General features: G+C 47.3%; 50 protein-coding genes, 1 pseudogene and 2 riboswitches (2 of these 53 only partly in view). Of the genes and pseudogenes, 27 read left to right on the top strand and 24 right to left on the bottom strand.

The genetic code is table 11. The features are described 5' to 3' along the window. From GGC63_RS16020 to GGC63_RS15995, 5 genes are all read left to right on the top strand, one after another. Positions 1-1,176, top strand: the 3' portion of a protein-coding gene (locus GGC63_RS16020) for an MDR family MFS transporter (protein WP_225948245.1). The gene continues 366 nt to the left of window position 1, outside the view; 1,176 of the gene's 1,542 nt are visible here — the last part of the coding sequence; the start codon falls outside the window, past its left edge; it ends in the stop codon at positions 1,174-1,176. A gap of 116 nt (positions 1,177-1,292) precedes the next feature. Continuing rightward, positions 1,293-2,522 carry an FAD-dependent oxidoreductase gene (locus GGC63_RS16015; protein WP_192703154.1) on the top strand — a complete coding sequence of 410 codons (1,230 nt, stop codon included), beginning with the start codon at positions 1,293-1,295 and terminating at the stop codon, positions 2,520-2,522. After that, positions 2,519-3,211, top strand: coding sequence for a TetR/AcrR family transcriptional regulator (locus tag GGC63_RS16010; RefSeq protein ID WP_192703153.1), 693 nt, complete (start codon positions 2,519-2,521; stop codon positions 3,209-3,211). Before GGC63_RS16015 ends, GGC63_RS16010 begins: the two co-directional genes overlap by 4 nt. A gap of 388 nt (positions 3,212-3,599) precedes the next feature. Further along, on the top strand, positions 3,600-4,394 hold the full coding sequence (locus GGC63_RS16005) for a helix-turn-helix domain-containing protein (protein ID WP_192703152.1): 795 nt from the start codon (positions 3,600-3,602) through the stop codon (positions 4,392-4,394). A 420-nt stretch (positions 4,395-4,814) separates the two neighbouring features. Next, the gene (locus GGC63_RS15995) at positions 4,815-5,111 is read left to right on the top strand and encodes an S-layer homology domain-containing protein (RefSeq protein ID WP_225948243.1); all 297 of its coding nucleotides are present in this window, start codon (positions 4,815-4,817) and stop codon (positions 5,109-5,111) included. 198 nt (positions 5,112-5,309) lie between these two features. On the opposite strand, the gene GGC63_RS15990 is transcribed toward GGC63_RS15995, so the two are convergent. The 7 genes from GGC63_RS15990 to GGC63_RS15960 form a co-directional block, all read right to left on the bottom strand. Next, positions 5,310-6,278, bottom strand: a complete 969-nt coding sequence (locus tag GGC63_RS15990; protein WP_192703151.1) for a CPBP family intramembrane glutamic endopeptidase — start codon at positions 6,276-6,278, stop codon at positions 5,310-5,312. 50 nt (positions 6,279-6,328) lie between these two features. Continuing rightward, positions 6,329-7,000, bottom strand: a complete 672-nt coding sequence (locus GGC63_RS15985) for a response regulator transcription factor (RefSeq protein WP_225948242.1) — start codon at positions 6,998-7,000, stop codon at positions 6,329-6,331. After that, a complete protein-coding gene (locus GGC63_RS15980) occupies positions 6,964-8,190 on the bottom strand; it encodes a sensor histidine kinase (protein WP_192703150.1) in 1,227 nt (408 codons plus the stop codon). Before GGC63_RS15980 ends, GGC63_RS15985 begins: the two co-directional genes overlap by 37 nt. A gap of 40 nt (positions 8,191-8,230) precedes the next feature. Next, positions 8,231-8,581: a restriction endonuclease gene (locus GGC63_RS15975; RefSeq protein WP_192703149.1), complete on the bottom strand. Its 351-nt coding sequence runs from the start codon at positions 8,579-8,581 to the stop codon at positions 8,231-8,233. Positions 8,582-8,792: 211 nt separating this feature from the next. Then, on the bottom strand, positions 8,793-9,125 hold the full coding sequence (locus GGC63_RS35360; RefSeq protein ID WP_192703148.1) for a CcdC protein domain-containing protein: 333 nt from the start codon (positions 9,123-9,125) through the stop codon (positions 8,793-8,795). A gap of 48 nt (positions 9,126-9,173) precedes the next feature. Further along, on the bottom strand, positions 9,174-9,650 hold the full coding sequence (locus tag GGC63_RS15965) for a GyrI-like domain-containing protein (protein WP_079911345.1): 477 nt from the start codon (positions 9,648-9,650) through the stop codon (positions 9,174-9,176). Between the two features lie 22 nt (positions 9,651-9,672). Continuing rightward, a complete protein-coding gene (locus GGC63_RS15960) occupies positions 9,673-10,152 on the bottom strand; it encodes a hypothetical protein (RefSeq protein ID WP_192703147.1) in 480 nt (159 codons plus the stop codon). 150 nt (positions 10,153-10,302) lie between these two features. On the opposite strand from GGC63_RS15960, the gene GGC63_RS15955 reads away from it, so the two are divergent. Beyond that, the gene (locus GGC63_RS15955; protein WP_225948241.1) at positions 10,303-11,286 is read left to right on the top strand and encodes a helix-turn-helix transcriptional regulator; all 984 of its coding nucleotides are present in this window, start codon (positions 10,303-10,305) and stop codon (positions 11,284-11,286) included. A 114-nt stretch (positions 11,287-11,400) separates the two neighbouring features. Here GGC63_RS15955 and GGC63_RS15950 read toward each other — a convergent pair whose 3' ends face one another. Both GGC63_RS15950 and GGC63_RS15945 read right to left on the bottom strand, forming a co-directional pair. Next, on the bottom strand, positions 11,401-11,898 hold the full coding sequence (locus tag GGC63_RS15950; protein ID WP_192703146.1) for a DinB family protein: 498 nt from the start codon (positions 11,896-11,898) through the stop codon (positions 11,401-11,403). A 344-nt stretch (positions 11,899-12,242) separates the two neighbouring features. Then, positions 12,243-13,136: a LysR family transcriptional regulator gene (locus GGC63_RS15945; protein ID WP_192703220.1), complete on the bottom strand. Its 894-nt coding sequence runs from the start codon at positions 13,134-13,136 to the stop codon at positions 12,243-12,245. 144 nt (positions 13,137-13,280) lie between these two features. Here GGC63_RS15945 and GGC63_RS15940 point away from each other — a divergent pair, with 144 nt between their 5' ends. Continuing rightward, positions 13,281-14,291: an alpha/beta fold hydrolase gene (locus GGC63_RS15940; protein ID WP_192703145.1), complete on the top strand. Its 1,011-nt coding sequence runs from the start codon at positions 13,281-13,283 to the stop codon at positions 14,289-14,291. Between the two features lie 159 nt (positions 14,292-14,450). On the opposite strand, the gene GGC63_RS35355 is transcribed toward GGC63_RS15940, so the two are convergent. Beyond that, entirely contained in the window at positions 14,451-14,585 is a 135-nt protein-coding gene (locus tag GGC63_RS35355) for a putative Ig domain-containing protein (protein ID WP_412973870.1), read from the bottom strand. A gap of 124 nt (positions 14,586-14,709) precedes the next feature. Between GGC63_RS35355 and GGC63_RS15935 the strand changes: the two genes are divergently transcribed. From GGC63_RS15935 to sigJ, 12 genes are all read left to right on the top strand, one after another. Continuing rightward, positions 14,710-15,102 carry a hypothetical protein gene (locus GGC63_RS15935; protein ID WP_192703144.1) on the top strand — a complete coding sequence of 131 codons (393 nt, stop codon included), beginning with the start codon at positions 14,710-14,712 and terminating at the stop codon, positions 15,100-15,102. A gap of 328 nt (positions 15,103-15,430) precedes the next feature. Continuing rightward, positions 15,431-15,994 carry an RNA polymerase sigma factor gene (locus tag GGC63_RS15930; RefSeq protein WP_192703143.1) on the top strand — a complete coding sequence of 188 codons (564 nt, stop codon included), beginning with the start codon at positions 15,431-15,433 and terminating at the stop codon, positions 15,992-15,994. Continuing rightward, entirely contained in the window at positions 15,984-16,943 is a 960-nt protein-coding gene (locus GGC63_RS15925; protein ID WP_192703142.1) for a hypothetical protein, read from the top strand. The genes GGC63_RS15930 and GGC63_RS15925 overlap by 11 nt, the downstream gene beginning before the upstream one ends. A 185-nt stretch (positions 16,944-17,128) precedes the next feature. Beyond that, a complete protein-coding gene (locus GGC63_RS15920; protein WP_192703141.1) occupies positions 17,129-18,076 on the top strand; it encodes a helix-turn-helix transcriptional regulator in 948 nt (315 codons plus the stop codon). A 128-nt stretch (positions 18,077-18,204) separates the two neighbouring features. Continuing rightward, positions 18,205-18,609 (top strand): VOC family protein, encoded by a 405-nt coding sequence (locus GGC63_RS15915; RefSeq protein ID WP_192703140.1) that lies wholly within the window; start codon positions 18,205-18,207, stop codon positions 18,607-18,609. Between the two features lie 224 nt (positions 18,610-18,833). Further along, positions 18,834-18,924: riboswitch (cyclic di-GMP riboswitch) on the top strand. Positions 18,925-19,224: 300 nt separating this feature from the next. Beyond that, positions 19,225-25,155: an S-layer homology domain-containing protein gene (locus GGC63_RS35130; RefSeq protein WP_192703139.1), complete on the top strand. Its 5,931-nt coding sequence runs from the start codon at positions 19,225-19,227 to the stop codon at positions 25,153-25,155. A gap of 265 nt (positions 25,156-25,420) precedes the next feature. Next, the gene (locus GGC63_RS15905) at positions 25,421-26,653 is read left to right on the top strand and encodes an FAD-dependent oxidoreductase (protein WP_192703138.1); all 1,233 of its coding nucleotides are present in this window, start codon (positions 25,421-25,423) and stop codon (positions 26,651-26,653) included. A 120-nt stretch (positions 26,654-26,773) separates the two neighbouring features. Beyond that, complete coding sequence (locus GGC63_RS15900) at positions 26,774-27,418, top strand: TetR/AcrR family transcriptional regulator (RefSeq protein WP_192703137.1); 645 nt, start codon at positions 26,774-26,776, stop codon at positions 27,416-27,418. A 256-nt stretch (positions 27,419-27,674) separates the two neighbouring features. Next, complete coding sequence (locus tag GGC63_RS15895) at positions 27,675-28,259, top strand: TetR/AcrR family transcriptional regulator (protein ID WP_192703136.1); 585 nt, start codon at positions 27,675-27,677, stop codon at positions 28,257-28,259. 57 nt (positions 28,260-28,316) lie between these two features. Further along, complete coding sequence (locus tag GGC63_RS15890; protein ID WP_192703219.1) at positions 28,317-29,489, top strand: MFS transporter; 1,173 nt, start codon at positions 28,317-28,319, stop codon at positions 29,487-29,489. A 216-nt stretch (positions 29,490-29,705) separates the two neighbouring features. After that, positions 29,706-31,007: a protoporphyrinogen/coproporphyrinogen oxidase gene (locus GGC63_RS15885; protein ID WP_192703135.1), complete on the top strand. Its 1,302-nt coding sequence runs from the start codon at positions 29,706-29,708 to the stop codon at positions 31,005-31,007. Then, a complete protein-coding gene (gene sigJ, locus GGC63_RS15880; protein WP_192703134.1) occupies positions 30,985-31,848 on the top strand; it encodes an RNA polymerase sigma factor SigJ in 864 nt (287 codons plus the stop codon). Before GGC63_RS15885 ends, sigJ begins: the two co-directional genes overlap by 23 nt. Positions 31,849-32,032: 184 nt before the next feature. Here sigJ and GGC63_RS15875 read toward each other — a convergent pair whose 3' ends face one another. The 3 genes from GGC63_RS15875 to GGC63_RS15865 all read right to left on the bottom strand — a co-directional run bounded on the left by GGC63_RS15875 (position 32,033) and on the right by GGC63_RS15865 (position 33,385). After that, entirely contained in the window at positions 32,033-32,239 is a 207-nt protein-coding gene (locus GGC63_RS15875) for a helix-turn-helix transcriptional regulator (RefSeq protein WP_079911333.1), read from the bottom strand. Beyond that, positions 32,239-32,463, bottom strand: a complete 225-nt coding sequence (locus GGC63_RS15870; RefSeq protein WP_192703133.1) for a hypothetical protein — start codon at positions 32,461-32,463, stop codon at positions 32,239-32,241. Before GGC63_RS15870 ends, GGC63_RS15875 begins: the two co-directional genes overlap by 1 nt. A 322-nt stretch (positions 32,464-32,785) precedes the next feature. Continuing rightward, positions 32,786-33,385, bottom strand: a complete 600-nt coding sequence (locus GGC63_RS15865) for a TetR/AcrR family transcriptional regulator (RefSeq protein ID WP_192703132.1) — start codon at positions 33,383-33,385, stop codon at positions 32,786-32,788. A gap of 188 nt (positions 33,386-33,573) precedes the next feature. Between GGC63_RS15865 and GGC63_RS15860 the strand changes: the two genes are divergently transcribed. Continuing rightward, positions 33,574-34,431, top strand: a complete 858-nt coding sequence (locus GGC63_RS15860) for an SDR family oxidoreductase (protein WP_192703131.1) — start codon at positions 33,574-33,576, stop codon at positions 34,429-34,431. A gap of 207 nt (positions 34,432-34,638) precedes the next feature. Here the strand turns inward: GGC63_RS15860 and GGC63_RS15855 are convergent, their stop codons facing one another. Continuing rightward, on the bottom strand, positions 34,639-35,682 hold the full coding sequence (locus GGC63_RS15855) for a zinc-binding alcohol dehydrogenase family protein (protein ID WP_192703130.1): 1,044 nt from the start codon (positions 35,680-35,682) through the stop codon (positions 34,639-34,641). A 131-nt stretch (positions 35,683-35,813) separates the two neighbouring features. Here GGC63_RS15855 and GGC63_RS15850 point away from each other — a divergent pair, with 131 nt between their 5' ends. Next, on the top strand, positions 35,814-36,191 hold the full coding sequence (locus GGC63_RS15850; RefSeq protein ID WP_079911328.1) for a winged helix-turn-helix transcriptional regulator: 378 nt from the start codon (positions 35,814-35,816) through the stop codon (positions 36,189-36,191). Positions 36,192-36,420: 229 nt separating this feature from the next. Here the strand turns inward: GGC63_RS15850 and GGC63_RS15845 are convergent, their stop codons facing one another. Beyond that, positions 36,421-36,723, bottom strand: a complete 303-nt coding sequence (locus tag GGC63_RS15845) for a Dabb family protein (protein WP_079911327.1) — start codon at positions 36,721-36,723, stop codon at positions 36,421-36,423. 208 nt (positions 36,724-36,931) lie between these two features. Between GGC63_RS15845 and GGC63_RS15840 the strand changes: the two genes are divergently transcribed. Beyond that, entirely contained in the window at positions 36,932-37,813 is an 882-nt protein-coding gene (locus GGC63_RS15840) for a helix-turn-helix transcriptional regulator (protein ID WP_192703129.1), read from the top strand. Between the two features lie 190 nt (positions 37,814-38,003). Here GGC63_RS15840 and GGC63_RS15835 read toward each other — a convergent pair. The 6 genes and pseudogenes from GGC63_RS15835 to GGC63_RS15810 form a co-directional block, all read right to left on the bottom strand. After that, positions 38,004-38,883 (bottom strand): annotated as a pseudogene (locus GGC63_RS15835) (aminoglycoside phosphotransferase family protein). A gap of 247 nt (positions 38,884-39,130) precedes the next feature. Then, a complete protein-coding gene (gene nspC / locus GGC63_RS15830; protein WP_192703128.1) occupies positions 39,131-40,258 on the bottom strand; it encodes a carboxynorspermidine decarboxylase in 1,128 nt (375 codons plus the stop codon). A 1-nt stretch (position 40,259) separates the two neighbouring features. After that, positions 40,260-41,498: a saccharopine dehydrogenase family protein gene (locus tag GGC63_RS15825; protein WP_192703127.1), complete on the bottom strand. Its 1,239-nt coding sequence runs from the start codon at positions 41,496-41,498 to the stop codon at positions 40,260-40,262. A gap of 666 nt (positions 41,499-42,164) precedes the next feature. Then, the gene (locus GGC63_RS15820) at positions 42,165-42,593 is read right to left on the bottom strand and encodes a hypothetical protein (protein ID WP_079911321.1); all 429 of its coding nucleotides are present in this window, start codon (positions 42,591-42,593) and stop codon (positions 42,165-42,167) included. Positions 42,594-42,737: 144 nt separating this feature from the next. Beyond that, the gene (locus tag GGC63_RS15815) at positions 42,738-43,610 is read right to left on the bottom strand and encodes an SDR family oxidoreductase (RefSeq protein WP_192703126.1); all 873 of its coding nucleotides are present in this window, start codon (positions 43,608-43,610) and stop codon (positions 42,738-42,740) included. 156 nt (positions 43,611-43,766) lie between these two features. Further along, the gene (locus tag GGC63_RS15810) at positions 43,767-44,621 is read right to left on the bottom strand and encodes a helix-turn-helix transcriptional regulator (RefSeq protein WP_192703125.1); all 855 of its coding nucleotides are present in this window, start codon (positions 44,619-44,621) and stop codon (positions 43,767-43,769) included. Positions 44,622-44,997: 376 nt separating this feature from the next. Beyond that, positions 44,998-45,091, top strand: a riboswitch (cyclic di-GMP riboswitch). Positions 45,092-45,296: 205 nt separating this feature from the next. On the opposite strand from GGC63_RS15810, the gene GGC63_RS15805 reads away from it, so the two are divergent. After that, complete coding sequence (locus tag GGC63_RS15805) at positions 45,297-48,947, top strand: cadherin-like beta sandwich domain-containing protein (RefSeq protein WP_192703124.1); 3,651 nt, start codon at positions 45,297-45,299, stop codon at positions 48,945-48,947. A 315-nt stretch (positions 48,948-49,262) separates the two neighbouring features. On the opposite strand, the gene GGC63_RS15800 is transcribed toward GGC63_RS15805, so the two are convergent. Continuing rightward, entirely contained in the window at positions 49,263-51,128 is a 1,866-nt protein-coding gene (locus tag GGC63_RS15800) for a sulfatase-like hydrolase/transferase (protein ID WP_225948240.1), read from the bottom strand. A 321-nt stretch (positions 51,129-51,449) separates the two neighbouring features. Here GGC63_RS15800 and GGC63_RS15795 point away from each other — a divergent pair, with 321 nt between their 5' ends. After that, positions 51,450-52,553, top strand: coding sequence for a hypothetical protein (locus GGC63_RS15795; protein ID WP_192703122.1), 1,104 nt, complete (start codon positions 51,450-51,452; stop codon positions 52,551-52,553). A 347-nt stretch (positions 52,554-52,900) separates the two neighbouring features. Further along, positions 52,901-53,503 (top strand): class I SAM-dependent methyltransferase, encoded by a 603-nt coding sequence (locus GGC63_RS15790; protein WP_192703121.1) that lies wholly within the window; start codon positions 52,901-52,903, stop codon positions 53,501-53,503. Positions 53,504-53,526: 23 nt separating this feature from the next. On the opposite strand, the gene GGC63_RS15785 is transcribed toward GGC63_RS15790, so the two are convergent. Then, on the bottom strand, positions 53,527-54,762 hold the full coding sequence (locus GGC63_RS15785) for an MFS transporter (RefSeq protein ID WP_192703120.1): 1,236 nt from the start codon (positions 54,760-54,762) through the stop codon (positions 53,527-53,529). Positions 54,763-54,862: 100 nt separating this feature from the next. Beyond that, the gene (locus GGC63_RS15780; RefSeq protein ID WP_318781061.1) at positions 54,863-55,819 is read right to left on the bottom strand and encodes an AraC family transcriptional regulator; all 957 of its coding nucleotides are present in this window, start codon (positions 55,817-55,819) and stop codon (positions 54,863-54,865) included. A 238-nt stretch (positions 55,820-56,057) separates the two neighbouring features. Here GGC63_RS15780 and GGC63_RS15775 point away from each other — a divergent pair, with 238 nt between their 5' ends. Both GGC63_RS15775 and GGC63_RS15770 read left to right on the top strand, forming a co-directional pair. Further along, positions 56,058-57,038: a glycosyltransferase family 4 protein gene (locus GGC63_RS15775; RefSeq protein ID WP_192703118.1), complete on the top strand. Its 981-nt coding sequence runs from the start codon at positions 56,058-56,060 to the stop codon at positions 57,036-57,038. Between the two features lie 23 nt (positions 57,039-57,061). Next, a protein-coding gene (locus GGC63_RS15770; protein WP_192703117.1) for a glycosyltransferase family 4 protein crosses the window boundary here: on the top strand, positions 57,062-57,671 show its 5' portion. It continues 506 nt past the right edge of the window; only the first 610 of its 1,116 coding nucleotides appear in the window; its start codon is at positions 57,062-57,064; the stop codon falls past the right edge of the window.

The raw sequence follows: 57,671 nt of genomic DNA, 5'->3' as shown, positions 1-57,671 counted from the left end.
ATGACGAGCATCGTGTTATTTGTGCTTGCTTCTGTCTTGTGTGCCCTGGCGCAAACGCCTGAGCAACTGATCATCTTCCGTATCCTTCAAGGACTCGGAGGGGGCATGGTTGCCCCGATTGGGATTGCAACGGTGTTCTCCGTTTCGCCTCCCGACAAACGTGGTTCAGTCATGGGGATTCTCGGGATTCCGATGCTACTCGCACCGATTCTCGGTCCTGTTCTGTCTGGTTGGCTTATTGAGTTTATAAATTGGCACTGGATCTTTTTCATCAATGTGCCGGTTGGGTTTATCGCGTTACTAATGGCATGGAGATACCTCCCTACAGCGAAGCCGAAGCACAACAGCAAGCTCGATGTTGTCGGCGCAATCTTAGCTCCGATATCCTTCGCCTCACTGGTCTTCGCGGTTCACCAAGCTGGTGAGAAGGGCTGGTCGAATGCATGGACGCTTGGTTCACTCATATTCGGTATCGTCATGCTTACAATTTTTATCTGGCATGAATTGCAGCAGAAATATCCTCTGCTGGAGCTTAGGGTGTTCCGCTCTCCGGCATTCGTACATGGAATTCTCGTCGCGTGGCTAAATCAGATTGCGTTGTTCGGCAGCATTCTGTTGTTCCCTCTTTATTTGCAGCAGGTTAAGGGCCTTTCGCCGCTTGAGGCTGGACTGTATGTCATTCCACAGGCAATCTTGTCAACGGTGGGAATCAACCTCGGTGGCAAATTGTTTGACCGTTACGGAGTTCGGCCGGTTGCCATTATGGGCATTCTGTCTCTATCTGGCTCATTGCTCGCATTGACACAAGTTACTGCTAATACCAGTCCGTTGTACATTATGTGTAGCTTTGCCTTTGCAGGACTAGGCCAAGGATTGACGATGATGCAGATCAATACTCATGTGCTCAAATCGGCTCCGAAGGAATTAGTCAGTCGCGTGACACCGATAACAACTTCAGCCCAGCAAATCATGTCATCCTTCGGAGTGACGATTACGATGGCTTTTCTAGCTGAAAAGATTAGAGAACTACCTTCCCAGCATACTCTCAATCAGTTGGGGTATGCTTTCGGTTCCACGTTCTGGATCACTCTGGGGTTTGCGATTGCGGCATTAGTACTCAGTTTATTTTTTGCAAAACGTATAGAAAATAAGACTGCCTCACCTCAATCGAAATAGCGTTAGCTTATCAGCAGAGAGAATTTGTATTCTGCGGCCTTGGACGAAAAGAATGGAGTTCGCAATAAAGATATTTCACTTTGATAAACGACAAATATGCTGAGGAGATGTTTACAATGACAACAACTACTAAAGATCAAAAACGTATCGCTATTATCGGAGGGGGCCCCGGCGGACTAACGCTTGCGCTCATTCTTCAACATCATGGCATTCCGTCCGTCATTTATGAGCGGGAGCTGGAAGACAAGAGTCATGAACGCGGAGGTTCCCTTGACATTCATGAGGAATCCGGTCAACAGGCGCTGAAGGAAGCCGGACTTTATGAGGCTTTTCAAAAAGTAGCTCGTTATGAAGGGGAGGACTTTCGCCTATTCGATAAGACTGGAAAATGTTTTTTGGATGAAGTAGCTGATGAGAATGCTCCAGGAGGGCGGCCAGAGATCGACCGTGGCGTACTTTGCGATTTACTCTTAAGCAAGTTGGACCCAGCGATCATCCGCTATGGGTATAAGCTAGACAAGGCCGTTTCACTATCCAATGGCATGACAGAGCTTCATTTCGAGAACGGGTTCGTCGATACCGCGCATCTTGTAGTTGGAGCGGACGGTGCCTTCTCCCGTATTCGTCGGCTGCTTTCGGATACGGATGTCAGTTATTCGGGACTAACCATGTTAGAGCTTAATGTTGAGGACGCTGCTAAACACTATCCTGATTTGGCTGCATTCAACCGTCGTGGCAAAGTGTTTGCATTGGACGATCACAAAGGCATTTTGGGGCAGTTGAATGGTGATGGGCGCATTAAGGTCTATGCGAGCCTGTGGGTGGATCGGGAGTGGCTCGAAACAAGCGGTATTAGGTCTGAAAATCCTCAGGAAGCGAAAGCAAAACTACTGGAGATCTTCCAAGATTGGGATGAGTCGCTCAAAAATTATATCCGCTACGCGGCTGATGCTGTTCTTCCAAGACGGATTTACATGTTACCGGTTGGATTCAAGTGGAAAAGGAACTCCGGTGTTACGCTGATCGGTGACGCGGCCCACGTCATGTCTCCGTTCGCTGGCGAAGGCGTTAATATGGCGATGCAGGACGCAATGGAGCTTGCACTTGCGATCGTACGGAATGGAGATCAAGCAAAAGCGATCGAGGATTATGAGGAGAAGATGTACGCCTATTCTTCGGAGATGGCTCGTGAGTCAAACGATAATCTCGTCCTGTGCTTCTCGGATGATGCAGCCCGGAAGCTTAACGAGCTTATGAATTCGTACCATGAGCAGTATAACGAAGCGAAATCGAGCCTGAAAAGCGGATTTACTATTCGCTTCCGGCATGATATAAGAGAAGTATGATGAAACCTAAACGTAAAATTGTAAGTCGCCGGGCTCGTCCGGCCAAAGAACCGCTCAGCCATGAGTTGATTGTAAAGACCGCCTATGAGTTGCTGAAAGAAGAAGGCACCCCAGGCATGAGCATGCGGAAGGTGGCCAAAGCACTGGACACCGGACCTTCCTCGCTCTATGTTTACGTAAAGAACTTGCAGGAGTTGAGCTCCTATGTGCTGGATTATGGACTTGGGGAGCTCGTGCTGCCAGAGCTAACGGAAGGCAATTGGAAGGAACAGCTTTTCCGGGCTTTGGATGCATATGTGATGTTGCTAATCGAGCAGCCTGGACTTGCGGAGCTGTCACTTCAGGCAATTCCGGTAGGGACCCATGCATTCCGGTTGAATGAATACCTACTTACGGTCCTGCACAAGGGTGGTATTACGTCCACTTCCGCTGCTTGGGGAATGGATCTATTATTGCTGTATGTTTCCTCAGTCGCTTTCGAGAAGGCCGCTAGGTCCAGGCATGGAGAGGAACAGATGAATGCCATCCAACGTTCTTACCAAGCTTCAGATCCGGTTCGTTTCCCGCTCATTCACAGTCTGAAAGAGGAGTTGTTTTCCGGAGACACCGTTTCGAAGGAACGGTTCTATTGGGGGATTGAAGTGATCTTGAACGGTATTGTGCAAGCTAACGGTTTGCAGCGGAGCTAGATCAGTTGTTGGACGGTAACGGCTTACTGGTTTCCCTTCAAGAGCGAATTTTTGAACAAAGCAAGAACAAAGAAAGGGCCGTCCCAACGAAGGATGGCCCTTAAAACTTGCCGTTACAGACAGCGCGGTGAACCGTATCATAAGTGACGGCGAAATTTTTGGTGTTTCAGAATAATCGTCCAAAGGAAGGTGAGAGGGTTGGATTGGAGATACAACCCATATCGACCCATAAACGGCGCTTTTTCATTTTATTAAGCTAACGGGCAGCGATTTTCTGACTATTACGCATTTGCAACTGTAAGTGGCGCAAACGCAACCTCAATCATATAGCATTGACTCCATTGTTTTTCTATACTTAAGGTCACAAATAGCAAAGGAGATCAAGCCTATGACGTTCAGTGAAAAATTGTTGCAACTTAGAAAAGAAAAAGGTTACTCCCAGGAAGTGCTAGCCGAAAAACTAGGCACGACCAGACAGGCAGTCAGCAAGTGGGAAAACGGACAAGGGTTCCCCGAAACCGAAAAGCTGCTAATGATTGGCAACCTGTTCGAAGTGTCCGTCGATTATTTGCTGAAGGAGAGCGAGGTGAAGGGCGGCGTTGACGAGCGTGGGTATTATGTCAGCCAAGAGATGGCGGAAGGGTATTTGAGTCATCAGCAGAAGTCAACCAATCGCATCGCGTCAGGCGTGTTCCTGCTAATTATGGCTTGTTTGCCGTATTTGATGTTTCGACAGGAAGTCGTATATTCCTTTCTTATTATTCTGTTAGCGGCAGGAGGCGTCATTACGCTCATATCCGCCATACTTAAAGACGAGGAACGGTACCACGTACTGGAGAAAGAAGCTCTTATGCTGGATCAGGGTTATGTGAAGCAATTGATGGAACGCTTGAATCGATTGAAGAGTAGGTACGCAACCGTAATCATCGTCGGTGCTGGTATGTTGGTGGTAGGCGGAATGGCTTTTTTGCTAGAGAGAAAGGGGATCTCCGGAGACGCATTAGTCCCTTATTATCCGGTTTGCGTCGTTTTGATCGCCATGGGTGCATATGCAATTATTCGAACATCTATGCTGTGGTCCTCCTATAGTCTGCTGATCTACAATGAGAAGCATATTAATTGGCGAAATAACGGCTTCTGGAGAAAAGTCAGGAAAAGGATTGCTAAAAAGCTTGGCCCTTAATCAATGTATAACACTAGGAAGATGTCTATTGTTAATAAGGCCGCCGATTATTTCGGCGGCTTTCTGTGTAGATTTATGAAAGCAGAATCGGGCATTGAAAGGTTGGTAATCCTGCGCCGCGCCATGCTCCTTTCGCATTTTTCGCCGATGGACCCGTTAAGCTGAACCTTACCATAAGTGACATCGAAATTTGTAGGATTGTAATTTATGAGGGGCCACCGGGTAACTAAGCTAATTAACCAAGGCCATTCTTTTTAGGTATCTTTCCATATCTGAGACATCGTTTGGGCTTAGACGAGAAGTCGTGCCTATGAGTAATTCCGGGCAGCAACCATTGGGACACCGCCAAGGCGGAGCAACGATATTCGCTGCCCGGTTTCGAATTCGCCGATGCGGTGCCGGTGCCGATGAATGCGGACGATGTCATTTTCCACAATCCAACTGCTGCACGGGTCTCCCGAAGGCGACGGCAACTTTGCGCCCGAGGCCTCCATTCGCTACAAAGACATGATGGTGATCCTCTATCAGGTGTTGGAATCATTTAACGAGCTGTCGAAGGGTTTAAGATGGCGCACCCTGAAAAGCTTTCCGGATGCGGATGGCGTAGCCGATTATGCCCGAACCGCCATGAAGCGGTTTGTCGAAACCGGCATCCTTAGCGGAAACGGAGAGAGTTTGGCTACGCAGGCGCTTTTCATGAGGGAGCAGGCCGCGTAAGTGCGGTATCGGCTGTTGACCTAATAAAAGCGGGTGAGGCAACTCCGGAGCGTCTCTTCCAGAATTGCCTCGATAAATTACATTGCTTTAATCGTTCGGATCGTATTGAACCTAAAGTTAAAACTGTGTAGGCTGTATTGCGGAAACGAATATAACAATATGATTAACGTACAATCTCATAAGAACGATCAGAAAATGTCAGCCGTTTGCCTGTTCAACGGATCTTCTTTCCTTCCATTGCCTCCGTCTGAGCATTACGGACACATATCCAATTCCGATCAAAAATACCGTTGTGGTGACGATGCTGCCTTCCAAGCCGAATGCCCCGCCCGTCAGCCAATCCGATCCGGTGAGTTGGAGATGGAACAGATGCCCACCCTCTGCCGCGCTGCCACCGACTTCTGCCCCGTAGATGTTGCCTAAAGCCCAGTTCCATACCGTGTGCCAGGCACACACTCCCCAAAGCGATCCTTTATCGATGCGATAGAGCGCAAGAAATAACCCGAACAGAAATAGATTGCAGAGGACCAAAGGAGAGAAGCCGTTGTTCAGACCGTGAACACAGGCAAAACAAAGGGAAGAAAGCAAAACCCCGATCCAAGGGTTCGTGCGGATGCTGATCGTCTGAAGCAGCCAACCGCGATACAACACCTCCTCTGCCGAGGCTTGAACTGCCCACCCGAGGAAGACGAGAATAATTCCTCCAAGTGCCGGCACTCCTTCCAGCGGACCGCTTAAGGGAGTGAAGCTTCCGATGTTCAAGAGAACCGCGATACCTGTCGCAAAGCTTATCATCAGGAAGCCGATACATAGGCCTCGGAGGTATCCAGAAACGAGCCCTTGGCGTGAAAAACCAAGTGTACCGAAAGGGCGGCGCTCGAACCATTTCAGCCACCCCCAGAGCATCAGATAGATGGGCACATTCAAAAGCCATAGGATGAGAATCTTCGCGATAGCAGAAAAGACGGCAGGCTGATGAACAAGAGACTGCTCAAGTCCTGAAAGAGCCGTGTTCAAGGAACCGGACAGCGTTTCCGCGAGCAGGATACTGACAAGAACGAAAGCGAAGGAGAGCAGCACCGCTGCTATCGGATGAGTAACACGCTTCGTTTGAGTACGTAAGGTACATGTCGGGGATTCGGGTTGCAATAAAGTCTTCATGGTCATAGAGTCTTACTCGTTCCTCCCTTAAGGGTATAAGTCGTTTGATTTTGTATTTAAACCAGCCGTTCATCAGAAGCTTTCTTCATCGCCGATTTCCGGTTGTGAACATTTAACTTGGAATAAATATTGGAAATATAATTTTTGACCGTACCTTCCGATAAACCCATGCGATCGGAAATGGCTCTGTTTGCGATCCCGTCCGAAATATACTTAAGCACTTGCAGCTCCCTCTCGGTTAATCCGTACGGGGATTCCTTCGGATTGGCCGTACCCAGAGAGCGGGCAAACAACGATTTGGCCACCTCCTGCGTAATCATCGTTTCTCCGCGGTACACCAACCTTATCGCTGCTGCGAGATCCAAGGGATGGATTGCCTTCAGGATGTACCCTTCAGCACCTGCATTTAAAGCACCGACGACGTAGCATACGTCTTGAAATGTAGTTAACACAAGGACCTTGACCTCAGACCACCTTGCTTTGATAATAGCGGTTGCCTCTACTCCGTCCATGATGGGCATATGGATATCCATCAACACCAAATCGGGCTTCAACCGATTCACTTGATCGACGGCTTCCTTCCCGTCGGCCGCCGTTGCAACGACTTTAATATCCGCTGCCGAACCAAGGACAATCTTCAGACTTTTACGAATGATCTCTTGATCATCTGCGATCAGTACTCGGATGTCTTTCATTTCCGGTGTATTTTTTTCGTCGGAATCGTACATGCAATTACCGTCCCATGGTCAGAATGTGAAGTTACAGCCAAGGTGCCGTTCAGATTTGCCGCCCGTTCGTACATAGCCTTTAACCCGAAGCCTTCTACCAGTTCACTTGCGCCCTTTCCGTCATCGGCAATTTTGATTTCGACGCATTCCTCCGAGTAGGCAAGCTCAATGCGGATCGAAGAAGCCTTTCCATGCTTGTTGGCGTTAGTCAAGGATTCCTGCAGACAACGGATCATCGTCAATCGAACGTTTTCCGAGACCGTATACTCCGTTCCTTCGACATGCACCGCAATTTCGGTGCCCGTATGGAGTGCAAACTCACCGGCGATTTGCGAAAGAGCTTCCGTAAGCGTCCGCTCCTCCTGTTCCGGAGCAATCTGATGGATATGCCTTCGAACCTCGTCAAGTCCGTTTCTCGTCACTTCAAGCAGCTCCTGTAGACTGTTTTTCGCTTCTTGCGGGTCGACGTCGATGAGGTAATGCACCGCATCCATCCCCGTAATTGTCGTGGCAAACGTATGGCCGACCGTATCATGAAGTTCACGTGAAAGTCGGTTCCGTTCCTCCGTCAGCGTCAGTGCTTCGATTTGTTTGGCATAAAGCTCCAAAGTCTGGTTTTGTTTGGTGATCAATCCGTAGGAGGCAATCAACTTTTGAAAGCAGAAGCCGCTGCCGTAGAGAACCCCGAATTCGATGGCCACGCTGATTGTCGTTTCTATCCCGGTCCCCCGAAACCATCCGACCAGTAATGGAATGAAAATAACGGATGTTGCAGCCGAGAAGACGGCGATTCGGCCGACACTCATATACCCCAACATGATGGAAGGGAAATTATAGAATGCGAATTCAACCGTCGGGCTTGCTGCCATCAAGCAGAAAAAGGTTCCGTTAAGCAATAATTCGGCCAGAACCGGGAACATCCGCGGAATGCCGCGGCGCAAAAAGAGTACCATCGGCGTAACATAAGCCAAGGTGTAAAACAGCAAAATGAACCACCGATCACCCGTGGTTGCAAACCCCGAGCTACCGCTTAAATCGCCGCCAGAGCGGCTTAGGAGGTAATGAACCCCCAGCAGGAACCATAAGGTCCGAGTGCCAGTGATCACATAATCAAACCAATGCCTGTACGGTACGGCATCTGCCACCTTGTTACGGACCCAATCACAAGAGCTCTGGGACTTGGCGGACACAGGATTCCTCCCTCCTTTTCTTTAAGGTATCAAAAAAAAGTCATAGCAGGGTAGTGACTTTTGATTGATAAGAAAATGTTGTTAGAAGTAGAGTCATGAGTGTGCTTTTGGCAACCTTTTTATCCATCCCGGCTAAATCTTTTTGTCTTTTACACTGAATAAGAATTGTTGGTGGCCCTGCAAGATTAGTGTCGTGTGTCCAAACTCTAACATCGACACCGCCATCTGCTCTTCCAGGACCAATTTCTACGAAATAGCCTTGTCTTTCAAAAAATTCAGCTGTTAAACCTTCAAATTTTCGCCAGTGAATATTTCCTATCTTATTGAAGTTTGCTCTTAAATAATCGATATAGCGCTGATTGAAGCAGCGGATGATCGTTGGAATAGTCACTCATCCGTAAGAAAATACGAGGTTAAGGTATGGATGGCACAAGCAGGAAACCAAAAGCAGCACTGAGCCTTATACAACACCGCGCTAGATAAAAATAGTTGGATCCGCAGTCATCGTTTTGCTCCTGATTATCATTGCTTTAATCCTATTCAATTAGTGTGAAGCCTCCAGTTATTGGTGCAACAGGGCCCACGGGTTGATCTTTATGTCGTTAGTGTCGGATTAGGGATTGGGATAACTGATATGATCGGGCTGTATTCAAAATATCATGCTCATGCAAAATAAAATAATAATTGTATCTCTGTAAACGCGAACCCGTCAACTTTTTCCGAAGAAATAATCGGACGAGGATGATGCCTACAAATGCGAACATAAATCCACAGTTTTTCTTGGCATAAATAAGGTTATCTTCTCGAACCTCATAATTCGTGGTCCAAATAAGGGGGAGGGATAACACCATTCCTAGACCCAAGGCCAATTCATATGCCCAACTAGGTACAAAGAGCTCCGAACTGAAAAGGTATCTTAAAGAAAACGAACTCAAAAAGGGCCCTCCGCGTGTGTTTCGGAGTGGCCCTTTGGTCAAAGCCTACTATTTTTTAACAACAGGAACCCAAAATTCGCCGTAGAAAGTGCCGTCACCGTTTTCTTTGCGATAAGTCGCATTGGGACCGCCGATGTAAGCATAGTCAGTGATTTGTGACAAGACTTCGCCAAAAGCACGATAAGTCAACTGATCAAACAAGGTTTCCTTGTCACCGGTTCCTGCGAGCACAATGTACTCGCTCTCTGGAAACTCGATGATGCGTGTTGCGTCAGCCACCGATTTGCTGGCTTCTACCGCGAAATAATTCCACGGTCTGCCTTGATAAACCTCGTTGACTGACCATTCGCGATCATCCTTTGCGGCCGCTTTGAGCTTATCAAAACGCCCGTCAGCCTTGAGTCCTCCCCAAAACTCCGCTTTTTCCTTCTGTAAAGCCGGCGCGTCTTGGAAATTGGATTGAATTGAAAAACCATAAGCGGTCAATGTAAATGATTTCTTATGTTCAACTGTGTAATTTGCCATGGGACTGCTCCTTTGACTGAGATTAGCCTGCTACTTTTTTTTCACGAAGCCACATTTCGCCGTAGAATGTACCGTCTTCAGCTGCTTTGACGAATGTTGAGTTACCAGGACCAACGTATTTGTAGTCTGTGATTTCTTGCAGGAGGCCACCGAAAACCTTGCCTGTTATTTCCTCAGCAAGGCGGTCTTTGTCAGCGCCTGTGCCAGGCACCACGAGGTAGTCCCCAGCGAGGAAGTCAAGGACGACCGCGCCTTCCACGTCGTATGCACCCATCACGCCGAAGCCGCGCCAAGCCTTGCCGTCGATGACGTAGTTGATTTGATATTCTTGCCCGTCAGCGAGCGCGAGAAGTTTGGCAAGCTTGCCGTTTTCAGTAACTTCAGCTTTTTTCGCTGCAGTTTTTGCTGCATTGCCTGCCCAGTCGTTGTAGTCTTCAAGTAAAACACCGAAAGCAGTCATTTTGTAGTTTTCTGAAATGGTTTGGATGGAGTAGTTAGACATTTTAATCTCTCCTTAGCGAATTTGTTTTTACAAGATTGATACTATTCTCTAAATGTATCAAAAAACGATACCTTTTATCGAATATCAAAAAGTATTGCAAAAACAAAATCAAAATCAGTACTAGTGCTACATTTCTGATACAATAAAATCATGAAAAAGACAGAACGAGTGAACCTGATCATGCGCTTCATCAATAACCGCGCGCATTTTACGATTGCAGAGATTCAGCGGGAGTTCAAGATTTCTCGCGCGACGGCGATCCGCGACATTAACGAGATTCAGGCGATGGGTTTTCCATTGACGACCGAGCTTGGGCGCGGGGGCGGCTACAATGTCCTGCAAAATCAGTATCTGTCCGCCGTCCGTTTCACGCCAGAAGAGCTGAAAGCGATATTTATCAGTTTTATCGCCTCAAAAAATTCGCAGCTGCCTTATTTGCAAAATCGCCGCTCCATCACTGAAAAACTCATCGGCATCGCGTCGCAAACCCAGCACGACGAGCTGATCGAGCTGAATAATATCTTGCTTTTTGAAAATACAAATCCTGCTAATCCGAATCTTTTGGAGCTCGATGATGCGGCGCCTGCGGAATTGAACCAGCTGATTTCGCTAGCCGTGCGGGATAAGCACTTGCGCTTGACGTATGAGCCGAGTCCTGGCTGGCCGCAGTTGATGGACGTTTTTTTGATTCATATTTTTAACTCAAACGCTCGTTGGCTGGTCGAGGTTTATGATCTTGATACCGATGAGTTTCGTTATTTGCCTGTTGAGATGCTGCGGGATTCGGTCATTTCCGAGCAGAAGATGAGGCGGTCTGAGCAAGAGATTTTAAGCAAAAAACGGCTTGGCGCACGTGAGTCCAATCTGATTGTCAAGCTTGATACGACTGGGATTCAGCGCTTTAAGCGCTTGCATCCGCCGGGAATTATTTTGTCCTTTACAGGGATGTTCCAGTCGAGTGGGATTTTCAATGCTCAACTGGATGTGGCCGATGTTGAGACGCTGGAGTATTATGCGGATTGGCTTTTGTTTTTGGGGAAAGGGGTCGAGTTTGAACGGATTCCTGATGAGCTGCGCTTGATTTTGGAAGAGCGGTTAAGGGGAAGTTCTGACACTTTAACAAAAACACGTTAAACCAATAACCGGGCTGCAACGTTCGCGAGCCCGGGTTGGCTTGGTGCCGCAGCAACCTCAAAAATAGAAGGTGCGCGTTTTTGCCAAGAAAGTAAAGAGCGCGCCTTTGTATGCTTAAACCGGGGCTTCCATCCCCATACTGATCCACTCTTCCTTGGAGGGACCGTAGATTCCGATGACAGGAAGTCCCGCCTGGCGCATCAAGATGGTTAGCTGTCCGCGATGGTGAATTTCGTGCTTGAGGAAAATCCCTAACGTAAAACCGTTCTTCCATTGTTGTCCGAACATAGTAACGGATTCTTGCAGCTTCTCGTCCGTCCACTGGGATTGTACCGCCTCTATTAGGGCAGCGGAGGTGGAGCTATACGCTTTAGCAATCTCCGCTGCGGAATCAGGAGCCTCGCTATGCTCGGGCGGCGCTTCGAATCTAAGGCCGGTTGATGTCAGAATCCCACCTTTAGGCACTAAGTGCCACGCCAAAGTTCCAAGCGTACGGAAGCCTGGGGCAATCTCTTGCTTCAATGACGCGTCTGTCAAGGAACTGAGGGTTTTTTGCGTATATTCGGACTCATTCTGGTATTCGGTAATAAAGCCTAGAATGGATTGATACATCGGGGAAAACCTCCTTATTTAGCGATTAGCGAGTTATTCGAACTCATTTACAATACCGATTATAAGGAGCCCCGACTGACAACTGTGTGTCAGCAAAATTTTAATCAAACAAAAAAGATGACATAGCATAAACTAGTTCTTATTGAGCTAAGGGTGTGGAGAACCGTATCATAAGTAGGGCGAAATTTTGAGCTGCCAATCCTTACGGGCTTGGAATTCTCGTCGACCGATCTTGGACGCGTTCTCAGCTTGGCTAGAAGCTCTATTCCAAATAAGCATCGTTCAGCTCCGTTACATCCAAGACGGGGTTATTCGGTCGTTCTCTAACAGTTGCGGTTCGGGGGTCAAATAGCCCGCTGGAGAATCCCCCTTGCTGCTTCTATGAAAGATAACATGATTGGCGAAAGCCACTTGTCTTTATGCCATAACATCTGTGTAAACACGTGCAAGTCCGGAATTTGCCATGGAAGGGCAACAAGTTCGCCCCGTTCAACTTCGGCTTCCACTGTTATTTCAGGTAGGAAGGCAATACCGATTCCAGAAATTGCACATTGTTTAATGGCTTCGGCGCTTTGAAACTCCAAATACGTAATCCCATCAACGCCCTCTTTCTCAAATGATCGGTCAAACATGGTTCGATAGGGACAGCCCTTTTCATTCGTCAGGAACACTTCTCCGTTGAAATCTTCCGGCTGTAGCACCGTTCGTTTCACGAGTGGATGGTCTGGAGCGGCGAAAAGGCGAAAACTTTCTTCCAGCAACGGTTCCACTGCAAGTCCGCCTGAGCGAATGGGTTCGTCCAACATAAAGACGACATCCGCGGTTCCCTCAAAGAGCGTTTGCTTGAGATGCTGATTTGGAACGGAGCGGAAGATCAGACGAACTCCCGGATGCTGCGAACGAAATCGTTGAAAGACAGCTGGAAGCCGATAGGCGCAAATAACCTCGTTGGCACTTATCGTAAGGGTACCGGTTAGATTTTCATTGTCATGAACGACGCTGCGAGCTTCATCCAATTTGTTTAGAACGCCTTGGATATGAGTTAAAAAGCGTTTACCCTCTGTTGTGAGAACGAGCTGCTTGCCCAAGCGGTCAAAGAGACGAACACCTAGCTCATCCTCCAATGCTTTTATTTGCATCGTGACGTTGGAGGGGACGTAGTTCAGCACTTCCGCAGCCCGACTGAAATTTAAAGTTGATGCAACCATACAGAACATATTCAGTTGACGCAATTCCATCATACGACCCCCTTTTTACTTTCAAAATTATTGAATATTACTTTGAAATATATTCACTTTTATTGAGAGTATCACAGGTCTATACTAACAACAAGAAATACATTCTCAATGGATGATTTCATTTTTGAAGGGAGAGACAATACGATGGATTATGAGATTTTTGATTTGGGTGATGTAACCTTGCAATCGGGAGTGACGTTGCCGAGCGCTTTTCTTGCTTATAAGACTTATGGAAGATTGAATGAAAAGAAAGATAATGTCATCGTCTATCCGACTGCTTTTGGCGACCAGCATGTTCAGAATGAATGGCTGATTGGAAACGGCATGGCACTGGATCCGCAGAAATATTTCATTATCGTTCCAAACTTGCTGGGCAATGGGTTATCTTCCTCTCCCAGTAATACGCCTCCTCCATTCGACCGGGCTAATTTTCCGCAGGTAACCATCTATGACAACGTTAAATTCCAGTATCGGCTGGTGACCGAAAAATTCGGCATTCAAAAGATCGCTCTCGTCGTTGGATGGTCAATGGGAGGCATTCAATCATTCCAATGGGGGGCTAGTTATCCAGACATGGTGGAACGAATTGCACCTTTCGCCGGGGTCGCCAAGACTTGGCCGCAAACGTATGTGGTCCTGGAGGGTATGAAAGCTTCGCTCATGGCTGCTGTCCACTTCGATTCAAGCAAACTAAACCAGTTGACTTCCGCTGATATGCGCGCGGTTGGCCGTGTCTATGCGGGATGGGGCGTATCGCAGGCGTTTTACAGAGAGGAGCTTTATCGTGAGCTGGGATTTGACTCATTGACAGATTTTATGGCTGGCGTCTGGGAAAAAAGCTTTATGAAGATGGATCCGCACAATGTCCTAGCCATGTTATGCACAGGCCAAAATGCAGATATTAGTGCAAACCCCTTATATAACGGAGATTTCGAAAAGGCGCTCAAAAGCATTAAAGCGCTAGCTTGCGTCATGCCAGGGAGCACAGATCTCTTCTGCCCGGCGGACGATAACGAATACGAGGCTAAGCTAATGCCTAACGCTATGTATAATCCTATAGAGTCGATATGGGGCCATTTTGCCGGTCGCGGTATCAACCGTGCCGATAATAAATTTATTGATGACAATCTAAAACGCTTGTTGGCTACGAGATGAGTGTTGATAGTTAAGATTAAAACGAAGGAGCGTGCCGCGGCAGGCTTCTTTTGCATTTTTCGCCGATGGACCCGTTAAGATGAACCGTATAACAAGTAGCGGTAAGTTTAGCAAAAAGCCATTTTTTTACAGACCATGTTCTGTAGGGAGATAACCTTATTATGGAACGATCACGACCGAGAAAGTCTGCTTGGCGGCAGTCCCCAGGTTAACTGTTACCTGAACGGAGAAGGAGTAATTCCCCGCAACAGACGGCGTACCCGAGAATGCGCCTTTGGACGTGACAGGCTTCACAAAGTCCGATGACTGGAGGAGTTTAACAGATGCTGGCGAACAGGATGAGTAGTGCTACTCCAGACATTCGGCAACGGTCTGCTGCTTGCGAACGTCCATACTTGCAGAAGGGGTGATTTGAAATATGCTGGTTTATTGGGTCGTTCTGCTGCTTTTTACCGCTTTAGGGCTAGGTATACCGTTCATTTTGATCTGGAAGCTTGTCATCGAAGAGGCGCGGCTTGCTCTTTATCAGAAGAAAGTCGGCCATAAGCCCGGCAAAAAACGTAAAGAACGGAAAATGAAGTTTAGCGATATAGCGTTCGGGGTCGTGCTGACGATGGCATTATTCGCATTTTCCGCTTTTGCTTTATGGATAGTCTTCCCTTATTGGCAGGATGTGCCGCGGGCTGTAACCGGACATTACGCGGTTGCTCAAGGCCGGCTAGACAGCAGTGAAAAGGTACACAAGGCCGGGAGCAGAACCTGGGTTATTCTTATTCGATTTCTGTCGACGGCGTTCATTACAGTTCCATAAATTCCGGTGATCCCTTCATCGGAGATACGGTGACCATCCGATTCCTGCCTCATACGAAGGTCATTCTGAACATGGAATCCAGTAGATAAAAAGCAGTGACCTCTCCCAATACGTTGAGATCGCTGCCCGAACCTATCGAAGCATGTGGTATATGTTACGTCAACATAATAAACCCATGAACGAACGAGTTACAGGTAACAGGTAAACGGACGCGTTGACGTTTAATTGGATAACAATTTTAATTTTATTGCCTTGGAAATGCAACGCATTCTGAGAAATTTCTACTAATAGATCAGAGGGGTTAAGATTAAAAAGAGGAGAAGGCCGGATGGAGGATCAAGAAATAGTCCACTTATTCTTACAACGTTCACAACGTGCCATTTTAGAGACTAAGAATAAATACGGGATGTACTGCAGAGTGATTGCAAGGAACATACTTTCCAATTATTCCGATATTGAAGAGTGTGAGAACGATACCTATCTAGCAGCTTGGGATGCAATACCGCCTCATCTGCCCAGGAAGCTCCCTGTATTTCTAGGGAGGCTTACACGCAATATCGCCTTGGATAAACATGGTTATAATACAGCGAAAAAGCGTAATCGTGAGTTTGAAGTCATGCTAACCGAATTGGAGGGATGTTTGGCTTCCCCCCGTACTGTAGAGAAAGAGTATGAAGCGGGTGAATTGGCAAATTTGATAAGTCAATTTTTATATGACACAGAAGTACGTGCAAGAAATATATTTATTCGGAGGTATTGGTACTCCGATTCCATCGAGGACCTTGCCATGAGGTTTAATATGAGCAGTAGTAAAGTGAAGTCTATATTATTTAGAACAAGAAAAAAACTGAGAGCTTATCTGGACAAAGAGGGGGTTACCTGTGAAAAGTGAAGAGTTGTTTAGGGAGATCGGATTCATTGATGAGCATTTAATTGAGGCGGCGGGGAACTGTGAAAAAGTGAAAGGAAAAAGAGGAATTTCGAAAAAATGGATTGCCGCCTTGGTTGCATGTCTTATTTTATTTAGTTCTACCTCGACGGCTTTATTAGCCATGGAATATTATAAACATCAAAATAAAGAGATGTACATTCGATATTTAGCGGCAGAAGACATAAAGTTAGAGCCTTCTGAGGAGTTCGATGCAGAAAAATTTTTACGAGCCCTAAAAAGCGATAATGACGAGCATGTCTATATTGCCATTAACAGGTTAGTAGAATGCTTTAATGATCTAAAATTAAGAATGAAAGCGTTAAACGAGCTGAAGCCGTTTGTAGCAAATGATAATAAAAAAATTGCTGATGCGGCTGCTTTCACCATCGATGTTCTTTCGAAAAGTTATCAAAGCCCCAATATATATAAATTGGCAGACGGCAGTATGGTATTTACGTTGTTTAACCATTACTCGGATTATGGGAGCCAAAATGTATTATGGAGAATAAAAGACAACGAGCTTAAAGCGTATCGAAGTTTTTCAGAACCATCCATGTATATTAAAGAACTTATCCCTTCACCGGATCGAAAGCTGGTCGCTGTAGTCACCTGTTCGAATAAAAGTGAATTCATCGAAATTCTAAATGTTGAAGAAGGTAGAGTCAGCCCGGAATTAATTGAATCGGCAAGAGTCAAATTTGGCGCACAAAACCGTTTAGATACATGGATCCGTTCTGATCATGAGAATTATAGTTTTGCAAATAATATAGAGTGGAAGGACAACGATACGTTGGAGTTTGAGGGTTCTCTTGCCTATCAAGATACGGAGATTGTCAAGAATGTTATGGTAGCCTACGAATTCAGTAAAAAGGATATTGAAGTGACTGAGCTTAACCAATTTAAAAGATGATTGTAAGCCTGGGCTTTATGCATCTTCCGCACAAGATTGACGAGATTATCGGCGCTTTTATGGTGGGGATAACGAGAACAGTTATGCGCCGTCGCCGATTTTCGCCGATAGACCCGCTAAGCTGAGCCGTTCGCAAGTATCGGCAGGGTTCTGTTGTACAGTATTACATTTCAAGGGGGCAGTCAATGAACAAAACAGATCGTTTGTTGGCCATCGTGCTGGAGCTGCAAGGCAGGCAAGTGGTGCGTGCCGAAGATTTGGCGGCACTATTTGAAACCAGCGTGAGGACCATCTATCGCGACATGCAGGCGCTCAGCGAAGCAGGCGTGCCGATTACAGGCACTACAGGCACAGGGTACTCCTTAATGGAGGGATATTTTCTACCTCCGATCCGTTTTACAATAGAGGAAGCCGTGACCTTGCTTATAGGAACAGATTTTATCGAGCAACGATTTGATGATGATTATCGTGATAAAGCTAAGGCTGCTAGGAGGAAAATCGAGGTTACTCTATCAGACAGTGTCCGCAGTGAGACCTCCCGTATACGCAAGTCACTGCGATTGCTCGCTCCCGGCAAACAGGCTGTTCTGTCAAACGAAAGGGAAAATCTCGATAAGATCCGCCGAGCTCTACTAGATGGGCGAAAGATCCGATTTCATTATTCGAAAAAAATTACGGATTCTACGGAAAGCCGACATAGCGAACGTACCGTCGCTCCCTATGGCCTTGTACTCGTTGAAGGGTCCTGGATGCTTGTGGCTCGGTGTGATCTGCGCCAAGACATCCGCCATTTCCGGTTGTCCCGAATGGCTGAACTTATCGAACTGGACGAACGATTCGAACTGCCGGCGCATTTTGACTTAAGGGAGTATACTCCTTTAGATGATCGCCACTTGCGAGTCTGCCTTCGATTTGACCATGACATCGCAGATAAGGTGAAGGAATCGAACTATCATTTCATAGAGGATATGAAAGAGCATCAAGATGGATTGGATGTGGTCTTACGCGTTCGTCAGCTGGATGAATTGCTGCAATGGGTGCTTGGCTGGGGAGCGGGCGTAATAGTGTTGGAACCCGAATCTTTCCGAAATCGGATTTGTGAGGAAGCCCAAAAAATTCTAAAACGCTACTGACATAACGTTGTCAGTAGCGTTTTTTTATAATGGGACATGTAAATGTAAAGGAGATAAGTAAGTAAAAAGTATGCTTTGCAGCGGCTGTGGGACACAGCCAAGCCTATTATTAGGAAGGATGATATGTTATGAATTTCGCTTCTGTACGCATCATTACTGACGACGTGGATCGTCTCGTCGAGTTCTATGAAAAAGTCATGGGGGTTTCGGCGGAGCGCCTCGCGCCCGTATTTGCCGAATTCGTTGTGCCATCATGCACCCTTGCAATCGGCCACTCCCAGACGACGCAGCTATTCGGCCCCGGTTCCGTAGTGGGGGCCAACAATCGCACGGTCATTATTGAGTTCCGCGTCGACGATGTCGAGGCCGAGTATGTGCGCTTGAAGCCATTTGTCGATAATTGGGTACAGGAACCGACCACGATGCCGTGGGGGAACCGGTCTATGCTGTTCCGCGATCCCGACGGCAATCTTCTTAACCTCTTCGAGCCGGTGACGGAGGATGCGATTAAACGGTTTAGAGGTAGACATTGACGGGCAGTTAAGGATGGCCTTCAAACTTGCCGTTACAGACAGTACGGAGAACCGTATCATAAGTAAGCACAAAATGGGGTTTTGAGAAGCATCAAAGAATAACTCAATGTCTTTGATGCTTCTTTGTTTTGTCATCAGTTAGAACGAGGGGGATTTTTTCGACAAATTTCGACTTGTTCAGATATTGTTCAGTTCTGACATGTAGAATTATGTAATGCCAATACAACTGAAAAAGGCAAACCTGACCGAAAGGCAGGGACGCAAAGCCGCGGGCCTTCCCCAAAGTAAGTTTGGGATGGTAGCTGGGTTGCCAACTGATTGGCTTTTTTTGTGTGTCCATAGATTTCAGAGGAAGGGACCCTGCAAAACGATAGTTGAGTGGGAGTGGTTTGGTTCGCGCAGAACCTGGTTGCAGGAAGAGTTTAATTTAAAGATAAGGAGACTGGACAATGCAACCAACTTGCTCCGGAGAACTGGGGGTTTATGCCCAAATTTTTATGACTCAGTTCTCAAAAACCCGAAATCATCTAAACAAATTTTTAGTTGGGCGATAAAATTTGTAACACTTTGCGCTGACCTTGGACGCAAATTTAAACAAGAGGAGGTTTGATAAGCGTGTCCGCAAGATTTGAAATCGTCAAACGAAAATGGAAGAAAGGCATGAACTTAACGTTCAGCGCGGCATTGCTGTTCGGAAGCATTGCCGGTGTTGTGCCACAGAAAGCGGCTGCAGCACCGACTGTGATGACTGGGCCAGGCGGAGTTGCAGACGGCCTGACTTCTTGGGTCAATTTGAGTGTGGCAGACAGTGTGTACGCTACTGCTTCTAACCCGATTGCTCCCACTATCGCTAGTGCAATTCATCACGTGAATGATCTGGCAGGGGGAAGAAATTGGCAAAATGCCTCGACTGCCCAGTACAAACCCGATGCGATTAACTATAACCCGGGCTTGACAAAGGGCCCGACCAATGGCTTTCTTTCCCTTAATAAGTTTAATGAAAACGATCTATCCAGAGAAGTTTTCTCCGTGCAAAGCAATGCCGCTAATAATGCGGGGTTCCCGTGGGAACTTGGTGGCGACTTTCCAAATAGTATTCCTGGCGAAAAGGCGAAATACACCAAGGAGACGATTTCCTCATATTTTGGCACCGACGTCGCTACTCGGCAAAGCCGTCCATTGGATACCAACCAGCAGAATTCGACGAATACGCATGTGATGCACGTATCGAACCTATTTAACAGCAGTGAGAACAAGCATGTGTGGGATCTTTCTCTGGATGGAAAGCGCATTGGAGAGCCGGCCGTCATAACTCCTTACTCGCCTTCTAAATTCAATTCGCAAGAGGGTAGTACAATAAGTTATTATTTCGGTGCTGGTCATAGTTCGGTTTTAAACGGAGCGACTTCCGAGCTTATTGTATACAATCGCCCGCTAGAACCTGAAGAGAGAAAACAGGTCAATAGCTACCTTGGAATTAAATACGGTTTGACAATCAAGAAGCCAGATGGTACTGGCATCGAGGAATACATCGATAGCAATAAAGGAACGTTCTGGAATCCAGGGACTGTCACAGATGCTACTTACCGGATTACCGGACTGGGTCGCGACGACGCAAGCGCGCTGAAACAAAAGCAATCCGTTTCCCAGGAAGACGGTGCGCTGGTAACGATTGCGCTCGGGGATAAGATTGATGCTTCTAATGCGGCGATCACCGGTTTCGACATAAATAACGATCGATCGTTCCTTATGTTCGGCGACAATAATAAAAGCACAGACTTTACTGAGGATGTTGCCGACTCGGGTGCTCCTACAGGGCTAAAGAGCATGTCGCGTCAGTTCACCGTTCAAAAAACGAATAACTGGGCGGATGCCGGGATTACGTTGTCATTAGACCAGTCAGTTATACAATCGAGATATACTTATTATCTGTTGGTCAATGGCAAGTTTGATAAGAATTTGCGGCTAACTGACGGTAAAGTTCAGCTGAATACTAATAAATTTGGAAATGTTGCTACGTTTACCTTCGCAAGGGAGAAACAAATGGTTCCAGCCGGATTAGATACCGGTCTAATCTCGTGGTTTGAGCTGACGAAAGGTTGGGAAGCAGCAGGAAGCCCAATATCACCTGATGGTAAGTATATTAACAAAATTCAGGATCTGGCCGATCCTTCGAGAGAATGGAATCCTTATGTTTCGACAGCTAGTAGTGGACAATTACTTTCCAATTTGGGGAAAAAAATGATTAACTATCATGATGTAACTGTCCCCCAAACCGGATCAAGAGTCATGTTCGATACCAATTTACCGTTCTCTAGTCTTCCTGCATCTAACCAGAGGGAAGTTTACTCTGTACAAATCGCAGGAACCCGAGGATTCCCATGGGAGCTTGGGGGTGCTAGGTCGGGGCTCACGAAATATATCAAAACAGACATTACTGCAGATTTCGGTACTACTGCTACAAAAACAATAACACCAACTAAGGATATAACTAGACCTCATTTATTGAATGTTTGGAGCGGCATAGGCGATTGGAGCCTCTCTATCAATGGTTACCAAGAGAAAACAGACTCAACAAACACAACGCAATGGAATACAGTAACTTCATATTATCACTATATCGGCGGCGCTCATAATCAACCCATGAACGACGGTCATGTTGCAGAGGTGCTGGTTTTTGACAATAAGCTTGGCGATACTGACCGGCAAAAAGTGAGCAGCTACTTTGCGTTAAAATATGGACTCACACTGACCGGCGCGAATGGCGATCCAATTAGTTATTTAGCCAGCGACGGCTCCACAACTATGTGGACAGCTGCAAACAACGCCGGTTATGGTTACCGGATTACCGGAATAGGTAAAGATGGAGCCTTGGACCAAAGAATGTCCCGGTCGGAAGAAGACGGGGCTATGGTAGCGGTGGCCATAGGTAATGGCGACAGCGATAGTGATGGCGATGGCGACCACTTTGAATCAACGAACGAAGATAATCCGACTGTTATAGATGTCGAGAAATCGTTCTTTACGTTCAGTGATAATAATGCGGTAACAAATTACACGCTTAAAACCAATCATGCGCCTGGAACGACGGATCATTATTTGAAAAGAATGGAACGTGTGTTTAAGGTTGAAGCCAGTCCGAACTGGAAAAATAACACCGAACAGAACGTAACTTTCAAATTACTTTCGAATGATGCCGCAGCGCCTATCGATACTTACTACTTGCTTACAAGTGAAGACGGAGTGAATTTCAATGAACCTGTCGAAGCAAACAAATTAAGCGGCAGTTATGAAGTCAAGATCAATAGCAATGATGTAAAATACTTTACTTTTGCCAGAACATATAGGGATGAATTGCAAACAGTGGTTGACGGTTCCCCTGCTTATGTAGAAGAGAAGTACACAACAGAAAGCTGGGCCGCTTACCAAACGGCGTTATCGAATGCCAGTGCTGTTCTGGTAGACGGTACGGCTACACAGAAGCAAATTGATCAGGCAAAAGATGCATTGACAGCAGCAATGAATGGCCTAGTATTACAAGTTCCGAAGCTGGAGTCGGCAAGTATTGACGCTGCTTCGAAAACAATCACACTTAAGTTTGATTATCCGGTGAAATTGACGGCAGCAGATGTAAAAGACGGGTTTACTGTTACCGTGAAAGGCCAGCAAATCCCGATTGAATCCATCCTCGTCGATACAACGAACGCCAAAATCGTAACCATTAAGTTACCGGACGGTTACGATGTGGACAGCAGCCAGATTGTGGCGGTTGGGTACGATAAAACGAATGAAAACTTAAAAGGTACCAACGATAATGTAGTTGATAACTTTTCGCGGAATGCGGAAGATCCGTTTTTCGCCACCCTAACCATAACCGAGCCAAGCGGCAATACCGTAACTATCCCTAGGCCGGAGATCAAAGGAACATCCGAACCGGGGTCAACGGTCACGGCCGTCGTTTACGACCATGGTGGCCATATCGTAGCAACCCCAACTGTTACTGTGAATGGGGACGGTACGTGGAGCTTTGCGCCGGAAACCAACCTGCCTGACGGCGATTATACGTTTGAGGTTACGGCCGTGAAAAACGGCAAGACCACAAAGAAAAGCAAAGCATTGACTGTGGCTGTTCCAGACGCAGCCCTGATTACCACTAAACCAGGCGGCTCAACCGTTACCGAGTCCAAGCCTGAATTTGCAGGAACAACCGAACCGGGTTCAACGGTTACGGCCGTCGTTTACGATCACGCTGGTCATATCGTAGCAACTCCAATTGTTACTGTGAATGGGGATGGTACGTGGAGCTTCACTCCGTCCGTTGATCTTGCCCCAGGCGAGTACAAGGTCGAAGTGACGGCGACGAAAAATGGCAAGATGGTGACCAAGACGAAGACCTTTACGGTCGCTGTCGTCGACAAAACGGCATTGCAAGCGAAAGTAAACGAGGTTAAGAGCGAGAACCTGAAGGAGAACGCCTATACGCCGGAAAGCTGGCAGGCGCTGCAGGATACGCTGAAGAAAGCCGAGAAGGTATTGAACAATCCGAATGCAACGCAAGCTGAGGTCAATGCAGCGCTGGCTGCACTGAACGATGCGCGAAATCATTTGGTTTCGGTGAATGGTGAGCCTGGACTCGGTTCGCTCCAAGTGGGTGATGCGAACGGCAATCCGTTCGCACTGACCCCTGCATTCGACGGCCGTCAGTTGAACTATAAGGCCGTCGTATCGAACGAAGTGACTACAATCGGTATCGACCCGCAAGCGCTGCAGCCGGGCAGTAAAGTCGCCGTTACCTTGAACGGTAACCCGGTCAGTGCTTCGGACTGGAACAACCTTCCGCTCAAGGAAGGCTTGAATACCATTCAGGTGCAAGTGACCGGTCCGGACGGCAAGCAAACGACTTATACACTGGAAATCACCCGGACCACGAACAAGCTGGTCTCGCTTACTCCGTCCACCGGAAGCTTGAACCCGGCTTTCGAGTCGGACAAGGAAGCTTACACGATGACCGTGTCCGGCGGTGTATACCAGCTGCAATGGACGCCTGTAGCGCTCGATCCGGGTGCTAAGATCGAAATTGCCGTTAACGGAGGCACCTACAGCGAAGTGGGCAGCGGAGCGACAAGCGCAGCACTTCCGCTCAACGTTGGTATGAATACGGTAACGGTGAAAGTGACCGACCGGGATGGCCGTATCAAGGAATATACGGTTTCCGTCCTTAGAGCATCCACTTCCGGAAGTAACCGGCCAAGCGGTGGAGGCGGAGGCGGCAGTGCTTCTAATTCCGGCGACATCGTTACAACGGTGAACGATAACCAAACCTCCTTCGCAACACAAACGACAGAGAAAGTCGGAGACCGGAACGTTACTACCGTGAAGATCGATGGCGATAAGCTCAACGGCATCTTGTCCCAAGGGGGCGCGCAGCATCTGGCGATTCGCGTACCGGGTGACGGTGATGTACAGGTACAAGGCTTAACGGCATCCATGGTCAAGCAGCTGAAGGATACCGGCTCGAGCCTGGAAATCGGGAACTTGCTGGCTATCTATCCGGTGCCTAGCAGCCAGCTGGACCTTAGCGCGATCGCGAAACAATTCGGCGATGCGGCACTTGGCGATATTGCCGTGAATGTTAACATTCGGCTTTCGGAGCAAGCTTTGATTGACAACGCTCGCAGCCGTGCAGTGAATGGCGACTATGAGCTGCTGGTGAATCCGGTAAGTCTCGACTTGGCCTTCTCCCGCTCAGGACAGACTATTCGTTCGGAGCAATTGGACGGGTATGCGCCGAGATATATTGCACTTCCTGAAGGCATCGATCCGAACCGGATTACGACCGGGGTGATTGTGAACTCGGATGGAACGGTGAATCATGTACCGACTGTCGTTACGAAGATCAGCAACCGATATTTTGCTAAGATTCAGGATTTGCGCAGCCACGGAAATTACTCCGTCATTTGGAATCCGCAGGACTTCACTGATGTGAAGAGCCATTGGGCTCATAAGACGGTTAATAATGTAGCTGCAAGACTCATTCTTGCCGGAACGGGGAACAATGATTTCTCGCCGGACCGCAACATCAACCGTTCGGAATTTGCGGTAATGGCCGCAACGGGCATGGGGTTAATGGGCCAGAAGACCGCACAGAACACATTCCATGACGTTACTTCCACTGCCTGGTATCACAACGGCGTATCCGTTGCCAGCGAATTCGGCATCGTGGAAGGCTATGAAGACGGTATGTTCCGCGGCGACCAGCAGATTACCCGTGAGCAAGGGATTGCCATGATCGCTCGGGCCTACAATCTGGTTAGACCGCAGGATGCGTCTTTAAGCCAAGCGGATATCGCAGCGGCGCTTTCGGTATACGGCGATGCGGCGAATCTGTCCGATTGGGCGCGCGAGACGGTGGCACGGATGATTCGTGCCGGTGTTGTCGAAGGCAGCGCAGGTCAATTGCTGAAGCCGCAAGAGAGCATGACGCGGGCGGAAGCGGCAGCGCTGATTGAAAGAATGCTTAAGACGACTGATTTAATCGATAAATAAACAGTTATACTAAACAACCATTGCCGGCTTTCATGTTGGCGATGGTTGTTTTTATTTCACTGTAAAGGGCTGTGTGGTGAGCATGGGTAGTCATTCCAATCTACATACAGGAAATCTAGAACAACTTGGATGAAGAATAAAAGAAAGCTGGGACTGTCTGAGAAGCTTCAATTGCTTGCCCTGTAACAGTTATTGACAAACAGAGGAGGATAGATATAATATAACGTTGTTATATAAATATAACTTAGTTAAAGTGAGGGGTTATATGAAATCACTATCTGTAGTTATTATCGGTGGCGGTCTCGGAGGACTTGCATTGGCACAAAGTTTGAAAAAACACCGCATTGACTTTCATGTTTGTGAACGCGAGCATGAAGGCAATTTTGTTCAAACAGGCTATCGAATCAAAATAAATGAGAATGGATCCAATGCGCTGCGGTTTTGTCTTCCTGAAAAACTATACGATCTCTATATGGAAACATCCGTTATAGGACCGGCACACCCCGTCTTCTTGGATCCGATCTCTCTGGAACCCACTGAAGAACAGCATCCGATGTACAACAAAGCGGAAGCCACACCATCTGTAAATCGGTTTACCTTTCGTGAAGTGTTGCTTGGCGAACTAAATGATAGGATCCATTACGGATACCGTTTTACCCATTATGAAAGATTAGAAAACGGACGCTTAAGAGCTTGGTTCGATAATGGGGAGCATATGGATGCGGATGTCCTAGTTGGCGCTGACGGGGGAGGGTCTAAAGTTCGCCATCAGTACAAACCCGGGGTGAAAATTTTCGATACGGGGGGAAGGGCTCTTTATACCAAGGTATTTCTGAATGATGCGCGGAGAAAGGAACTAAACAGGCTCATTGGGGATGGCAGCATGAGAGGCCTTCTAAATCCGGAAGGAGATGCTCCGGTTTCCCTTCTTCTCGAAGACATGGCCTTCAAGCCGAATATGGAACATTTACCGGAATCCATGTCCCTTAATGTGACAATTTCTCCTCAGCAGGATTACCTGTACGCTGTGTTTGCGTGCTCGCCCGAGTGGTTTGGGATTCCCGACGAGCAGCTTTTCCAATTGAAAGGTTTTGAATTGTTGTCCTTTGCTCAAGAGAAAACCAAACATTGGCACCCGCAAGTAAAACGGATGCTGGAATTAGCGGAGCCAGAGAAAACGGCTGTTTATCACCTTCGTAATGTTCTGCCGTATAAGCCTTGGAAAGAAACGACCTCTCTGGTTTTGCTAGGAGACGCTCTGCACCCCATGACACCGGCAGGTATCGGTGGGAACGCGGCACTCTTGGATGCCTGCGAGCTCTCGAAAGAACTAATCAACGTAAAAAATGGGGAAAAGGAACTTTTGGCCGCGTTACGCGATTATGAAGTGAGTGCCATTGAACGTGGGATGAGGGATGTTCGGCTCTCTTCGAAAGCAGGGGAAAGCATGTTCAACCAGAAGCCGTTGCCCGCTGAAGATGTGGAATTGGAGGAATAACTCTTTATTCACCCCATTTGGACCTGTGTTGTTTTTAAGTACATCCCTTACTAAGCCCTCCTCTATATAGAGTATAATAAGTCATATAAGAATTTATGGAATGGAGTTGGAATGCTTTCTATGCCTCAACGCAGGCCACATATCAGCGAGGAGAAGATAATAGCAGCCTCGTGGCGGCTTCTCTCCGAACAAGGAATCGAAAATTTTACAATTAGAAACCTCTGCAAGGAATTGAATGTTCAAGCCCCCACTATTTATTGGTACTTCGAGAGTAAGCAGGTTATTTATCAAACGTTAGCCAACCTGGTTTCGAGAGAGATCATAAGCGACCTTCCCAAGCAAGGAGACTGGCGGGATAGGCTTCAGATAAGCGCAACTGTTATTCGGAGGAAGCTCCAGCAGTTTCCTTGCTCCGGTCAACTTCTTATGAAGTCAAGGCCGGAGGCTGATTTTATGGAACTGTTCGAATGCCTGTTGCAGATGATAGAGCCTACTTCATTGACGGATAAACAAAAATTTTCATATACGACCCATTTGTTTAACTACGTCATCAATTTCGTCGTTGAAGAATATGAACAACGTATGCTACAGATATCGTTTGAGGAGGGTAAAAATGAGAAAACTCATTCAGATCTATCGCAGTTCAAATTGCTTCAACGGATGCACGAAGAAGGTATGTTTCAATTGATGGGCTCTGATGAACTGTTTAATTCCGGAATTCTCTTATTACTTGATGGAATAGAGCAGAGGGTTAAAGAGGTTTAACGAAATTTTGGGACTCCCAAGAGGTTCTTGATGCCATTGATGCTCCAAAGGCACTGCAGTGTCCGAATCCCGGACCTTGAATTTTGATCGACGCGGTGCTCATCTTTGAAAAGATGTCGATAGACGTTTTTCTCATTTCGCTTTGGAGGTCAATGGATATCTTATAGGCAATGGGACGATTGACATTCACTTTTCAGAGATGTAGAATTATAAAAAAATGTTAGTTACCGATAACTATCGAAAAAGAGGGATATTCTTGAGTATCAGAACGGAAAGCACGGCTGAAAAAATATTGTCGTCCACCATCGATCTCATGTCCGAGAAAGGGTATAAGGCGGTAACCATCAAGGAAATCGCCGCTGCCGCTTCCGTTAGCGAGATGACTGTATTTCGGACGTTTGGCTCCAAAAAAGCCATATTGGATGCCATTATCGACAATTATATGTTCTCCTCGCCGATTGAGCAGACCATCCAACAAAATCTCAAGTACGAACTCGAAACAGATTTGTTGATGATCAGCGAGCTGTACCACGATGTACTGGCCAGAAACAAAAAAATTTATTTGATTTCCATCTTGGAACGAAAAACGATGCCTGAAATCCACTTGAGCTTACACAACAAAGCTACGAAATTTCTCAGTATTGTTACCGAATATTTCCGTGTCATGCAGCAACAAGGCAAAGTGGTCAAAGGTAACCCGGAAACCCAGGCCATAACGCTAATGAAGTTCAATTACGGGAAATTTGTTGCCGGTTTGCTGTTAGAGGGTATTGCACCCGCTTCTCCAAATGATAACCTGCAAGCTTCGATAGCCATTATAGCAAAGGGGTTGACCATATAATTTTTTTATCCAAAATGTTAGTTAGTGATAACTAAACAAAGAAAGAGGGTGCTTATGATGGGACGTTTATGGACGACATCCTTTGTCGGTCTCACGCTGTCGATGTTCTTCTTATGCTTTGGGTTTTATTTGCTCCTCCCGACTTTGCCGCTATATATTAAACAATCAGGCATTGACGAATCGCGGCTCGGACTCATCATCGGTGGGTTTACTCTTACCGCGGTCGTTGTCCGTCCCGTTATCGGCGGTCTATTGGATCATTTCGGTAGGCGCTCCTTTATCCTTGCCGGGTTGATTATTTTCTCTACCGCGATGTTTTGGTACAACTGGGCAAGCGGATTTCTGCTGCTGCTTCTTGTGCGAATACTTCATGGCAGCGGTTGGGCTATCTCCACCACTTCCATCGGTACTTCGATCACCGACGTCATCCCTGCCCGGCGCAGAAACGAGGGAATGGGATGGTATGGTATGTCGATGAGCGTATCTATGGCAATCGGGCCCCTTATCGGGGTATGGATGGTCCAGAGCTACTCTTTCCGGCATTTGTTTGTTTTAGCTGCTTGTTTGTCTGTTGGAGCTATCCTTATTGCCTTGGCGACCAAGGTGCCTGATATCCGATCGAACAAAGAACAAAAAGCGGTGTTCTTCGATAAATCCGTTCTCCCGATATCGGCGGCCATCTTTTTCTTAGCTCTGACGTACGGTGGAATCACCACATTTTTGCCGCTGTTTGCAGGCACTATTCACGTCAATGCAGGGACTTTCTTTTTGGTCTATGCTGTAGCGCTAACGCTCATCCGGCCTTTTGCAGGGAAGCTCGCGGATCGCTATAACGAGGGGTCCATCATTATCCCTTCCATGATCCTGACGGTCATAGCGCTACTGATCTTAAGCTTGTCTGACGGTCTGCTGGGAGTTATCGTTTCCGCCTTGCTGTACGGGGTTGGTTTCGGAGCGGCTCAGCCCACACTTCAGGCAGTGACACTTGGCCTTGTTTCTTCCGACAAAAAAGGCATGGCCAATGCTTCTTTCTTCACGGCCATGGATTTTGGGATCGGGTTGGGAACGATCCTGCTTGGGTTTATTTCACAGTTATTCGGCTATCCGTTCCTATTTGCTGCATGCGCGGTTTCTGGGCTTATTGCTTTGCTCATCTTCACGGTTTTTGTAAGAAGAACCTTATTACGAAGAAAGGAGGAGCCTGCCGGCAATATTCATCAGTCAACCTAAGCGTATATTTTTTTAGAAGAATTGTTAGTTAGTAATAACTAATATGCTGTCGATTCCTTCGGCACCTTTGTAGCGCCCCCTGAAGTCTTGCCGCGGGGCGTCTTTTTGTTGCTTTGAAATGTTGCGGCAGATTTCCCATAAATTTTATTTGCGTATCTGTCACACTTCACATCCCTTCCCCGTCATACAGGTAAAATTTGAAAGGGATGATGAGTGATGCAAAAGGTGGATGTGGTCGTGGTTGGTGGAGGGATTGCGGGTTTAACCGCTGCAATGTACGCAGCTAAAGCCGGGAAACAAACGGTGGTCATTGAAAAACAGAATCGCTTAGGCGGCCGAGCCATTTCCAACAAGAAAAAAGGGGCATACTTCAACCTGGGCGCGCATGCCTTGTATAAGGGAGATGCGTACGCGACTTTCCGGGAATTGGGATTGACCTTGAAGGGAAAGCAGCCTTCGACTGAGGCTTATGGCGTTTGGAAAGGGAAGTTAAGCCCCTTGCCTTCGAGCATAACATCCTTGTTTACGACCCCGCTGTTGTCTTGGAAAGGAAAGATGGAGTTCGTTTCGTGCCTTACGAAGCTTTCAAAAGCGGACACTCGTCAATTTGACCGGATCAGTATCCGCGAATGGGTCGAAGGGAATTTGCGGGATCCCATGGTGCGCAATATCTTTTATTCGCTGCTTCGTGCCGCCAGTTATGTGGTCGGGCCGGATTTGCCAGCCGCGGGTCCTGTATTGAAACAGCTGCAGAATGCCCTTAAAGGAGCGTTGTACCTGGATCGTGGCTGGGGCGAGTTGGTCGAGGAATTGCGGCAAAAGGCATCCGACCTCGGAGTGCGGTTATTAACAAATACCAAAGTCACATCCATCGATACGCGTGGCGGGATCGTGCGGCAGGTTCTCTGTGAAGACGGAACGAAAATCGATACGCCCCATGTTATCCTTGCCACATCGCCTTCTATCGCAAGTGAGTTGGTGCCCTTTGCAGAAAAAACCGCCCTTCATACCTGGAAAGAACAAGCGATTGAAGTCACTGCGGCTTGCCTGGATGTGGCCTTGAAACGACTTCCCAAGCCCAAACAACAATTTGCATACGGGATCGATCAGACCGTGCTTCTTAGCAATTATTCGCGTGCGGCTTATCTAAGCGACGATGGCGCGCAAGTCGTATCGCTCATTAAGTACCAAGGGAAAGAAACGGACCCGGATACAGATTTGCGCGAACTGGAAGGCGTGCTGGACTTGATGCAGCCGGGATGGCGGGAACAATTGGTTGTCAAGCAATATCTTCCTAAAATAACGGTGTGTCACGACTTTATGCATGTGAAACGTATCGAGAATCCCGGACCCGCTGTCCCGGAAATACAAGGGTTATATGTAGCAGGAGAATGGGCGTCGCACGGTGAAGTATTGGTTGATGCCGCGACGGCAAGTGCCAAAAGAGCCATCCAACACATGCTCTTCCTCGAGGGTAAGGAGAGGAACGCCTATTATGAGTACAGAGGAATTATATAAGCGTTATAAAACGGAGCTGTTTTCGTTAGCGTATCGAATGCTCGGCAGCGTCATGGATGCGGAAGATATCGTACAAGATGCTTTTTTGAGCTATGACAGACTGTCGGACGTCGGGACAATCCGAAACGAAAGGGCATTTTTATACAAAATCGTAACGAATCGTTGTCTTGATCTTTTGCGCTCGTCGGCCAAAAAACGAGAAATGTACGTCGGCCCATGGCTTCCGGAGCCCCTAATTGAAAAAGGCGCCTCGGACGACGATCCATCCAATAGGTATTTGCGGTCGGAGTCGATTTCTACGGCTTATCTTCTGCTTCTGCAGCAATTGAGTGCAACGGAAAGGGCGGTATTTCTTCTTCGAGAGATTTTTCAATATCCGTTTGAGGAGATTGCCGATATAGTCGGAAAAAGCAGTGCGAATTGCCGGCAAATTTTCCACCGCGCCAAAAAAAGCATCCATTTCGACCCGGACCAACAACCGTCGGTTTCCATCGCGGAGGAGAAGATTAAAGAGTTTGTGAATTCGCTGCTGCAAGGAAATACGACGAAGCTTCTTGAACTGGTAAGTGAGAATGTTGTGCTGTACACGGACGACGGAGGCAAAGTAAGAGCGGCGCAAGTGCCTGTTGTCGGGTTTGAGCAGGTGATGAAGCTACATCTTAATTTGATCAACATGCATGCGGGTAAATTTACGTACTCGTTCCTCTTGGTGAATGGGCTCCCCGGAATCCGCATTCGTTTGGGTGAAGGGATCCAATATGTTTATTCTTTTGCTTATCGAGATCATAAAATCGAAGCGATCTATACTGTCGCAAATCCGGAAAAGTTAAGACATCTATAGAATCACAATGTAAATGGTAAAGGAGCTGACGGCGTCAGCTCTTTTCTTTTTTCGCCGTTAAACCCGAGTGAAACCGAAGACCATATTCGATGTGCTGTTGTTCACTGCAGGATTGAACGGAATACACCTGAAATTGTTACTGTCTGAAAGAGTACAGCAATCGGGTGAATGAACAGCTGGTCCGCTAATCAAGATCACCGTCTTCAAAAATAAAAAGCTCTTCTACACTGACCTGGAATTGCCGGGCGATTTTGACAGACAGCTTGAGGGACGGGTTGTACTCTCCTTTTTCCAAAAAATTGATCGTTTCTCTTCTTGCGCCGACTTTTTGTGCGAGCTCTGCCTGGGTGAGGTTGAATTTTGCCCTATATTCTTTTATGCGTGTTTTCATTATTCCAAGCCTTTCCGCTTCCTTGTAAGCAGCCAGGATACGTAGAGCGATCCCGCCATGCCGAATAAACCAATCAATAGTAAATCATCGATTTCCAGATATTTGTGGAGCGCGAACAAAATAATCCAGATGTACAAGGAGTAGAAATACGCTTTGCCTGCAGAATAAATCTTTACTTTTCTGGTGCGCTCATCATCAAACCCCAAACGAAGATTCCATTTCATAATCATCACCTCATGTTAGAAATATATAACTTGATGTTAAAAATATATAACATTCTCTGTATTTCGTCAATGGGCTCTATGTATGTTTTTTACATTTATTAAAAGGCAAAACGGAGTTGCTCTCTATGCAACAAAAGTTCGCGTTACTCTTTAAAGCACTCGCAAACATGCCGATTCCCGGTCTGCAAACAAAGGGCCACCCCGCAGAGGATGACCCTAAAACTTTTTTTCTCAAATATCAAATTCAGACTCCGAAAATCCCCTGAAAGTAGACTTTAAAGGAAATAATGGTTTCATTATTTCGAGTGAGCCTATGCATACTTCAAGACTCTGAGGTTGCTTGCTGCCAAAAAGACCCCAAATTAACGGTTACAACCTCAATAACGTTTCGTACCATCGATTCTAACGAGCGAACCTGGGCGTCTCTGCACCACTGTAGGGCCGACCCGAATACGCCCCAACTGACGACAAGAGCCGTAGCTTCCAGTCTTTCTTGAGGGAAGCTTTGTTGGGCCCCGGATTTAAGCCATTGGAGCAAAAGGCGATACAATTCTCTTTGTACAGCTTTTTCAAGCATCGGCTCAAACTGTTTGTCTCCCGGCGTGATGTATCCTCGAAATCGTAACTGAAATTGAAAGATGGTTTGAACGAGGGTGCGCAGATTGTCCTGATTGAAGGCTGAATCATCCGGCAGTCTTTTTTGGATAATGATTTGAAATTTTTCCGTCATCCAATACTCCAAAAAAGCGAATTTATCTTCAAAATGGGCATAGAAGGTTGCTCGGTTGACGGATGCCCGAGCCGCAATGTCGTACACGGATATCGAATAGATGTTTCTCTTTTCGTCGAGCAGCTCGTTAAAGGCTTGTATAAATAACTGACGGGTTCTTTTTACACGGGGGTCATTGGGATTTACCGGCATGCTACACCACGCTTTCTTTGGGTCTCAAAAACAGACAAAACAGCGATCGTGTGGGGAAACCAACGAAAACGGCTTTTTGCTGATTGTGAATAAGGCTCCATCCTTTTATCTTTTGTTTATGCCATATATATGGTTGCACAAAACCATATTCTATGCAAATCTTCTACAAAGGAAAGGATGAAGGTAACATGCTTATCGTTACTGGAGCAAACGGAAAGTTAGGCAGGAGTGTCGTAGAGCAATTGCTTAAGCGTATCCCCGCTGAGCAGATTGGAGTCAGTGTCCGAGATGTGAGCAAGGCTCGGGATTTAAAGGATCATGGGGTCCGCGTTCGCCATGGCGATTTTGATGATGCAGACAGCTTGCTTTATGCTTTTGAGGGGGCGTCGCAGGTTCTTCTTGTTTCTTCCGGTATTTTGGGAGAGGCGGGGATCCGTCAGCATCAAACCGCGATTCACGCGGCAAAGGAGTCTGGGGCCGACAAGGTGCTGTACACAAGTCACATGGGTTCTTCTTCGACGTCGTATTTCCCGCCTATGATTCACCATGCGGCGACAGAGGCGTTGCTTAAAGAATCGGGTATGCCCTACACGTCTCTTCGCAACGGGTTTTATGCCTCATCATTAGTTGGACTCATCGGCGCAGCAATCAATACGGGAGAATTGATCGTTCCTGAGGACGGTCCGATTGCCTGGACAGCGCACTTAGACTTGGCCCAAGCCACGGCAGTTATTCTAACCGAGCAGAGCTGGGACGGCCCATCCCCGAATCTAACCGCTTCAGAAGCGATTGACATGGAGGGGGTTGCAGCAATGGTTTCGGAGATTGTGGGAAGACCTATCTACCGAAAAGTAGTCTCGGACGAGGCATATCGGGAGCATCTGACCGCTCAAGGTTTTCCGGAAGCGCGTATTGAGATCACTATGGGTTTATTTCATGCCAGCCGCAACGGGGACTTCGCGCAGACGAGCAACATTTTAGCTGAACTGATCGGTCGACCTCCGATGACGTTAAGGGACTTTTTAAAAGAGTCTATTGCTCTATAATCTCGATCCTTGGTCCAATAAATGATAGAGGCGGGTTCTGAAAAATATCGGTACCCTAAAAAGCCCGTATTGGGGTTAGCGAAACCGACGCCCGTTCTCTTGTCTGCACCATACCGCAGTAAGCAAAAAGGCCCTAAGTTATAAGGGGCCTTATTCTTGTCTATACCGATGACCGCTCTTCGGAATCAACGGTCTTCATCGCAGGTATCAGAAGTTTTCTAAAACAATTTTACCAATGGATCGGCCATTCTCCAACTTCTCATGTGCTAAACGCAGATTTGCGGCATTAATGGGTTCAAGTCGTTCATTTAGTGTCGTTTTTAATTTCCCATCATCGATTAAGTCCGCCAGATCACTCAGCAATTCGTGTTGTTTTATCATGTCTTCGGTTTGAAACAAGGGCCGTGTAAACATGAACTCCCATACAAACGTTACACTTTTAGAAAACAGCAAGTCCATTTTCAAGCTTCCTGCCCAGGCGGCCTTATCCGTAGGTACGATACAGCAAATTTTGCCTTGGGGGATAATGGCCTCCGCCATATTCGATAGATGTTGTACAGTATCATTCAAGCAGAAAATATAATCTACAGCATCTATACCCAATTCCTTGAGCTGAGGCTGGAAAGGGTTGTTGTGGTTAATGATAAAATCCGCTCCTAGTCCTTCGACCCATTGAGCTGATTCCGGACGCGAGGCAGTACCGATAACGGTCAAGCCTGCTAATTTGGCAAGCTGCACAGCAATCGATCCTACTCCTCCAGCTGCGCCGATAATAAGTATGCTCTTGTTTTCCTTTGCGTTCAGGTTAATTCCCAAACGATCATATAGGCCCTCCCATGCAGTTATCGAGGTAAGCGGTAATGCGGCTGCTTCCGCGAAATCTAAGCTTCTTGGCATTTTTCCTACGATTCGTTCATCAACCAAGTGAAATTCGCTATTAGTGCCTGGTCGGGCCACACTGCCCGCATAATAGATTTTGTCCCCTGGTTTAAACAATTGACAGTCAGGGCCAACTTGTTCTACGATTCCAGCAGCATCCCAACCAAGAATTTTCGGTGATTCGGCTTCATAGTTATGTTTGGCGCGAACGCCGACGTCTGCAGGGTTGACAGAGATAGCTTTTACATTTACAAGCAAATCGCGGCCTGTAGGTTCGGGTTTATCCAAATGCAGATCGATAAGGCTTTCCGGATCAGATATGGGAAGGTATCGGTAAGCACCGACTGCTTTCATTTGCTGGCGAGTATTCATAGGTATCGCATCCTTTCAAATAGCAATTGATTTGTACAGATAGCATTGTATATCAGTTGGGTTACTTTAAGTAAGTACGCATATTTTTATGGTATAGTATTAAAAATCAAACCTTTGGGGAGGACAAGCTGATGGGAGACCGAAGAAACAAATATGGAGCGCATCCGGATATGCAAGCATGCCCGGTTGAAACAACGCTGGATGTTATTGGTGGAAAGTGGAAGGGGATCATTCTCTATCAGCTTCTGGATGGAACGAAAAGATTTAATGAATTCAGGCGCCTGAATCCAGGAATTACGCAGTTTATGCTCACATTGCAATTAAGAGAGCTTGAACGGGACGGCATCATTCATCGAGAAATATATAAAGAGGTTCCGCCAAGAGTGGAATACTCCCTTACTGATTTTGGAAGGACTTTGGAACCGGTGATTATGTCTATGAAAGCATGGGGGGAGTCTTACAAGGTGCGGCTTGATGAAAATCGCACGATACAAGCGGAGGATAATTAAAGGCAAGGTGGGTAATAAAACCGGCCGGTGGTACAAGGCAGCAGCTGCAACAAATAATAGACATACTATCTATGCTGTGAGGCACCTGACAGTGCTTGGCGGGACATCGATGGCGGAGCAGCGAATATCTGTTTTGTGTGACCATAAGCTTCGGCAGCCTGATGCAACGCGATCGAACCCTCGGTCTGTAGAGCGAGGGCTCGAAACAGGCTATATCTTTTCTCAATCGTCAAGCAATCGGATAGTCCATGACCACAATCCCTTCGACGAAGGATCCAATGGATTGCAATAAATGTTGATGCAGGGGATGCTGAATGTAATCCCGGCAAGCCTGCTCATTCTCAAAAGTAACTCGAATGCCCAACGTGTAACCGTGCTTATGCTCTACTTCCTCCGTAACGTTAATCCCGGCGCTTATATCTACAATCCCCGGGATGTTCCCCTTAAAGGAGTACACTTGCTTTATCACCTCTTCTTTTTGGCCAGTAGAAATAGGGGACTTGAGTTTCAATAGTACAATATGTTCAAACATCTTTTTCTCCTCCAAGGTTCCTGATTATTTTTCGCTTTGCTTCGTTAGTTTGACCTTCTCAACCGATAACTGCTGCAACGTCCATTCTTGCTTTCTCCCTAAAGGGAACATAGACTAGTGTATATAAATCTAACGAAGCCAGGAAGAGATCTGGTTATCGTAGGATTAGGAATCCTACGTTCATCAATGGAGAGGGGGATTGGAGATCATGTCGAGCAGCTTGGATCGTTACGGGGAACTGTCCCGGTTTTTACGCACACGCCGGGAAAGGATTACCCCTAAGCAGGTAGGATTGCCGGAGACCGGACGCAGACGGACCCCCGGACTTCGCCGCAGCGAGGTGGCTATGCTGGCAGATGTGGGATTGGATTGGTATACCTGCCTGGAACAAGGGCGCCCTATTAACGCATCCGCCGAGGTCCTCGATCGAATAGCTGGAGTGCTGCGGTTGAACGAATCGGAACGCAGGCATCTGTTTCATCTTGCCCGTAAGCAGATCCCTTTGAACGAAACAATGAAGCCCTCCAAGGTAACACCTGCGCTTCAACGTTTTTTGGATAGCCAACACTTGTCCCCGGCGAATGTCATGGATGGGCGTATGAACATTATCGCCTGGAATGAAGCCTATTGCGCGTTGAACGGAGATCTTGCGGCAATGTCTGAAAGGGAGCGGAATTTTGTCTGGATGACGTTTACTTCTGCCCGTTTTCGCTACATCAAAGGGGACGAGTGGGAGCAGCATGCGAGGCGGATCACCGCAAAATTCCATGCCGGGTATGCGCGGCACGTTGACGACCCTTGGTGGTCTGAGCAGTATGAGGCGCTGTGCCAAGCCAGCAGCGAGTTTCAAGAATTCTGGGACTCCCATGAGGTTCTTGATGCCATCGATGCTCCAAAGGCATTGAAGTGTCCGAATCTCGGAACCTTGAATTTCGATCTTGTTTCGTTTCAGTATTTGGACGATGCCAACTTGACGGTTTCCATTCATGTTCCCCATCCAGACGGCACGGTGGACAAAATGCAGCAGCTGTTAAGCAATTATCAGAGTCAGTATTCGGAGCCGCGTGAATTAAAAGCTTTACGGAGCTAACAAGCCACTGGTTATAACGAATCAACCCCTCTGCCCCGAAGCACTGACAGCTTTCGCTGGTTGACGCTGTCCGCTTTCATTAAGAAGATGAGCAGGAACGCATAAATGACTGACAAGATAAGAACAAATTCCAGCGCGACAGTAAAGGCGTGTGCATACGTATCAGAAGAGGCGACCAAGATTCATACGCTTATAGCCGGTTGTAGTCCCGGACGATGGTATCCATTACATACTTTCCCCAGACCGAGGCTTCCGAGCCCCTCTCATTCCGCTCGTAAGTGATGAGTGCTTTCCATAGGGCCCAGCCGCGTGCGCGGTTAATAGTGTCCTCATCAAAATTCATGAGTTTCAAGAAAATTTCGCGGCTTGCGTCGTCAAAAAAGTTCCAGGCCATATCAAGGTCGCTGGAAGGATCGCCCACGCCCATAGTGCCGAAATCAATGACGCCGCACAGCCGTCCCTCTCTCACAAGCAGATTGCCTACTGCAACGTCACCATGCAGCCATAGCGGCGCCGATGAGTATCTTGTCGCAAGAGAAAGCTCCCATATTTCAGTAAGCAGCTTTTGATCGTATTGGGCAGAGAGAGTTTCGATGGCAGACCTTGTTTCATGATCGTAAACAGCAAGGCTTCCTCCTCGATGAAAGTTCTGAACACCTGCCGGTATGCCGCAGCTCGCGTCGATCGCCTCCAACTCTTTCAAAAACTTCGCGAGGTGTTCGGCAAATTCGTGTAGATTGCGTATGTTGTCATGAGTGACGGTGTCACCCTCAATCCACCGGTTAATGGACCAGAGAAGAGGATATTCGTCCGTCGGCTCGCCTTTTGCAACAGGAACCGGAATGGGCAAGGAAAGAAGCGGCTTGAAAATAGGAAGCCAAGTCAACTCTTTCTCAACAGCCGGGGCGTAGCTTTCATGACTCGGCAGGCGAACAGTCATCTCGCTGCCCAACCGGTAGGTGCGGTTATCATGGCCGCTTTTTTCCACGGGCCCTTATATCCAGATCCCTCCATTTTGGAAATTGACTATCGATTAATCGGCGTACCAGTTCACAAGTAATCTCTATCATTTCCTCACTTCTTTCTGCAAATGATTTTGATTATGAATTTTTAGAATAGTTGAAGCCGGGCACTGTATGTATACCCTACACAATAGGAATACTTACATCATACGCCCTTGACCTAGGCCGCCTCAAAGCGTAAAACGGATATAAAAAAACTTGCCGATACGGACGGCACAGGGAACCGCACAAAAAGTGACGGCGAAAATGCAAATAAAGCCCTAACCCTGATTGCAGGGCTAAGGCTTTTATTTCATTAAGCTAGTCTCATCTTAAAATCCTGATAGCCGAACTCGCGTACGATGCGGCAATTACCGTCTTTCTCCTGCACAGCGATGGCAGGCAGCGGCATGCCGTTGAAGGTATTGGTTTTGACCATGGAGTAGATCGCCATATCTTCAAACACTAGTCGGTCGCCGCTCTTCAGAGGCTGATCGAAGGAATAGTCTCCGATGACATCGCCTGTAAGGCAGGTCGGCCCGCCAAGACGATAAGTGTATGGCTTCTCCCCGGCTTCGCCCGAGCCGATAAGCGGCGGACGGTAAGGCATTTCCAGAACATCAGGCATATGGCAGGTAGCCGACGTATCCACGATCGCAATTTCCATGCCGTTTCGATGGATATCCAGCACGGATGTGACCATGTAGCCCGCGTTCAGTGCGATGGCTTCTCCCGGTTCGAGATAGACCTCCAAACCATACTTGTCCTGCATTCTCTTAATGCAGGCTTCCAATCTTGGAATATCATAATCTTCTCTTGTGATATGGTGACCGCCGCCGAAATTAATCCATTCCATTTGCGGCAGCCATGTTCCAAATTTGTCTTCGACCGCATTCAGCGTGGTCTCCAAATCGTCCGAATTCTGTTGGCAAAGGGTATGGAAATGCAGTCCCGAAACGCCTTCAAGCTGTTCCGGCCGGAAATCCTCCCGTTTTACGCCAAATCGGGATCCCGGCGAGCAAGGATCATAGATTTCATGTCCCACTTGCGTCGAGCACTCCGGATTGATGCGAAGGCCTATTTTTCTGCCCGCAGCAAGTGCTTTCGCTTTATACTTCTCCAACTGGGAGAAGGAATTGAAGATGATATGATCGCAAATGGATATAATTTCGTCGATTTCATCTTCACGATAGGCAGGGGCAAAGACATGAGTTTCTTTGCCCATTTCTTCGTGGCCCAGCCGTGCTTCGAATAAACCGCTCGCGGTCGTACCGCTTAAGTATTTCCCGATGAGCGGATACATCTCAGTCATGGAAAAAGCTTTTTGCGCCAATACAATCTTGGCTCCCGTACGCTGCATGACGCCGTTCAAAATCTTCAGGTTTTTTTCAATGAGCGCTTCATCGACTACGAAACAAGGTGTAGGTAATTCCTCGAACCGCATATTAACGAACGAACTCCGGCTGTTTAGTTTCCTCCGGCAACGCATCAACAAGCACCGGATTAAAGTCTTCTACCCATGGAAGTCCCCATTTGTTCAGCTCTTCCATGAATGGATCCGGATCGAACTCTTCGACATTGAATACGCCAGGCTTATTCCATTTGCCGGTCAGGATCATCGCCGCACCGATCATGGCAGGTACGCCAGTTGTATAGGAGATGGCTTGGGAGCCCACTTCTTTATAGCATTCTTGATGATCGCAAACATTGTAGACATAGTAAGTCTTGTCTTGGCCGTCTTTTTTCCCTTTGAAGATACAACCGATGTTCGTTTTGCCCACCGTACGAGGTCCAAGGGAAGCCGGGTCCGGGAGTACAGCCTTCAGGAATTGAAGCGGGATGATTTTTTTGCCTTCGTATTCAATCGGTTCGATGGAGGTCATTCCCACGTTTTCAAGTGCCTTTAAGTGCATAAGATAGCTTTGACCGAAAGTCATGAAGAAACGAATGCGTTTCAGTCCAGGGATGTTTTGCGCAAGGGATTCAAGCTCTTCATGGTACAGCAGATACATATCCTTTTGGCCGACTTCCGCGAAGTTATACTCGCGTTTGATTTCCATCGGCTTCGTTTCGATCCATTCCCCGTTTTCCCAGTAGCGTCCGTTAGCAGACACTTCACGGATGTTGATTTCCGGATTGAAGTTGGTTGCGAAAGGATAGCCGTGATCCCCGCCGTTGCAATCCAGAATGTCGATATATTCAATTTCGTCAAAATAGTGTTTCAGCGCATAAGCGGAGAATACGCCAGTAACGCCCGGATCGAATCCGCTGCCCAGAAGAGCTGTAATTCCTGCTTTTTCGAAGCGTTCCCGGTATTCCCATTGCCATTTGTATTCGAATTTCGCCGTATCTTCCGGCTCATAGTTTGCCGTATCCATATAGTGAGTTTTGGTAGCCAGGCAGGCCTCCATGATCGTCAAATCTTGGTAAGGAAGAGCCAGGTTCATGACGATATCCGGTTTGAATTCGGTAATCAGATCGATCAGATCTTCCACGATGTCTGCATCGACTTGTGCAGTTGTAATTTTGGTTTTTCCGCCGTCCAATTTGGCTTTCAGCTCGTCGCATTTGGACTTGGTACGGCTGGCAATGCAGATTTCCTCGAACACTTCGCTGTTTTGAACGCATTTATGAACTGCTACAGATGCTACGCCGCCGGCGCCGATGATTAGTGCTTTTCCCATTTGTCAATCTCCTCATCTTATTAAACTTAATAAACTGTATAAACTTTTTTTACTGCAAAACGGCAACAAAAAAGCAAGCGAAACACGCACCATGCGCATCACACTTGCTTGTTATAGTCGAATAATAAGATAATTTCCAGTAAGCATGACATGATAAATCTTATCACGCTTGTCAGTCAGCCATAAAACGCATCGGTTGGAAAGGCTCTTACTATTCAAATATACCATGTTAGGATCAGAGTCTATATAGCAAATAATTACTTTTACCACTCTTATTGACCGTTTCACAAGTTGTGTGCGTATGCACCGGTTGTAAAGTAACCAACTTATAAAATTTGAGCTTTTAACTCAATCAATAAGGCAACGAAAGTTGCCAGTCGGCATTTGACCCGGCTGTCCGTATGGCCTTAACTTCCCTAAGGAAGTGGTCAAAGATTATCTGCTTGGAAAGATCCTACATGTATTGAATATTCGCTTTCCAAAAATTATGCTCCTCCATAATATCAGGATAGGAAGTATTGAGCAAGAGGAAATTTAAAACAAACTTATTTTCGTGTTGAATACCGAACGACATATCATATTCAAGATTTGAAGCAATGTTAACACTTTATATAATTGGGCTTTTATTCCACAATGCATTGGTACGGACAAAGGATGCCCAATCTCTTATCTATCAGTCAACAAATTTATTAATTCGTTATATTCAGGATACTCTCTGAAGCTATCACTTGTATGTGTTAGCTTTTCCAACACGGTCCCCTTTTCTTGTTCAGAGAGTGCAGCTGATGTACTCCCCGTTTCTTCCCATTCCTCAGTTAACGTCTGATGTAAAGAAAGTAGACCTTGTTCGTAAACGCTGGTTGCTTCATCATGAATGGCTTTCATCAAAATCTCTTTATTGACGGGGAGTCTGCGAAAGCCTGCAAAATAGGTAACCCCGCTTTTCCAAGAAATCGAACGATGGTTCCACTCGCCCATTAGAATGGCCCATTCTTCCGGATCTAACATAAAAATATAATCAATACCCTCATCAGGATCCTCGGTTCCGCTGCAGACTTGGTCTTCATTTAGAAAGTAATCAAGCGCTTCTTTCATTTGTTCAACCCCCGTACCCATTGTTGATATAAGAACATTGTAATCTCTACAACAGGTGAGTTTCCATCTCCCGATGGAATGGATAGACAAAAAAGACAGGAGAAATGGGGAAAACCACCCCAGTTCCTGGAGTGGCTTTGATATTTAAACCTGCTTTAGCGCATCATCTGCATCCGTGGAATAAGCCAGCTCTTTCTGTGCTTCCAAAGCAGCCAGTCTTTCCAGCAGGGCTGTTCGGATTTGTTCATAGGCATCGCTGCCAAGTGCCATACGTACAGGGCCATCCCCCTGATCGACACGGTGTATAATCTGCTGCGCCATTTTATCCGGGTCGCCGACAACCATTTTATTAAACATGCTCATATCAATACCGGGCAGCTCGCCCTTCATCAGGCTCACAAGTTGTCCTGCTTCCTTATCCCGGTATGCTTCCATCCGCTCTGCGAATACAGCGTTGCTTGTAATGAAATTTGTGCGGATTCCGCCGGGCTCCACGATGGTTGTTTTAATGCCGAACGGCGCGGCTTCCTTGGCGAGCGCTTCGAAGGCTCCTTCAACCGCCCATTTGGAAGAACAATACAGCCCCATGCCCGGAATAGAATAATGACCCGCCATACTTGAAATCTGTACAATGTGCTCGCGGCCCTGTTTGCGGAAAAAAGGCAGGACTGCACGTGCTGCGCGCAGCGATCCAAGCACATTCGTCATAAACAGATGCTCGATCTGCCGGTCACTTGCTTCCTCCACCGCACCGTATAATCCATAGGCTGCGTTATTGACAAATACATCAATCGTGCCGAGTTCTATATAAGCACGTTCTACCACCTCAGCAACTTGCTTCGGGTTGGTCAGATCCAAGTGAGCCTGCCATAATTGAGAGCCATACTGTGCCTGCAGATCATCCAGCACACCCGGCTTACGTACCGTTGCGGCTACGCGGTCCCCCCTTTCCAGCAACCGGCGAGTAATGCATGAAGCCAAGCCTCCTGACGCTCCTGTAATGAACCATGTTTGCATGCTAAACACCCTCCAATTGTTGTATTCCTCTGTATCATACAAACAACCGGGGGGACCAGCCACAGCACGTTTATACTATTAATGGGAGTAACAGTCTAACATCGAGGGCCGTATTCCCGCCCCCGCCGATTCATTCCAGATGTAATAGGAAAGACACTAGGAAAGCTGCCTGTCCTGCTCCAGTATACGCAATAAGGTTTCCTCCGTACCTGAACCGGTTACCGGGACAAAGAAACACCAGTGCAGGCTTGGGTCATTATCAACTGCCGCCGCGGAATGGATCGCGAACTCCATCTCATGCCCGTCGGGAAGATGGAATAAAGCGGTTGTTACTCGCTTTTGCTTGATTTCATAAAGTTCCCAGAAATGCACAAACTCCTCACTTTCCCGTCTTAAGCGTTCTAGCCTTTCCATATACAACGGGTTGTCCTTATAGCGTTCGAAGCTTGCCCGCAGAACTGCTACGGAGTAACGGGCAAAGCCTTCCCAATTCACCAGTTTGTTGCGGTAATCCGGCTTAAAAAACATAATGTTCAGCATATACCGTTCGTTTTCCGGCATATTGCCGAAATCGGCTATGATCAGTTCTGCTGCCCGATTCCAGACGATAACATCCGTACCCTCATCCGTGATGAAAGAAGGATAATGCAATTGATCGACAATTTTTTGCAAAAATCCCGTATCCGACCCGCCGCTGTTCGGCAGGGTACCGGCGCTTGCCGGGTCTACATTGGCCAGATCGAACAGATGCTTCTGCTCATCTTCATCAAGCTGCAGCGCTTGGCTGATACTAAGCAGCACTTCCGGTGAAGGATTAACCTCTCTGCCTTGCTCCAGCCAGGAATAGTAAGTCACGCTCATATTGGCAAGATAAGAGACTTCTTCTCTTCGAAGCCCCGGGGTACGTCTTCGTCCGGGCAGCGGCTGTATCCCCGCCTCCGAAGGCTGCAGCCGTTCCCTGCGCGATTTGATAAAATCGCCCAATGCGGATGAAGAACGATTCGTTTTCATATAGGGTCCACCTTCCTTACATTCCTAGAGGGACATCACTACTCTCTCCATGATCACCGTATAAACAACCATATAAGAACATTGTAATCTCTGTAACCTGCAGATTTCCACCTCCGATGGAATGGATAGACAAAGAAGATGTTAAAATGCTCGATTTAGAACCGGGTACCAGGTAAACGTTATTATCAAGCCTGAAGCAAGATGCTAATCCTCCGATTGATAGACATGTTGCGACATGGCTGGCCGGAGTTGTTCAGAAATTGTTCAGATTTGTCAAATATAATGAAAATATTGGGACAAAAGTACCTTAACGTAATTTTACCCATAAATTATACTATGTCTGAGCTACTATCCATTACATATTTGAAAAGAGATCGTACGATAATAGCAAACCAGTCGAAAGGCTGGGACGCAAAGCTAAAGGGGCTAAGGGTTTGTTGTAAAATGACCAATGCCAGCCAGCTACCGAATACGACGGGAACCTCCGTCTATTAGCGAATGCCCGCTTTTGGACTGGGGTTTTTTGTATTTTTAAGATAGGGGGAGTTGCTAATGTCGAATGTACCCTGTTTGGAGGTGAGTAATAAAAGAGCGCGGCTTAAAGAAGAGGGGAGAACTCTGCTGAGTCGCCAGATTTGAGACTATGAATTTTATATATGGAGGAGTGAACAAAAGTTGAAATTAAAAAACCGAAGTATGTTATCGCTTCTAATGGCAATCGTTATGGTATTGACGATGATCCCTTTTCAGCCGTTAGAAGCAGAAGCAGCGGCAACGCCGACACTTGAACTCGGGAATCCTGTTGGAGTAACCGGGGCAACCTATCAGCTGCCTAATGCTGCATTTGGAAGTACAGGCGTTGTTGATACAAAGGGCGGGTACTTTACAGTTGCTGTAAATGGAGGCTCCATTACTCTTGGAACTCTATCTAGCGGTATTACCGAGTTGACTAATGGCATAACCATTAATGGTATTACTACTGATAAATCTACACCTGCAAATAGAGTGTTCAATTTCTCGGGTAGTACTAAGTATGAAGACATTCAAGCCGCTATTCGAAACATGACATTTACACCGGCTACAGGGCAAACTCAAAATGTCATTGTCAATGTAACACCAGGGGCGCCATTGACCGATGGAAAAACCTCTGTGCGTACCTATAATGGACGCCATTTTGTATATGTGGCAAGAGAAAGTAACGGTACCATGACATTCAAGGATGCTGTGACTACCGCAGAGGGCATTAACGGACATCTTGTAGAACCGGCAAAAGATAATCCTGGAGAAATGCTTGCGATTGCCAGTATGTTTAAAGAATTTAAGAGTTTCTGGTCAGGAAGCTGGTACTTTATAAGCTTTATTGGCGCTACCAAAACCTACAAACCTAATTGGGATACTTCTGTTGGTGCATACACAAGGTATGTATCAACGGGCTTCCAAACAGGTCTTGAAACCTCGAATGAGATTGTACCTAATGGAAACTACGATCATATTACACTTTTGCTAGATAAAAATAATACCAAAATAGGTTACTTACCCGTGCTTAATATACACGGCAGCAGTACATATAGAGACCCGGGAGTTATTGTCGAATATAATCCCGGTGTCATTGACAACATCACGGCCACCAAAGTTATGGTAGATAAAACACAGCTGCAAGCGGCGGTCGATAGGATCAATCAAGAGGGCTTGCAAGCAGCTGACTTTACGCCGGAGAGCTGGAAAGCGTTAGACGATGCATTGAAGAATGCACAGAATGTGCTCGGCAATCCTAATGCCACCCAGGAGCAAGTCAACGATGCATTGGCTGCTTTGGAATCGGCCCGCAAAGATCTTGTGAAGAGGGATCCGGTGCTTAGCGGGTTAAACCCTAGTGTTGGAGCTGCGGTATATGGTAACCCTTCGGCAGCAGCTGGCCAACCTCTTACGTTAACTCCAGCATTTGACGGGAAGTCGTATTTGAACTATAAAGCGACGGTAACGGAAGACGTATATAGCGTCGCCATCGCTCCGAAGACGGCGGACGAGAACAGTACAGTGAAGGTGATCTTCAACGGCCAATCGGTAGATGCGGAGGATTGGGCGAACTTGCCGCTTCAGCCGGGTCTGAATGTGATTGAAGTCGTTGTTACTCACACGAACGGCCAGCAGAATACGTATCGAATTGAAATTACGAAACCAAGCAAGGCCGTTGACAAATCCGCGCTGCAAAAGAGAGCGGACGAAATCAGCAGCGAGTCTTTGAACCCGGCAGCCTATACGCCGGAGAGCTGGCAGGCGCTGCAGGATGCGCTGAAGCAAGCCGATAAGGTATTGAATGATCCGAATGCAACGCAAGCTGAGGTGAATGCGGCGTTGGCAACGATGAACGATGCGCGTAATCGTCTGGTTTCAGTGAATGGCGAGCCTGGACTTGTCTCGCTCCAAGTGGGCGATGCGAACGGCAAACCGATCGCACTGACCCCGGCCTTCGACGGCCGGCAGTTGAACTATAAAGCCGTCGTATCGAACGAAGTGACTACAATCGGTATCGATCCGCAAGCGCTGCAGCCGGGCAGTAAAGTCGCCGTTACCTTGAACGGTAACCCGGTCAGTGCTTCGGACTGGAACAACCTTCCTCTCAAGGAAGGCTTGAATACAATTCAGGTGCAAGTGACTGGCCCGGACGGCAAGCAAACGACTTATACATTGGAAATCACCCGGACCACGAACAAGCTGGTCTCGCTTACTCCGTCCACCGGAAGCTTGAACCCGGCTTTCGAGTCGGACAAGGAAGCCTACACGATGACCGTGTCCGGCGGTGTATACCAGCTGCAATGGACGCCTGTAGCGCTCGATCCGGGTGCTAAGATCGAAATTGCCGTTAACGGAGGCACCTTCAGCGAAGTGGCCAGCGGAGCTATAAGCGCAGCACTTCCGCTCAACGTTGGTATGAATACGGTAACGGTGAAAGTGACCGACCGGGATGGCCGTATCAAAGAATATACAGTCACCGTCCTTAGAGCAACCTCCTCCGGAAGTAACCGGCCAAGCGGTGGAGGCGGAGGCGGCGGTGCTTCTAATTCCGGCGACATCGTTACAACGGTGAACGATAACCAAACCTCCTTCGCAGCACAAACGACAGAGAAAGTCGGAGACCGGAACGTTACTACCGTGAAGATCGATGGCGATAAGCTCAACGGCATCTTGTCCCAAGGGGGCGCGCAGCATCTGGCGATTCGCGTACCGGGCGATGGCGATGTACAAGTACAAGGCCTAACGGCAGCCATGGTCAAGCAGCTGAAGGATAGCGGCTCGAGCCTGGAAATTGGGAATTTGTTGGCCATCTATCCGGTGCCTAGCAGCCAGCTGGACCTTAGCGCGATCGCGAAGCAGTTCGGCGATGCGGCGCTTAACGATATTGCTGTGAATGTTACCATTCGGCTTTCGGAGCAAGCTTTCATCGACAACGCTCGCAGCCGTGCAGCGAATGGCGGCTATGAGCTGCTGGTGAATCCGGTAAGTCTCGACTTGGCCTTCTCCCGCGCAGGACAGACTGTCCGTTCGGAGCAACTGGACGGGTATGCGCCGAGATATATTGCACTTCCTGAAGGCATCGACCCGAACCGGATTACGACCGGGGTGATTGTGAACTCGGATGGAACGGTGAATCATGTACCGACTGTCGTTACGAAGATCAGCGACCGGTATTTTGCTAAGATTCAAGATTTGCGCAGCCATGGAAATTACTCCATCATTTGGAACCCGCAGGACTTCACTGATGTGAAGAGCCACTGGGCTCATAAGACGGTTAATAATGTAGCTGCAAGACTCATTCTTGCCGGAACGGGGAACAATGATTTCTCACCTGACCGCAACATCAACCGTTCGGAATTTGCGGTAATGGCCGCAACGGGTATGGGGTTAATGGGTCAGAAGGCCGCACAGAACACGTTCCATGACGTTGCTTCCACCGACTGGTATCACAATGGCGTATCCGTTGCCAGCGAATTCGGCATCGTGGAAGGCTATGAAGACGGCACGTTCCGCGGCGACCGGCAGATTACCCGTGAGCAGGGGATCGCGATGATCGCCCGGGCTTACAGCCTGGTTAGACCGCAGGATGCGGCCTTGAGCCAAGCGGAAATCGCAGCGGCGCTTTCGGTATACGGCGATGCGGCGAATCTGTCCGATTGGGCACGCGAGACAGTGGCACGGATGATTCGTGCTGGTGTTGTCGAAGGCAGCGCAGGTCAATTGCTGAAGCCGCAAGAAAGCATGACGCGGGCGGAAGCGGCAGCGCTGATTGAAAGAATGCTTAAGACGACCGATTTAATCGATAAGTAAACAGTTATACTAAACAACCATTGTCGACGTTCATGTCGTCGATGGTTGTTTTTTTCTTTGCGTATCATTTATCCAATAGCACCTTCCAGATTGATTTGATCAAGAACAGTTTCATGAGTGGTTCAGCGAAGATCTTGCAGGGCCACGGATTGGATGCCCTTAACAATTGCCGTTACAGACAGCATGGCAGACCTTACCGCGAGCGACGGCAATTTTTGATAATAAGAGGCTCAGAGCCGTATCCTGAGCCTTTTATGACCTTGGGATAGCGATAAATTGGTGCTGAGACGGCTGTCCTTGGCATTCAAAATAGCCTCACACATTGCCGCTGGATGGTGACAATCGTTTCTTCTGGCGTTGTTCCTTCAGCAGCACGGACATTCTCCTCTGAATTTTTCTGGATTCGTCCGTGGCATTGCTCGGAAATGCCAAATTGGTGACCTCCAGCGGATCTGCGGTTACATTATACAGTTCATATTGGTTCGGGACAGGTTCCGTTTTTACAGTAGTGAAGCAAATAGATTGATGAATCTGGCGAAAGGTTCCGTCCTTTAATAGAGCTGGAGCCTGCTGCGTTTGTTCATCTTGGATGCCCGGATTCGACCAGAATTGGGGATTATCGAAGTAAACCGAATACTTCCAAATCTCGCTGCGTCCATTCGTATGGAGCTCAGCAATCACGGTTTCAATATGCTTTGGCTGTACGACAGGTTCATAGGGGATTCCCAAGAGCCCATGTTTGACCGTGTTGGTGGTCGGGTCATCATCCGTCATGAAATAAAGAGGTTCCCCGGCTCGGTCCGGCTTGCCTTCCCCTAAGATCAAAGGAGATAAATCTCTGCCAACCAAGGGATGCACTTCCGTATGATCATTTTTTAAGCTTTGTTGAACCACATCGGCGTCAATTCCGGCAAGCCCAAGCATGGTGGGAAGCAGATCTACATTGGAGGTAAGTATATCCGTTGTTTTCCGGCCGTTAAACAGCTTGGGATTATGCATCAACAGCGGTACATGAATGGTCTCTTCATAAGCGTTATACCATTTCTGATGCATGCCGCCATGGGCGCCTAACATCTCCCCATGGTCTGAACTAAAGGTCACAATCGTATCTTCATAGAAAGAGGAGCCGCGGAGGCTTTCCAGTACCTTTCCTATTTGCTGGTCCACGTTTTTCTGAAGCTGAAAGTACAGTTGGCGGTAGAAATTCGAGTTTCCGGTAGGCTGGAAAACCCGGGGATACAGATCACGATAGCTTCGTTGGGCGTGAGGCTTCGTGCTTAGGGATTCGGTCCATGTCGGAGGCGGAGGAATATCGGGGATCGTTGGGTCTACTTCAAAGTTGAATTGCGGAAGCTGCCGCGTAATCTCTCCAAACAAGGTAATATCATGCGGGTTCACAAATGAGGAAACAATGAACCACGGCTTTGGTTCCGCCGAAGGATGTTCTCTTTGCTCCTGGTCCAGACGTTCGATCAGCTCTATGGTTTCCGCCGCGAACACCTGGTCTCTGCCTGCCAATCCGATGGCCGACGACGATCCGGAATCATGAGGACTTGAGCCATGCGGCTCAGGGCCGACCCATCCGTGGAACCCGTAATTGGCGAGGCGGTCCGCATTTAAATAAATATCAACTCTTTGCGGTCCGGGTACGCCGGTCTGCGGGTCGTAGCTGGGAAACGATTGATAAGTACCGGGAATCAAAATGTCCGGATGCGAAATATGCCACTTGCCTTTGTAAAAGGTTTGGTATCCCGCAGCTTCAAAGTAATCTCCTATGGTCGGGACTGTGTTCGGGTCAAGCCAAAATATCCCGTCCCCGAAAGGTCCCTTTCCGGGGCCGCTTGTCTGAGTCACTCTGTGCAAGGAGGGATAGTGTCCTGTAAATAAGCTTGCACGGCTCGGGGAGCATGCGACAGAAGCAGCATAATGACGTTGAAACTCTAATCCATTGCTGCGAAGATATTCCTGAGCCAGCAAGTTCTGCTCACGCCATGTTTTCAGTTCTGTGCTTTCGTAAACAGGGGGATAGCGTTCCTCATCTACCATAATTAGCAGAAAATTAGGTCTTTTGTTCAAGCGCTTATTGTCAAGAGAGTTTATAGAAAGCTCTTCTCTCCGATCGTTCTTTATGCCTGCCGATGACTTTGTAGAGCCTGTTGATGTACCCCTTTTTTTAGGCAATCGTCCAGTCCCCTTCCCTAAGTAAATATCAGTATTAAATATATGCTCTGAAAGAAATGGTAAAACCATGATTATGTACGCCGTGTTCAATTCCTCGAGGTTATCGGCCTTTTTGGTTACCTCCCATAAAAGAGAAAAATGATTTCTTGAGAAGGGGAATGCACTGTAGGCCACGAATATTTGTACCCAAAATGGCTTGAACCGGTATTAAGCAAAATGGGGAAGCGGTGTGGTAGAAAGACTGTGGTGGGCATATTTTGATGAAAAGATCGATCGTTCCAAATTCGGTGTTACAGTAAAAAAGAGGATGTGTCGGGAATTATGGGTAACCGGACGTTTTTGAGTGTTACTGCGGAGGCAGCAGATGGACGGTATGAAGATGTCGCTTTTGAGACGAACAATGTTCTTGCACCTTTGTGGTTCAGCTTGGTCAGTCAGGAGCAATATCAGCGTTATCGCGAGTGGCTTTTAACCGCTTGGGATGCGATTGAACCCCATCTGGAGCATGAGGATCTTGAGGTTTTGCCCGAATGGGAGGCATTTGAGAGGGCATTACATTGGCATATTCCATGGGAAGAGGCTGCAGCGCAATTGCGACAGAGCTTGCCGGTTATTTTAGCACGTTTTCCGGCGCTTGGTCCTTATATGTCAGAATGGTTGGAAACGTTATTTACACATGTGCGGTCGCATCCATCTCCGGTAGTTCATTTGGAACTGGCTCAGTATTTTGATTTTTTTACGGACCCCCTTCCGTACTTGGAGCAGATTGAGCATTGTCTCCAGCTATGGTGGCGTCCGGACGAATTATGGTTTGAGCGCTGGCACGATGACATGAATGCGTATCTGTTGGGGGGCGAACATTTACCGAAGAGAGAATGGGAGGGGGAAGACCGGAAAATGGTAGAAGCCACGGTTACGCCGCAGGTACCTTCGTCAAAAAAACATTCCTCGAAACGGTTGGAAGAATTCTATGTCTGGCTACTCGCTGCCGTATCGGCGGCGCTTTTTCTAGGAACATTGCTGTTAACCTCAAGCAAATGGCTGGCCGTACTAGCCTTCCTTCTTCCCGCTATCTGTATCGTGCTGTGGGAGCTGGTTATTCGCCCCAAGAAGATCCCCTCTACCAAGAAAGAAAGTCCGGCTCCACCACCTGTGCCAGCCAAAATTACGTATTACGAAGGTACTTCGCCAATAAAACCTCATGGCATCGAAGCCGTCAATTTGGATAATACCGAATCTTTCACTGTACCTTGGCATCATATTCTGCGTGCTCAAGTTAGCCTGCCGAATCAAATCGTGCTTATACCCCATACTGAATTTGAGAGTTTGTATCCGTCGCCAGCAATGGTTGTTCTTGATGACGAATTGGCGGCTGTACCTATCGCCGCTGCCGTTAATTGTATGGCCAATCTATCCCGGCTGTAGTCATATCAATAATTCTCTGATGACTCTGCCGCGGCAATGGCGCGATCTTTTGTCTATAACGGAAAAAGGAAAGACCGGTGGTCAACAAAAATTCCTTTAGGCTAGCTGTTCCGTATGAAGATTGGCAATATAATTGCGCAGACCTGCAAATGCTATACCGATATTCCCCATCATGGGGACGGGATTCAGCGCGAATAATCCTGTTGGTTAGTAGGTATGATTTGCATGAGGATTACAGATTCTGAGATTATGGTAGTTGAAGAGGTTATTGAGCAATTGAGCGAAATTCATTTTCATAACGTGATGGACCTGTTAGAACATATTTAACGGCAGAAGGAGAGAAACGAATGGGAAATACGGATAAGTTTGAAATGATAGCTAACCTATACGACAACCCCGAAAGAATCGAAATTGCAAAGGTATCATCGGAGGCTATTCGCACCTATTTAGTTGACACTAAAAGTAAGAATGCTATTGATTTTGGTTGTGGAACGGGTCTTGTCGGAATGAACCTGCTAAACGAGTTTCAATCCATGCTGTTTCTGGACACATCGCAAAACATGCTTGATCAAATCAAGCAAAAAATCTCGGGCTTCGATATTCAAAATGCAGATACCTTATGTTTTGATTTTGAGAAGGAAAGTGTATCGGATTTTCATGCTGACTATATTTTTATGGCTCAGGTTCTCCTTCATATTAGTGACGTCGAGTTGGTCTTATCAAGGTTATTTGACGTTCTAAATAAAGGAGGCCATTTACTGATTGTAGATTTTAATAAAAATGAAAACATAGAGTCAGATATCGTTCATAACGGATTTGATCAAGCAGAGCTGGCTAACATCATGACGAAAATAGGGTATAGGGATATTCAATCCCGAACCTTCTATACTGGAAGTAAAATATTCATGGGAAAAGATGCATCTATGTTTATTCTTGATTCTCAAAAGTAAGCTTCAAAGCGGGTGCCGCTGCCCTATTTAGCATCTTCGGAGACGGCCCGAATCTCCCTGCCTTCCATTCGCTTGATAGCGCTATGGGCCGGTCCCCTTCGCAAGCGGGCCAGCATCCCTGCGCCCAAGAGGGCGGTAAGAATAGCTATCATGACCATAGGGCTGTATCGATTCACCTGATATAGAGTGGTGCTTAGAATAGGGGCGATGATGGCGGCGATTCCCTGCATGGCCGCAACCAAACCGGCAACGCCTCCTTGCTGTTCGCTGCTTACAGAAAGAGAAGCGCCTGCCATAAATCCGGTCATCATAAAGCCTGACCCTAATCCAAATACAAAAAACGCCACATAGTAGAATGGAAGGTGAGCTGTAAGAAGGAATAGGAGCATGCTTGCGACGAGAATCAAGGAACCGAGCAGGATCATCGGCCGCGGCTCCCATTTCAGCCATTTGGACTGCACGATTTGGGCTGAGAACATGGCCATGCCCGTAAGCATTAAGCCGAAGGAAACTATCCTTGCCAACTGATCGGAGGGGAGACTCAGCTGATCCTGCAGATAAAACCCTCCAATGACTTGAATCGTTACGATCCCTATCATCGTGACTAGCGCCACGATTAAATAATTGCGCAAACCAGGTAGAAATGGGCTGACTTTGGTAGACCCCTTCGCTGTCGCCGGTTTCTTTGCAGGCATCAGCAGCAGAGTGATGAAATAGGCGACTATTGCAATCCCAATCCCAAAATATAAAGGCCACAACAAACCAAATAATGTAAATACACCGGCGATAGCCGGGCCGAGAATAAGCCCAAGCCCATTTGCCGCGCTTATGATCGCCATGCCGGTTCCTCTTTCCTTCCCCTCCGTCACATCTCCCATATAAGCTTGTGAGGAGGAAAGGATTGCCGGGATAAACATCCCGACCAAGCTTCGCGTGACGATCATCAGCAACAGCAGCAGTCCACCGTTAAGCCAGTGGTGGAGACCGCTATAGAAGGTGACCGCCAACAATAAAGTGCTGATGGACATACCAATAAACCCAATCAGGATTACCGGTTTCCGTCCCTTCACATCGCTGATATTCCCCCATACAGGAGCCATAACCGCCATCATAATCGATCCGACGGAAATAAGGATTCCGGAATGGATTTCCGTTAAGCCCAATTCTCGTATAAGCGAGGGGGTAATCGGCGCGATAAGCATAACTCCCAGCATGGCTACGAAAACACTGAAAAAAATGCTTCCCTTCATTTTGTTCATTCTTATACTCCTCTACACAATAGTATTGTTTGAAGAGGAGTATAAGGGATTTGCGGTAGGGACCGCTCCCGCGAAACGGAATCCATTACGGTCAAACGGATTAAAAATATTTTTTTATCTCCGACGGCTTCATACCAAACTTCCGAATGAATTGCTCGGAAAATGCGCTTACGTTGCTGTAGCCTACCATCATCGCAGTGTCAGTGACATTGGCCTCTTGGTTCCGCAGAACCATCATCGCACGCTCGAGACGAACATGTCTCAAATATTCGAATACGGTCATTCCAAAACATGCCTTGAAGCCCGTCTTCAGTTTAAAATCGTTTAACCCGGCCATTTTGGCCAAGGCCAGCAGAGAAGGAGGGTCGGTCATACAAGATTCAAGTATTTCCTTAGCCCTATGCAGTTTTTGGATATCCCCTTTGGACAAGCCGTCCGGTCTGGGCGAAGGCTCGAATAATTGAAGCATATACATGTTCAGTAACTCTAATGCGGATGCTTCCATCAGTAACGGGGATCTATTGGCGTCTTTAAAATCGGAGATTAATTGCTTAGCCAATACCATGCTTCTGGCGTCATTTTTAAAACAATAGCGGCGGAAGGTCTGCCCCTGCAGGAGCCGGTCGAATTCGAAATTCGTATTGGTTGAAGCCGTCAACTCATGAGCCGCATAATCAAATAGAGAAACCGGAATGGCCAGCGATAGGGAAACATACGGTTCTTGTGCCGAGGGATAAAACTGCGCTTGAAAGTCTTGAATCAAAGCAAGCGTACCCCGCCCGACCGGAGTTTCATGATCCTGACCGGACACATTCACCTGCCGCCCCCCGGAAAGAGTAAACTGAAGCTCAACCATACGTCCTCCGGAAGCAAAACAAAAAGGATACGGTTCATGATAACGAATATCGTGATACACGATTTCGATCCCGCTATAAGTAGTGACCTTGCAGGCATTCCCGGCGCCGATTTCCGGTCGCAGATTGTACGTTACTCCATTCTTTTGGCCAAACAACGTTTCATCGAAATATCGCTGATAAATGGACTTCAACGATTCCACCACATTCACCTCTTTACGAAATAGTATACCGCAAGAGCTCCTAAGGATGAATTCCAAGACGGGAAGTACGATCAGGCATTCGGGAAACTACGAGATAAAAGTGGCAGGAAAAATATACAAATGAATTGCTATTTTATTACAATCGAAATATAATGGGGACAAGACTCGTTCGTTTTAACGAACGTCATTTTGCAAAATCAAAAGCCTTATAACGAACGAAGGGGGATACAAAATTCATTTGTTAGCAGCCAGCTTCTTTTTCTCGCTAGCGTTTTGCATGCTATTGACCCCCATCATGAGGATTATCGCGCTTAAGCTGCGCATCGTTGATTATCCAAATACGGAATTGAAAACGCATAAGCGCCCCACTCCCTATTTGGGAGGACTAGCTATTTTTGCCGCTGTAGCAGTCGTACTGATCTTACAGAACGATCATGTGACCTTGATGAATCAGTACGGTAAAATACTTGGCGCGCTGATTATACTGGGACTAGGTCTCGTTGATGACATAAGGCCGTTATCTCCCGTTACGAAGCTTATTGTACAGTTTATTGCTGCTTTCATCGTTGGGTCCAGCGGGATCTCTTTCTCGGTTTTTGATAACGGAATATTGAACCTTGCAGTGACCATCCTTTGGATCATAGGTGTGTCTAACGCCATTAACTTAATCGATATTATGGACGGGCTTGCGGCAGGCATTGTTAGTATTTGTTCCTTATTTTTTGCATTGTTGCTGCAGCTTTCAGGGGATCTATTCAGCAGCGCTTTAATGCTCGCTTTAGCTGGTGCATGCTTAGGCTTTCTGATCTATAATTTTCAGCCCGCAAGAATCTATATGGGCGATACCGGCAGTTTACTGATTGGGTTTTTAGTTGCATGCACGGTGATAGATTGGACGGAGGGTCAGGAGTTTGGCCGGCAGCTGATCGTCCCCGTTTTTATTCTAGGGATCCCCTTATTTGAGCTGATCTTTGTCTCGGTATTGCGAATAAGGGCCGGGAAGTCCCCGCTTCGAGGGAGTCAGGATCATTTTGCGTTGAGGCTTGTCAAGATGGGGCTATCCGTCAGAAAAGCGGTGCTGCTCGCCTATGCGGGTGCCATTATACTGGGTACCATCGCCTTACTCATCCTATCGTTTGATGCCTATGGATTGGCAGCGGCAGCATTCGGATTGGTATGTGCGGCGGCATACAAATTAAGTCAGGTAAACGTAAGCTAATACGGTCCCGAGAAGGTGATGAAATGGCAAAGGTTTTATTTGTTGTTCCGTACGCCAAGTACTATTTGAATTTTAACCGGGATCTTTTGGAATCGTTGGTACGAGACGGGCACAGCGTAACGGCATTGGCACCTGATACCATAGTGGAGGATACGTTGGCTGCCATTGGGGTTAAGTTCGTTCGGGTTCCTATCCGGAATACAGGGTTAAACCCGTTGTATGATCTACGCAGTATTCTTCATTTGGTTCGGATCATAGGAGATGAGGACCCCGATATCATCAGCTGCTACTCTATCAAGCCCGTACTTTACGGCAGCCTGGCGGCCAGACTCGCAAACAAGGGAAGGGTATTTGTCAACATTACCGGATTAGGCTATATGTTCATGGAGCGAACCTGGAAGCAGCGAATGCTGATGCCGATTGTCAAAACCTTATACCGCCAGGCCTTTCGTCATTGTGAAGGGGCTTTTTTTGAAAACGAGGATGATCTTCAACTATTTACTAACATTCACTTCATTCAGCGGGAAAAAGCGACGATAGTGAACGGAGTGGGTGTCAACCTTACTTCATTTAGAAAGCCTTCCGGCAGGACGGGCAAAGCGCCCGTTACCTTTATCCTTATAGCAAGAATAA

The organism is Paenibacillus sp. OAS669 (genome assembly GCF_014873645.1).
GTDB lineage: Bacteria > Bacillota > Bacilli > Paenibacillales > NBRC-103111 > Paenibacillus_S > Paenibacillus_S vulneris.
Note: the sequence above shows the minus strand (reverse complement) of the source record. Positions and strands in the feature narration are given on the sequence as shown.

What these genes read in the sequence shown, in the direction of transcription:
- GGC63_RS15930 (WP_192703143.1), top strand. Translation starts at nt 15,431, where the DNA reads ATGGAGGATCAAGAAATAGTCCACTTATTCTTACAACGTTCACAACGT.
- GGC63_RS15920 (WP_192703141.1), top strand. Translation starts at nt 17,129, where the DNA reads ATGAACAAAACAGATCGTTTGTTGGCCATCGTGCTGGAGCTGCAAGGC.
- GGC63_RS15815 (WP_192703126.1), bottom strand. Translation starts at nt 43,610, where the DNA reads ATGCAAACATGGTTCATTACAGGAGCGTCAGGAGGCTTGGCTTCATGC.
- GGC63_RS16005 (WP_192703152.1), top strand. Translation starts at nt 3,600, where the DNA reads ATGACGTTCAGTGAAAAATTGTTGCAACTTAGAAAAGAAAAAGGTTAC.
- GGC63_RS15955 (WP_225948241.1), top strand. Translation starts at nt 10,303, where the DNA reads ATGAAAAAGACAGAACGAGTGAACCTGATCATGCGCTTCATCAATAAC.
- GGC63_RS15960 (WP_192703147.1), bottom strand. Translation starts at nt 10,152, where the DNA reads ATGTCTAACTACTCCATCCAAACCATTTCAGAAAACTACAAAATGACT.
- GGC63_RS15945 (WP_192703220.1), bottom strand. Translation starts at nt 13,136, where the DNA reads ATGGAATTGCGTCAACTGAATATGTTCTGTATGGTTGCATCAACTTTA.
- GGC63_RS16010 (WP_192703153.1), top strand. Translation starts at nt 2,519, where the DNA reads ATGATGAAACCTAAACGTAAAATTGTAAGTCGCCGGGCTCGTCCGGCC.
- GGC63_RS15995 (WP_225948243.1), top strand. Translation starts at nt 4,815, where the DNA reads ATGTCATTTTCCACAATCCAACTGCTGCACGGGTCTCCCGAAGGCGAC.
- GGC63_RS15990 (WP_192703151.1), bottom strand. Translation starts at nt 6,278, where the DNA reads ATGACCATGAAGACTTTATTGCAACCCGAATCCCCGACATGTACCTTA.
- GGC63_RS15865 (WP_192703132.1), bottom strand. Translation starts at nt 33,385, where the DNA reads ATGCCGGTAAATCCCAATGACCCCCGTGTAAAAAGAACCCGTCAGTTA.
- GGC63_RS15860 (WP_192703131.1), top strand. Translation starts at nt 33,574, where the DNA reads ATGCTTATCGTTACTGGAGCAAACGGAAAGTTAGGCAGGAGTGTCGTA.
- GGC63_RS15885 (WP_192703135.1), top strand. Translation starts at nt 29,706, where the DNA reads ATGCAAAAGGTGGATGTGGTCGTGGTTGGTGGAGGGATTGCGGGTTTA.
- GGC63_RS15795 (WP_192703122.1), top strand. Translation starts at nt 51,450, where the DNA reads ATGGGTAACCGGACGTTTTTGAGTGTTACTGCGGAGGCAGCAGATGGA.
- GGC63_RS15855 (WP_192703130.1), bottom strand. Translation starts at nt 35,682, where the DNA reads ATGAATACTCGCCAGCAAATGAAAGCAGTCGGTGCTTACCGATACCTT.
- GGC63_RS15900 (WP_192703137.1), top strand. Translation starts at nt 26,774, where the DNA reads ATGCCTCAACGCAGGCCACATATCAGCGAGGAGAAGATAATAGCAGCC.
- nspC (WP_192703128.1), bottom strand. Translation starts at nt 40,258, where the DNA reads ATGCGGTTCGAGGAATTACCTACACCTTGTTTCGTAGTCGATGAAGCG.
- GGC63_RS15905 (WP_192703138.1), top strand. Translation starts at nt 25,421, where the DNA reads ATGAAATCACTATCTGTAGTTATTATCGGTGGCGGTCTCGGAGGACTT.
- GGC63_RS15845 (WP_079911327.1), bottom strand. Translation starts at nt 36,723, where the DNA reads ATGTTTGAACATATTGTACTATTGAAACTCAAGTCCCCTATTTCTACT.
- GGC63_RS15875 (WP_079911333.1), bottom strand. Translation starts at nt 32,239, where the DNA reads ATGAAAACACGCATAAAAGAATATAGGGCAAAATTCAACCTCACCCAG.
- GGC63_RS15890 (WP_192703219.1), top strand. Translation starts at nt 28,317, where the DNA reads ATGGGACGTTTATGGACGACATCCTTTGTCGGTCTCACGCTGTCGATG.
- GGC63_RS15940 (WP_192703145.1), top strand. Translation starts at nt 13,281, where the DNA reads ATGGATTATGAGATTTTTGATTTGGGTGATGTAACCTTGCAATCGGGA.
- sigJ (WP_192703134.1), top strand. Translation starts at nt 30,985, where the DNA reads ATGAGTACAGAGGAATTATATAAGCGTTATAAAACGGAGCTGTTTTCG.
- GGC63_RS15915 (WP_192703140.1), top strand. Translation starts at nt 18,205, where the DNA reads ATGAATTTCGCTTCTGTACGCATCATTACTGACGACGTGGATCGTCTC.
- GGC63_RS15825 (WP_192703127.1), bottom strand. Translation starts at nt 41,498, where the DNA reads ATGGGAAAAGCACTAATCATCGGCGCCGGCGGCGTAGCATCTGTAGCA.
- GGC63_RS15985 (WP_225948242.1), bottom strand. Translation starts at nt 7,000, where the DNA reads ATGTACGATTCCGACGAAAAAAATACACCGGAAATGAAAGACATCCGA.
- GGC63_RS15935 (WP_192703144.1), top strand. Translation starts at nt 14,710, where the DNA reads ATGCTGGTTTATTGGGTCGTTCTGCTGCTTTTTACCGCTTTAGGGCTA.
- GGC63_RS15810 (WP_192703125.1), bottom strand. Translation starts at nt 44,621, where the DNA reads ATGAAAACGAATCGTTCTTCATCCGCATTGGGCGATTTTATCAAATCG.
- GGC63_RS15950 (WP_192703146.1), bottom strand. Translation starts at nt 11,898, where the DNA reads ATGTATCAATCCATTCTAGGCTTTATTACCGAATACCAGAATGAGTCC.
- GGC63_RS15840 (WP_192703129.1), top strand. Translation starts at nt 36,932, where the DNA reads ATGTCGAGCAGCTTGGATCGTTACGGGGAACTGTCCCGGTTTTTACGC.
- GGC63_RS15965 (WP_079911345.1), bottom strand. Translation starts at nt 9,650, where the DNA reads ATGGCAAATTACACAGTTGAACATAAGAAATCATTTACATTGACCGCT.
- GGC63_RS15870 (WP_192703133.1), bottom strand. Translation starts at nt 32,463, where the DNA reads ATGAAATGGAATCTTCGTTTGGGGTTTGATGATGAGCGCACCAGAAAA.
- GGC63_RS15790 (WP_192703121.1), top strand. Translation starts at nt 52,901, where the DNA reads ATGGGAAATACGGATAAGTTTGAAATGATAGCTAACCTATACGACAAC.
- GGC63_RS15820 (WP_079911321.1), bottom strand. Translation starts at nt 42,593, where the DNA reads ATGAAAGAAGCGCTTGATTACTTTCTAAATGAAGACCAAGTCTGCAGC.
- GGC63_RS16015 (WP_192703154.1), top strand. Translation starts at nt 1,293, where the DNA reads ATGACAACAACTACTAAAGATCAAAAACGTATCGCTATTATCGGAGGG.
- GGC63_RS15850 (WP_079911328.1), top strand. Translation starts at nt 35,814, where the DNA reads ATGGGAGACCGAAGAAACAAATATGGAGCGCATCCGGATATGCAAGCA.
- GGC63_RS15785 (WP_192703120.1), bottom strand. Translation starts at nt 54,762, where the DNA reads ATGAACAAAATGAAGGGAAGCATTTTTTTCAGTGTTTTCGTAGCCATG.